This is a genomic window from Goodfellowiella coeruleoviolacea (assembly GCF_024171785.1).
Taxonomy (GTDB): domain Bacteria; phylum Actinomycetota; class Actinomycetes; order Mycobacteriales; family Pseudonocardiaceae; genus Goodfellowiella; species Goodfellowiella coeruleoviolacea.
This window is the reverse complement of sequence record NZ_JAMTCK010000004.1, coordinates 283640-339951: the sequence shown is the minus strand read 5'-3', so window position 1 is coordinate 339951 and position 56312 is coordinate 283640. Positions and strand designations below refer to the sequence as shown.

General features: G+C 72.8%; 59 protein-coding genes and 2 pseudogenes (2 of these 61 running past the window's edge). 22 read left to right on the top strand and 39 right to left on the bottom strand.

Going from position 1 to position 56312, the window contains the following annotated elements; genetic code table 11:
• The 10 genes from LX83_RS10350 to LX83_RS10305 form a co-directional block, all read right to left on the bottom strand.
• Positions 1–267 carry the beginning of a serpin family protein gene (locus tag LX83_RS10350; protein ID WP_253769761.1) on the bottom strand. It extends 879 nt beyond the left edge of the window, so 267 of the gene's 1146 nt are visible here — the first part of the coding sequence; the start codon lies at positions 265–267; its stop codon lies off the left edge, out of view.
• Positions 268–330: 63 nt separating this feature from the next.
• Entirely contained in the window at positions 331–579 is a 249-nt protein-coding gene (locus LX83_RS10345) for a hypothetical protein (protein ID WP_253769760.1), read from the bottom strand.
• A gap of 41 nt (positions 580–620) precedes the next feature.
• Positions 621–1910 carry a deoxyguanosinetriphosphate triphosphohydrolase gene (locus LX83_RS10340; RefSeq protein WP_253769759.1) on the bottom strand — a complete coding sequence of 430 codons (1290 nt, stop codon included), beginning with the start codon at positions 1908–1910 and terminating at the stop codon, positions 621–623.
• A gap of 93 nt (positions 1911–2003) precedes the next feature.
• The gene (locus LX83_RS10335; protein WP_253769758.1) at positions 2004–2411 is read right to left on the bottom strand and encodes a hypothetical protein; all 408 of its coding nucleotides are present in this window, start codon (positions 2409–2411) and stop codon (positions 2004–2006) included.
• A gap of 79 nt (positions 2412–2490) precedes the next feature.
• Positions 2491–4020 (bottom strand): family 43 glycosylhydrolase, encoded by a 1530-nt coding sequence (locus tag LX83_RS10330; protein ID WP_253769757.1) that lies wholly within the window; start codon positions 4018–4020, stop codon positions 2491–2493.
• A 100-nt stretch (positions 4021–4120) separates the two neighbouring features.
• Positions 4121–4783 (bottom strand): YdcF family protein, encoded by a 663-nt coding sequence (locus tag LX83_RS10325; RefSeq protein WP_253769756.1) that lies wholly within the window; start codon positions 4781–4783, stop codon positions 4121–4123.
• 80 nt (positions 4784–4863) lie between these two features.
• Positions 4864–5469: a response regulator gene (locus LX83_RS10320; protein WP_253769755.1), complete on the bottom strand. Its 606-nt coding sequence runs from the start codon at positions 5467–5469 to the stop codon at positions 4864–4866.
• On the bottom strand, positions 5466–6671 hold the full coding sequence (locus LX83_RS10315) for a sensor histidine kinase (protein ID WP_253769754.1): 1206 nt from the start codon (positions 6669–6671) through the stop codon (positions 5466–5468). Before LX83_RS10315 ends, LX83_RS10320 begins: the two co-directional genes overlap by 4 nt.
• Positions 6672–6817: 146 nt before the next feature.
• Positions 6818–7555 carry an ABC transporter permease gene (locus LX83_RS10310; protein ID WP_253769753.1) on the bottom strand — a complete coding sequence of 246 codons (738 nt, stop codon included), beginning with the start codon at positions 7553–7555 and terminating at the stop codon, positions 6818–6820.
• Positions 7552–8565 (bottom strand): ABC transporter ATP-binding protein, encoded by a 1014-nt coding sequence (locus LX83_RS10305; RefSeq protein ID WP_253769752.1) that lies wholly within the window; start codon positions 8563–8565, stop codon positions 7552–7554. Before LX83_RS10305 ends, LX83_RS10310 begins: the two co-directional genes overlap by 4 nt.
• A gap of 142 nt (positions 8566–8707) precedes the next feature.
• Between LX83_RS10305 and LX83_RS10300 the strand changes: the two genes are divergently transcribed.
• Positions 8708–9439 (top strand): Type 1 glutamine amidotransferase-like domain-containing protein, encoded by a 732-nt coding sequence (locus LX83_RS10300; protein WP_253769751.1) that lies wholly within the window; start codon positions 8708–8710, stop codon positions 9437–9439.
• 46 nt (positions 9440–9485) lie between these two features.
• Here the strand turns inward: LX83_RS10300 and LX83_RS10295 are convergent, their stop codons facing one another.
• Together LX83_RS10295 and LX83_RS10290 are read right to left on the bottom strand one after the other, a co-directional pair.
• Positions 9486–10883 carry a glycine--tRNA ligase gene (locus LX83_RS10295; RefSeq protein WP_253769750.1) on the bottom strand — a complete coding sequence of 466 codons (1398 nt, stop codon included), beginning with the start codon at positions 10881–10883 and terminating at the stop codon, positions 9486–9488.
• A 254-nt stretch (positions 10884–11137) separates the two neighbouring features.
• Complete coding sequence (locus LX83_RS10290; RefSeq protein ID WP_253769749.1) at positions 11138–11521, bottom strand: antibiotic biosynthesis monooxygenase family protein; 384 nt, start codon at positions 11519–11521, stop codon at positions 11138–11140.
• 111 nt (positions 11522–11632) lie between these two features.
• On the opposite strand from LX83_RS10290, the gene LX83_RS10285 reads away from it, so the two are divergent.
• Both LX83_RS10285 and LX83_RS10280 read left to right on the top strand, forming a co-directional pair.
• The gene (locus LX83_RS10285; protein ID WP_253769748.1) at positions 11633–11914 is read left to right on the top strand and encodes a hypothetical protein; all 282 of its coding nucleotides are present in this window, start codon (positions 11633–11635) and stop codon (positions 11912–11914) included.
• Positions 11915–12071: 157 nt separating this feature from the next.
• Positions 12072–12416: pseudogene (locus tag LX83_RS10280) on the top strand (ArsR/SmtB family transcription factor); the annotation flags it as partial.
• On the opposite strand, the gene LX83_RS38650 reads toward LX83_RS10280, so the two are convergent.
• A complete protein-coding gene (locus LX83_RS38650) occupies positions 12346–12690 on the bottom strand; it encodes a hypothetical protein (RefSeq protein ID WP_407649526.1) in 345 nt (114 codons plus the stop codon). The pseudogene LX83_RS10280 and the gene LX83_RS38650 overlap by 71 nt on opposite strands.
• Here LX83_RS38650 and LX83_RS10275 point away from each other — a divergent pair.
• Complete coding sequence (locus LX83_RS10275) at positions 12572–12964, top strand: Fur family transcriptional regulator (protein WP_253770163.1); 393 nt, start codon at positions 12572–12574, stop codon at positions 12962–12964. The genes LX83_RS38650 and LX83_RS10275 overlap by 119 nt on opposite strands.
• A gap of 37 nt (positions 12965–13001) precedes the next feature.
• On the opposite strand, the gene LX83_RS10270 is transcribed toward LX83_RS10275, so the two are convergent.
• The 16 genes from LX83_RS10270 to hrcA all read right to left on the bottom strand — a co-directional run bounded on the left by LX83_RS10270 (position 13002) and on the right by hrcA (position 27704).
• Entirely contained in the window at positions 13002–13793 is a 792-nt protein-coding gene (locus tag LX83_RS10270) for a TIGR03943 family putative permease subunit (protein WP_253769747.1), read from the bottom strand.
• Entirely contained in the window at positions 13790–14815 is a 1026-nt protein-coding gene (locus tag LX83_RS10265; protein ID WP_253769746.1) for a permease, read from the bottom strand. Before LX83_RS10265 ends, LX83_RS10270 begins: the two co-directional genes overlap by 4 nt.
• A 67-nt stretch (positions 14816–14882) precedes the next feature.
• A complete protein-coding gene (locus LX83_RS10260; protein ID WP_253769745.1) occupies positions 14883–15299 on the bottom strand; it encodes a hypothetical protein in 417 nt (138 codons plus the stop codon).
• A gap of 82 nt (positions 15300–15381) precedes the next feature.
• Positions 15382–16194, bottom strand: a complete 813-nt coding sequence (locus LX83_RS10255; RefSeq protein WP_253769744.1) for an isoprenyl transferase — start codon at positions 16192–16194, stop codon at positions 15382–15384.
• Between the two features lie 53 nt (positions 16195–16247).
• Positions 16248–17018, bottom strand: coding sequence for a DNA repair protein RecO (recO, locus tag LX83_RS10250; RefSeq protein ID WP_253769743.1), 771 nt, complete (start codon positions 17016–17018; stop codon positions 16248–16250).
• Between the two features lie 97 nt (positions 17019–17115).
• Entirely contained in the window at positions 17116–18006 is an 891-nt protein-coding gene (locus LX83_RS38385) for an RDD family protein (RefSeq protein WP_253769741.1), read from the bottom strand.
• A 198-nt stretch (positions 18007–18204) separates the two neighbouring features.
• Positions 18205–19119: a GTPase Era gene (gene era, locus LX83_RS10240; RefSeq protein ID WP_253769739.1), complete on the bottom strand. Its 915-nt coding sequence runs from the start codon at positions 19117–19119 to the stop codon at positions 18205–18207.
• Between the two features lie 32 nt (positions 19120–19151).
• Positions 19152–19532: a cytidine deaminase gene (locus tag LX83_RS10235; RefSeq protein WP_253769737.1), complete on the bottom strand. Its 381-nt coding sequence runs from the start codon at positions 19530–19532 to the stop codon at positions 19152–19154.
• Positions 19525–21000 carry a hemolysin family protein gene (locus LX83_RS10230; RefSeq protein WP_253769735.1) on the bottom strand — a complete coding sequence of 492 codons (1476 nt, stop codon included), beginning with the start codon at positions 20998–21000 and terminating at the stop codon, positions 19525–19527. The genes LX83_RS10235 and LX83_RS10230 overlap by 8 nt, the downstream gene beginning before the upstream one ends.
• Positions 21001–21011: 11 nt before the next feature.
• Positions 21012–21611, bottom strand: coding sequence for an rRNA maturation RNase YbeY (ybeY, locus tag LX83_RS10225; protein WP_253769733.1), 600 nt, complete (start codon positions 21609–21611; stop codon positions 21012–21014).
• 126 nt (positions 21612–21737) lie between these two features.
• Positions 21738–22787 carry a PhoH family protein gene (locus tag LX83_RS10220; RefSeq protein WP_253769731.1) on the bottom strand — a complete coding sequence of 350 codons (1050 nt, stop codon included), beginning with the start codon at positions 22785–22787 and terminating at the stop codon, positions 21738–21740.
• A gap of 279 nt (positions 22788–23066) precedes the next feature.
• On the bottom strand, positions 23067–23444 hold the full coding sequence (locus LX83_RS10215) for a histidine triad nucleotide-binding protein (RefSeq protein ID WP_253769729.1): 378 nt from the start codon (positions 23442–23444) through the stop codon (positions 23067–23069).
• A gap of 9 nt (positions 23445–23453) precedes the next feature.
• Positions 23454–24050 (bottom strand): TetR/AcrR family transcriptional regulator, encoded by a 597-nt coding sequence (locus tag LX83_RS10210; RefSeq protein WP_253769727.1) that lies wholly within the window; start codon positions 24048–24050, stop codon positions 23454–23456.
• A 636-nt stretch (positions 24051–24686) separates the two neighbouring features.
• Positions 24687–25478, bottom strand: a complete 792-nt coding sequence (locus LX83_RS10205) for a 16S rRNA (uracil(1498)-N(3))-methyltransferase (RefSeq protein ID WP_253769725.1) — start codon at positions 25476–25478, stop codon at positions 24687–24689.
• 6 nt (positions 25479–25484) lie between these two features.
• Entirely contained in the window at positions 25485–26645 is a 1161-nt protein-coding gene (gene dnaJ, locus LX83_RS10200; RefSeq protein ID WP_253769723.1) for a molecular chaperone DnaJ, read from the bottom strand.
• A 33-nt stretch (positions 26646–26678) separates the two neighbouring features.
• Positions 26679–27704 (bottom strand): heat-inducible transcriptional repressor HrcA, encoded by a 1026-nt coding sequence (gene hrcA, locus LX83_RS10195; protein WP_253770162.1) that lies wholly within the window; start codon positions 27702–27704, stop codon positions 26679–26681.
• A 658-nt stretch (positions 27705–28362) separates the two neighbouring features.
• On the opposite strand from hrcA, the gene LX83_RS10190 reads away from it, so the two are divergent.
• Positions 28363–29511, top strand: a complete 1149-nt coding sequence (locus tag LX83_RS10190; protein WP_253769721.1) for an HNH endonuclease signature motif containing protein — start codon at positions 28363–28365, stop codon at positions 29509–29511.
• A 212-nt stretch (positions 29512–29723) separates the two neighbouring features.
• Here the strand turns inward: LX83_RS10190 and hemW are convergent, their stop codons facing one another.
• Positions 29724–30965 (bottom strand): radical SAM family heme chaperone HemW, encoded by a 1242-nt coding sequence (gene hemW, locus LX83_RS10185; RefSeq protein WP_253769719.1) that lies wholly within the window; start codon positions 30963–30965, stop codon positions 29724–29726.
• 152 nt (positions 30966–31117) lie between these two features.
• Between hemW and LX83_RS38645 the strand changes: the two genes are divergently transcribed.
• From LX83_RS38645 to LX83_RS10135, 11 genes are all read left to right on the top strand, one after another.
• On the top strand, positions 31118–31204 hold the full coding sequence (locus LX83_RS38645) for a putative leader peptide (protein ID WP_407649525.1): 87 nt from the start codon (positions 31118–31120) through the stop codon (positions 31202–31204).
• A gap of 103 nt (positions 31205–31307) precedes the next feature.
• Entirely contained in the window at positions 31308–32996 is a 1689-nt protein-coding gene (locus LX83_RS10180; RefSeq protein ID WP_253769717.1) for a nitrite/sulfite reductase, read from the top strand.
• Positions 32993–33163, top strand: coding sequence for an Insertion element protein (locus tag LX83_RS10175; RefSeq protein WP_253769715.1), 171 nt, complete (start codon positions 32993–32995; stop codon positions 33161–33163). The genes LX83_RS10180 and LX83_RS10175 overlap by 4 nt, the downstream gene beginning before the upstream one ends.
• Before the next feature lie 40 nt (positions 33164–33203).
• On the top strand, positions 33204–33911 hold the full coding sequence (locus LX83_RS10170) for a phosphoadenylyl-sulfate reductase (RefSeq protein WP_253770160.1): 708 nt from the start codon (positions 33204–33206) through the stop codon (positions 33909–33911).
• 40 nt (positions 33912–33951) lie between these two features.
• A complete protein-coding gene (gene cysD / locus LX83_RS10165) occupies positions 33952–34854 on the top strand; it encodes a sulfate adenylyltransferase subunit CysD (RefSeq protein WP_253769713.1) in 903 nt (300 codons plus the stop codon).
• Between the two features lies 1 nt (position 34855).
• Complete coding sequence (locus LX83_RS10160; protein ID WP_253769712.1) at positions 34856–36259, top strand: sulfate adenylyltransferase subunit 1; 1404 nt, start codon at positions 34856–34858, stop codon at positions 36257–36259.
• Between the two features lie 45 nt (positions 36260–36304).
• Complete coding sequence (locus LX83_RS10155) at positions 36305–37393, top strand: ABC transporter substrate-binding protein (RefSeq protein WP_253769710.1); 1089 nt, start codon at positions 36305–36307, stop codon at positions 37391–37393.
• 87 nt (positions 37394–37480) lie between these two features.
• The gene (locus LX83_RS10150; RefSeq protein WP_253769708.1) at positions 37481–38335 is read left to right on the top strand and encodes an ABC transporter ATP-binding protein; all 855 of its coding nucleotides are present in this window, start codon (positions 37481–37483) and stop codon (positions 38333–38335) included.
• Positions 38322–39356, top strand: a complete 1035-nt coding sequence (locus tag LX83_RS10145; protein ID WP_253769706.1) for an ABC transporter permease — start codon at positions 38322–38324, stop codon at positions 39354–39356. Before LX83_RS10150 ends, LX83_RS10145 begins: the two co-directional genes overlap by 14 nt.
• Before the next feature lie 435 nt (positions 39357–39791).
• Positions 39792–40568: an enoyl-CoA hydratase-related protein gene (locus tag LX83_RS10140; RefSeq protein WP_253769704.1), complete on the top strand. Its 777-nt coding sequence runs from the start codon at positions 39792–39794 to the stop codon at positions 40566–40568.
• Between the two features lie 62 nt (positions 40569–40630).
• The gene (locus LX83_RS10135) at positions 40631–41161 is read left to right on the top strand and encodes a DUF4240 domain-containing protein (RefSeq protein WP_253769702.1); all 531 of its coding nucleotides are present in this window, start codon (positions 40631–40633) and stop codon (positions 41159–41161) included.
• 40 nt (positions 41162–41201) lie between these two features.
• Here LX83_RS10135 and LX83_RS10130 read toward each other — a convergent pair whose 3' ends face one another.
• Together LX83_RS10130 and LX83_RS10125 are read right to left on the bottom strand one after the other, a co-directional pair.
• The gene (locus LX83_RS10130) at positions 41202–41573 is read right to left on the bottom strand and encodes a barstar family protein (protein WP_253769701.1); all 372 of its coding nucleotides are present in this window, start codon (positions 41571–41573) and stop codon (positions 41202–41204) included.
• Between the two features lie 95 nt (positions 41574–41668).
• Entirely contained in the window at positions 41669–41917 is a 249-nt protein-coding gene (locus tag LX83_RS10125) for a hypothetical protein (RefSeq protein ID WP_301327921.1), read from the bottom strand.
• A 79-nt stretch (positions 41918–41996) separates the two neighbouring features.
• Between LX83_RS10125 and LX83_RS10120 the strand changes: the two genes are divergently transcribed.
• The gene (locus LX83_RS10120) at positions 41997–42962 is read left to right on the top strand and encodes a zinc-binding dehydrogenase (RefSeq protein WP_253769697.1); all 966 of its coding nucleotides are present in this window, start codon (positions 41997–41999) and stop codon (positions 42960–42962) included.
• Between the two features lie 99 nt (positions 42963–43061).
• On the opposite strand, the gene LX83_RS10115 is transcribed toward LX83_RS10120, so the two are convergent.
• The gene (locus LX83_RS10115) at positions 43062–44333 is read right to left on the bottom strand and encodes a GDSL-type esterase/lipase family protein (RefSeq protein ID WP_253769695.1); all 1272 of its coding nucleotides are present in this window, start codon (positions 44331–44333) and stop codon (positions 43062–43064) included.
• A gap of 347 nt (positions 44334–44680) precedes the next feature.
• Between LX83_RS10115 and LX83_RS10110 the strand changes: the two genes are divergently transcribed.
• Positions 44681–46177 carry an amino acid permease gene (locus tag LX83_RS10110; RefSeq protein ID WP_253769693.1) on the top strand — a complete coding sequence of 499 codons (1497 nt, stop codon included), beginning with the start codon at positions 44681–44683 and terminating at the stop codon, positions 46175–46177.
• A gap of 32 nt (positions 46178–46209) precedes the next feature.
• Here LX83_RS10110 and LX83_RS10105 read toward each other — a convergent pair whose 3' ends face one another.
• Together LX83_RS10105 and LX83_RS10100 are read right to left on the bottom strand one after the other, a co-directional pair.
• Complete coding sequence (locus LX83_RS10105) at positions 46210–47268, bottom strand: NAD(P)H-dependent flavin oxidoreductase (protein WP_253769691.1); 1059 nt, start codon at positions 47266–47268, stop codon at positions 46210–46212.
• Positions 47269–47319: 51 nt separating this feature from the next.
• A complete protein-coding gene (locus tag LX83_RS10100; protein WP_253769689.1) occupies positions 47320–48576 on the bottom strand; it encodes an MFS transporter in 1257 nt (418 codons plus the stop codon).
• Between the two features lie 101 nt (positions 48577–48677).
• Between LX83_RS10100 and LX83_RS10095 the strand changes: the two genes are divergently transcribed.
• Entirely contained in the window at positions 48678–49325 is a 648-nt protein-coding gene (locus LX83_RS10095) for a TetR family transcriptional regulator (RefSeq protein WP_253769687.1), read from the top strand.
• A 61-nt stretch (positions 49326–49386) separates the two neighbouring features.
• On the opposite strand, the gene LX83_RS10090 is transcribed toward LX83_RS10095, so the two are convergent.
• The 3 genes and pseudogenes from LX83_RS10090 to LX83_RS10080 form a co-directional block, all read right to left on the bottom strand.
• Complete coding sequence (locus LX83_RS10090; protein ID WP_253769685.1) at positions 49387–49764, bottom strand: hypothetical protein; 378 nt, start codon at positions 49762–49764, stop codon at positions 49387–49389.
• Positions 49765–49856: 92 nt separating this feature from the next.
• On the bottom strand, positions 49857–51710 hold the full coding sequence (gene lepA, locus LX83_RS10085; RefSeq protein WP_253769682.1) for a translation elongation factor 4: 1854 nt from the start codon (positions 51708–51710) through the stop codon (positions 49857–49859).
• A gap of 486 nt (positions 51711–52196) precedes the next feature.
• Positions 52197–52568, bottom strand: a pseudogene (locus LX83_RS10080) (VOC family protein); the annotation flags it as partial.
• Between the two features lie 235 nt (positions 52569–52803).
• Between LX83_RS10080 and LX83_RS10075 the strand changes: the two are divergent.
• A complete protein-coding gene (locus LX83_RS10075; RefSeq protein ID WP_253769673.1) occupies positions 52804–53235 on the top strand; it encodes a type II toxin-antitoxin system PemK/MazF family toxin in 432 nt (143 codons plus the stop codon).
• A 77-nt stretch (positions 53236–53312) separates the two neighbouring features.
• Here LX83_RS10075 and LX83_RS10070 read toward each other — a convergent pair whose 3' ends face one another.
• Positions 53313–54179 (bottom strand): EamA family transporter, encoded by an 867-nt coding sequence (locus tag LX83_RS10070; RefSeq protein WP_253769671.1) that lies wholly within the window; start codon positions 54177–54179, stop codon positions 53313–53315.
• Between the two features lie 363 nt (positions 54180–54542).
• Between LX83_RS10070 and LX83_RS10065 the strand changes: the two genes are divergently transcribed.
• Together LX83_RS10065 and LX83_RS10060 are read left to right on the top strand one after the other, a co-directional pair.
• Positions 54543–55916: a M20 family metallopeptidase gene (locus LX83_RS10065; RefSeq protein WP_253769669.1), complete on the top strand. Its 1374-nt coding sequence runs from the start codon at positions 54543–54545 to the stop codon at positions 55914–55916.
• Between the two features lie 114 nt (positions 55917–56030).
• Positions 56031–56312, top strand: the 5' end (the start) of a protein-coding gene (locus LX83_RS10060; RefSeq protein WP_253769667.1) for an AbgT family transporter. 1551 nt of this gene lie beyond the right edge of the window; the window shows 282 of its 1833 coding nt (coding positions 1–282); it begins with the start codon at positions 56031–56033; its stop codon lies beyond the right edge, outside the window.

Sequence of the window (56312 nt, the reverse complement as noted above, 5' to 3'; positions counted from 1 at the left end):
GCCGCCGCCCCCGCCACCGCCACCTCGGGCGCCGCCGCGCAGCGCGCCGGCTTCGGCCAGCAGTACGGCGTGGTCGCGCACGTCACGGTCGGGGTCGCCGACCAGGAGCGTGAGCAGTTCGGCCCGGGTGCCGCCCTGGGCGGCCTGGCTGGCCACGCCCAGCGCGCTGGCCACCGAGTAGGGCGACCAGCAGGCGTCCTCGGTGGGGTCCGGGGCGAGGGCGTGGTGCAGGGCCAGGGCGAACGCCAGGTGCGCGCGCTCGGTCACAGGCTCTCCTGGTTCTCCGGCGCTGGCCGGCTCGACGTGTCTGGTCCGCCTCACCGCACTGGGTCAGCAGCGCGGGTCGGGCAGGTGCGCCACCAGCACCGGTGTCGGCTCGGGCAGCACGCCCGCACCGGCCATCGGGCCGAGTGGCCGCGGGTGCCTCGGCTCCCGCACGCCCGCCGACCCGTCACCCTCGTCATCGTCCGGGACGTCACCGAACCCGTCGGTGTACCCGACCTCCACCGGCTCGCGCCGGCGCCGTAAGCCACGTCCCCGGCCCTTGCCGGGCCGGTCCTTGCGGTCCTCCGCTGCCATGACACCGAGTGTGCCACCGTTCACAGCGCGGCCCGGGGCGATCACGGTGCCCGCCGCACCAGCCCGGCGTGCCAGGCCACCGCCTGCACGTCGGTGAGCAGCGAGACCTGGTCGATGACCACCCGCAGCCGGCCGGCGTCCCCGGCCGCGTCCTGCCAGGCCTGGTGGAACGTGGGGTCCAGCCCGTCCGGCGCCCGCTCGCACAGCGCCGCCACCAGTTCGGCCAGCAGTTCCCGCTGCCGGCGCTGCATGGCCAGCCGCTGCGGGTCGCTCATCACGTAGCGCAGCGCCATCGCCTTGAGCAGCGCCACCTCGGCGGCCACCTGGTCGGGCACCACCAGGTCGGCGTCGTAGCGGCGCAGCGGCCCGGTGCCGTGCACCCGCTGGGTGGCGGTGACCGCGGCCGAGGCGAACCGGCCGACCAGCTCGCTGGTCAGGCGTTTGAGCGTCACCTGCGCGCCGAGCGAGCCGTCGTAGCGGGTGCGCGCCAGTTCGGCGACCACGCCCAGCCGCAGCAGTTCCTCGGCGGCGGCCTCCAGCGCGGACACCGGCGCGGCCGAGAAGTGCTTGGCGGCCAGTTCGGCGACGGCCGCCCGCTCCTGCTGGTCGGTGAGCGCGCGCAGGGAGATCCGGCCGGACAGCACGCCGTCCTCCACGTCGTGCACGGAGTAGGCGACGTCGTCGGCCCAGTCCATCACCTGGGCCTCCAGGCACCGGGTGCCGGGTTCGGCGCCCTGCCGCAGCCACTCGAACACGGCCATGTCGTCCTGGTACACGCCGAACTTGGTGACCCCGGCCAGCCGAGGCCACGGGTACTTGGTGGCCGCGTCCAGGCACGCCCTGGTCAGGTTGAGGCCGTAGCCGCGGACCCGCCCGTCCTCGGCCGCGCCGACCACCTTGGGTTCCAGCCGGGTCAGGATGCGCAACGTCTGCGCGTTGCCCTCGAACCCGCCGCAGTCCTGGGCGACCTCGTTGAGCGCGCGTTCCCCGTTGTGCCCGAACGGCGGGTGGCCGATGTCGTGGGCCAGGCCGGCAGTGTCCACCACGTCGGGGTCGCAGCCCAGGTCCTCGGCGATGCCCCGGCCGATCTGCGCGACCTCCAGCGAGTGGGTCAGCCGGGTGCGCGGCACACCGCTCACCTCGGCGCCCTCGCCCGGGCCGACCACCTGGGTCTTGCCGGCCAGCCGCCGCAGCGCGGCCGAGTGCAGCACCCGGGCCCGGTCCCGGGCGAACGGGCTGCGCCGGGCGGGTGTGGCCCCGGGCAGCGTGCCGTTCTTGGGTGGCTCGTCCAACAGCCTGGCCACGTCGTGCGCGGCGTACCCGGAACTCACCGGCCCAGCCTAGGCGGCCGGGCACCGCGATGGTGCCGCCGCCGGTTGCCCGGCGGGGTGAGGCACCGGGTCGCGCTCGCGCGTGGCCGCGCCTCACGCCGAGGTGATGTCCTCGGCCGCGTAGCCGATGGCGACGAGTTGCCGTCCGGCGGCGCCACGCGCTTCCAGCAGCATCCGCATGTTGGTGTCCAGGTCGCCGAGGGGGCCGCCGGGGAAGTAGGGGCTGAACTGGTCGGCGCTGACGCGCAGTTCGGTGAAGCCCGGGTTCACCCGGTTGGCGTCCCGGATGATCCGGTCGAGCAGGGCGAAGTCCCGCCGCAGGTGGACGGCCAGGTCCGCCAGCGTGGTGGGCCGCAGCATGGCCAGTTCCAGTGCCTCGGCCACCCGCGCCAGCCGCTCCAGGGTGGCCGGATCACCGCGGTCGGCCAGGTCCAGCTGGGCCGCGCGGACACCGGTCAACAGCTCCTCGTTGGACATGGACTGCCAGAGCCGATCGCTCATCCGGCCACCCTCACAGCCACGCGGTGTGGTTTCCGTTCAGCTGCCGGCGCGTGCTGCCCGCCGCGGCCCGGCGGCGGTCTCAGGTCACCGGGGTGAGCTGCCACTTCTGGCAGTCGCCCTGCCAGAAGTTCCACACGCGCACGTCGGCCGGGGGTGCGGCCGCGCAGCCGGCCACGTCCAGGGCGCGGCCACTGGTGGTCGAGCTGATCCGGTGCGCGCCGCCGAGCAGGGCGTCGACGTACCAGCGCTGGCAGTCCGCGCCCTGGTCGGGCTGCTGGACCACGTCGGCGTGGTTGTCCGGGGAGCAGTCGGCCACGGTCAGGGCCTGGCCGGTGTGCGCGTTGGTGATCCGGTAGCCGTCGCCGAACCGGCTCAGGTTCCAGCGCTGGCACGGGCTGGCCGCGTCGGCCGCCCACACGGACACGTTGGCGCCGGGCTCGGTCGAGCAGTCGTCCACGGCCAGGGCGTTGCCGGTGTTGTTCAGCGGCGCCAGCCGGTACTGGCCGGGGCTGACGCCCCGGGTGCCCGGGTCGCCGGACGGCAGCGGGAGGGTCTGCCAGCTCGCCGACGGCGGTCCCAGCCGCGGCGTGCCGTCGGCGTCGAAGTCGACCCGGTCCAGGCGCAGCGACCGGTCACCGCCGCAGCTGCCGTTGGGGGCACCGGTGGGTGAGGTCATGGCGTGGTAGGCGATCCAGGTCTCGCGGCCGTCGGGGGAGCTGACGAAGCTGTTGTGGCCGGTGCCGAACACCCAGTTGGCGTCGGAGCGCTGGAACACCGGGGTCGGGGTCTTGCGCCAGGACGCCGGGTCGAGCACGTCGCCGCCGGTGAACTCCAGCACGCCCAGGGCGTAGTCCGGGGTGGCGCAGTGGCTGGCCGAGAAGAACAGGAAGGTGCGGCCGGCGCGGCGCAGCACCACCGGGCCCTCCTCGATCGGGCTGCCCTGCCGTTCCCACGCCAGCGTCGGCTGGGACAGCAGCACGGGTGGGCCGCTGATCGTCCACGGGTCGCGCAGCTGCGCGATGTAGAGGTTCTGGGTGGTGCTGCCGGTGGGCACGCCCGACCAGACGTGGTAGAGCCGGCCGTTGGGCAGGCGCAGGACGGTGCCGTCGATGGCGAAGTCGGTGTTGGTGGCGAGCTGGCCCTTGAACCGGTAGGGGCCGAACGGGCTGGCGCCGGCGCTCTCCAGCACGTACATGCGGTGTCCGGAGACGGTGTCCGGCGGGGCCGCCGCGTAGTAGACGTACCAGCGGTGGTCGAGGAAGTGGAACTCCGGCGCCCACACGCCGCAGCACCGGTCGGGCGAGCTGTCCCGCCAGACGGTGACGGCGGGCGCGGTGGCCAGCCCGGCCACGGAGTTCGCCCGCACCAGGACGATCCGGTCGGTGGCGGTGTAGCTGAGGAAGTAGGAGCCGTCGCGGTGGAACAGCCACGGGTCGGCCACGCCCTCGCGGACCGGGTTGCGCAGGGTCTGCCGGGGTGCCGGCCGCCCGGACGCATCCGCCGCGGCCGGTGTCGGGGCGGCCGGTGTCGGGGCGAGCCCCGCCAGGCACAGCAGCGCGGTCACCGCGACCAGCACCGGTCTGGACAGGCGGGACACCAGTGTCCGCATGCCGTCCCCCTCCTCGCTCAGCGGCCACGGCCGCGTGGTGCCCGTCAGATTGTTCCGACGGGCCGAGGGCGGGGATAGGGGGCAGACAGGTGACGGCGCCTCAGCCGATGTTGGTGTTGAAGTTGCCGGCCGACGCCCTGGTCAACCGGTAGTACAGCAGCGCACCGGTTTCCCGGACGATGTAGTTGAACTGGGTCTCCCTGGTCTGCACCACCGGGCCGCTGCGGGTGGGCGAGACCGACGCGGTCAACCCGGCGTCGTTGGCCATGGTGCGGGCGCGCAGCGAGTGCCACGGGTCGCTCACGATCACCGCCGTGGTCCACTTGCGGTTCTTGGCGACCTCGGCCACCGCGCGCATGGTGCCCAGGGTGTCGCTGCCCTCGCCGATCGGCACCACCCGCTCGGCGGGCACGCCGTTGTCCACCAGCCAGCGCCGGCCGGACTCGCCCTCGGTGTAGGTGTCGCCGGCCTGCCGGCCACCGGTGGTCAGCACGTAGCTGACCACCCCGGTCTCGTACAGCCGCTTGGCGTGCTGCAGCCGCGCCTTGAGGACCTCCGAGGGCACGCCGTTGTACTGGGCGGCGCCGAGCACGACGGCCATGTCGGCGTGGTCGCGGTCGTCGATCCTGGCCACCTGCCAGACGCGGAACGCGGTGCCTCCCACCACGAGCACCCCGATCAGCACGGCACCGAACACCGTGCGCAGCAGGGCGCGCAGAATTCTTCGACCAGGGGACATGCCGTCGGCGGACACGGTGGGCATCGTTCCAGAATTCGATCTGTAGTGACAGCACCGGGTGGCCCGGCACGGCGCGCCCGGTCAGCGTCCGCCCGGCGTCGGGCTCACAGCCAGCCGCGATCCTCGGCCAGCCGCACCGCCTCGGCCCGGGTGCGCGCCCCGGTCTTGCCGATCGCCGAGGACAGGTGGTTACGCACCGTGCCCTCGGACAGGTTCAGCGCCCTGGCGATGTCGGCCACGGTGCCGCCGTCGTGGGCCGCCCACAGCACGTCGCGTTCCCGGTCGGTCAGCGGGCTGGCGCCGGTGGCCAGCGACTCGGCGGCCAGGGCCGGGTCGACCACGCGCAGGCCGGCGTGCACCCGGCGGACCGCGTCCACCAGCTGTTCGGGCGGGGCGTCCTTGACCACGAACCCGACCGCGCCGGCGGCCATGGCCCTGGCCAGGTAGCCGGGGCGGCCGAAGGTCGTGCACACCACCACCCGGCAGGCGGGCAGGGCGCGGTGCAGCTCGGCGGCGGCGGCCAACCCGTCCTTGCCGGGCATCTGCACGTCGAGCAGGGCCACGTCCGGGCTGGTGCGCTGGGCGGCGGGCAGCACCTCCTCGCCCGAGCTGACCTGGGCGACCACCTCGATGTCCGGTTCCAGTCCGAGCATGGCCGCCAGCGCGCCCCGGACCAGGGCCTGGTCGTCGGCCAGCAGCACCCGGATCACGCCAGCCCCGCCGAGGTGCTGGGCAGTCCGGGCGCCCAGGACGGGCGGGTGGCCTCGGCCCGGTCGGCGAGCCGGTCGGTCCCGCCCGCGCTGGCCCGCACCTGGAAGCCGCCCTCGGGCCGCGGCCCGGCCTCGATCCGGCCGCCGACCGCGGCCAGCCGCTCGCCCAGCCCGGCCAGGCCGGTGCCGCTGCCGCCGACACCGCCGGTGCCCCGACCGTTGTCGCTGATCTCCACCCAGTTCTCACCCAGCCGCACCGCGCAGCGACTCGCCCGGGAGTGCCGCAGCACGTTGGTGATCCCCTCGCGCAGCACGTACCCGAACACCTCCTGGTACTCGGGGCGGACGTTGTCCACGGCGTGCGGCAGGTCGGCCTCGACGCCGGCGGCGTGCAGCGCGGCCCGCGCGCCCACCAGTTCCGCGGCCAGCGTGACCTCGCGGTAGCCGGACACGGTGGCGCGCACGTCGGCCAGGGCCTGCCGGGACAGCTCCTCCACCTCGCGCACCTCGGCGATGGCCCGGTCGGTGTCGGCCGCGCGTTCCAGCACCCGCCTGGCCAGGCCGGCCTTGACGGTGATCGTGGTGAGGCTGTGGCCGAGCACGTCGTGCAGGTCCCGGGCCAGCCGGGCGCGTTCCTGGGTGACGGCCATGGCGGCGATCTCGGCCTGGGCCGCCTTGAGCGCCTGGATGGCCCGGCGCAGCCGGCCCATGAAGAACAGCGCCACGGTGACCGAGAGCAGCGTGATCAGCCCGGACACGTCCTCGGTGACATCGCCCCAGAGCGCGATGGCGCCGAGCAGGGCGAGGAAGACCAGGCCGTCGAGCAGCACGCCCCAGCGCCACGGCGCCAGCACCGCGACCACGGCCATGCCGTAGACCAGCAGCCCGGTCGCGGCCAGGCCGAGCAGCGCGACCGTGACGACGCCCAGGCCCAGCGTCACCGCGCTCACCACCAGCCTGGTCCGGTCGTCGGCGCGCCAGGTCAGCGCGGGCAGCACCGCGTAGGCGGCGGCGTAGAGCAGCACCGCGCCGAGGTCGAGCGCGACCCGCGCCGGCGGTAGTCCACTGTGGAGGATGTCGGGCACGTCGAGGAACATGAACAGCTCGAAGAGCAGCGCCACGGCGATCCACGCCACCGCTCCGGAGTGGCGCAGCCGCCGCCACCAGGGCTGACGCCCACCGTTGTCCTGCCTGTCCAGCACGCCGCCTACCGTACGTCGGGCCGTACGTCGGGCCTGCTCAGGCCCGTGTCCCGGCCAGTCCCGCGACCAGGCGCCCCGGCGCCGCCCGCGCGCGGCCGCCGCGCCGTCCACCGCTGCCCCGCCCATCACCGCCCACCCGCCCCGGTTCAGCGGGCCGTGGCCGTGCGGAACCGCCAGGCGCCCACCAGGCCGAGCAGCACCGTCCACCCCGCCAGCACCAGCACGGCCCGGCCGAGTGCGGCATCGGCCAGCAGCGGCGCCTTGGCGACCTGGTTCATCCAGTAGGTGGGCATCACCCGCATGATCCCCAGCATCCAGTCGGGCGCGGCCTCCGCCGGCACCCACACCCCGCCGAGCAGGCCGAACAGCATCATCAGGCCGCTGCCGACCGGCTGCACGGTGTCCTGGTTGGCCAGCAGGCCGATCGCCAGGCCGAGCATGGCCACCGGGATGGCCGCCAGCCACACCCCGCCCAGCACGCCCAGCCACTGGCCAGCGCTCAGCCGCACGCCCTCGACCAGCGCGCCGATCGCGCCGACCAGCACCAGGCCGGGCACGGCGATCAGCAGCGCGGTCAGCCCCTTGGTGAGCAGGTAGGCGGTGCTGGACAGCGGGGTCAGCCGGAGCTGGCGCTGCCACCCGGTGCCCCGCTCGGTGGCCACCCGCGTGCCGGTGAACAGCGGCGCGGTCATGGCCGCGTAGGTGGCCATGTTGATCATCAGCCCGGTGCTGACCGGGATGCCGTTGGGGAAGGTGGCGCCGGCGCCGCCGTACAGGCCGGTGAAGACCAGCAGCAACACGGCGGGCATGGCCAGGGTGAAGATCAGGAACCGGCTGGAGCGCAGCAGCCGCCGCAGCTCCAGCACGAGGTAGCGGGTGTTCATCGCGGCTGGTCCTCCCCGGTCTGGTCGGTCGGGCCGGCCTGGTCGGTCTGGTCCGGCCGGCCGGTCAGCGCGTGGAAGGCGTCCTCCAGTCCGACCGCGGTGATCTCGATGTCGTGGGCCAGCGGGAACGCCGCGAGCAGGGCGCGCAGGGCCGCGTCCGAGTCGGTGCAGGCGAGGGTCGCGGTCTCGGCCCGCACGTCCACCCGGTTCACCCCGGGCAGGGCCAGCAGCCGGTCGGGCCGGGCGCCGCCGGGCAGCACCGCGCGCAGGGTGCGGCCGGCCACCGCGGCCCGGACCTGGGCCACCGACCCGTCGGCCACGACGCGGCCGGCGCGCATCAGCACCACGCGGTCCGCGTACTCCTCGGCCTCCTCCAGGTAGTGGGTGGCGAACAGGACGGTGCGGCCGGTGTCGGTGTAGGCGCGCATGGCCTGCCAGAACTGCCGGCGGCTGGTCACGTCCATGGCCACGGTCGGCTCGTCGAGCACCAGCAGGTCGGGGTCGCAGACCAGGGCCACGGCGAACCGGACGCGCTGCTGCTGGCCGCCGGACAGCGTGCCGCAGCGCCGGCCGGCGAGGTCGGCGATGCCGGCCCGGCGCAGTGCCTCGGCCACCGGCAGCGGCGTGCGGTGCAGGGCGGCGACCAGGCCGACGATCTCGCCGACGGTGACGTCCGCCAGCAGCGCCCCGTTCTGCAGCATGGCGCCGACCGTGCCGGAGCCGACCGCGGCCGAGGGCGTCTGGCCGAAGATCCGGATCCGTCCGGCGTCCGGGGTGGTCAGTCCGAGCAGCATGTCCACGGTGGTGGACTTGCCCGCGCCGTTGGGTCCGAGCAGCGCCACCACCTCGCCGGGCGCGATGGTCAACTCGACGCCGTCGACCGCGGCCAGCTGGCCGTAGCGCTTGCGCAGGCCGGTCAGCCGCACGGCCGCGCCCCGGTCCTCGGCCGCCTCAGCCGGGGCCGTCCCGTGCTGGGCCGGCCCGGAGCGGGTCCTGATCTGTCCTGTCATGCCGGCAACGGTGCCGCAGCCCGGTCCGGCGCACCCGGATCAGACGTCACCACTCGGCCATGACAGGTGTCATGCCGCGGACCGTGTGGCAACCAAACCACGCCCGGCCGGACCGCGCCCGCGCGCTGGCAGGATGCGGGGCATGGCAGCTGACCATCCCACGATTTTGGCCACCTCGGGCGGCTGGCGCTCCGGCCACCGCACCCAACTGGAGTTCGGCCCGCTCATCCACCACGCCATCGCGCTGTCCGGGGTGACCGGCCGCCGGCCCCGGCTGTGCCACGTGGGCACGGCCGGCGGCGACCAGCTCTACTTCAACGCCTGGGTGGACGAGGCCGCCCGGGTGGCCGGCGTGGAGGTGAGCCACCTGAACCTGTTCCCCATGCCGCCCACCGCCGATCTGGCCGACTTCGTGCTCGGCAACGACGTGGTGTGGGTGAACGGCGGGTCCGTGGCCAACCTGCTGGCGGTGTGGCGGGTGCACGGGCTGGACGCGGTGCTGCGCCGCGCCTGGCAGGCCGGGGTGGTGCTGGGTGGCGTGTCCGCCGGGTCGATCTGCTGGTTCACCGGCGGCACCACCGACTCGTTCGGGCCGGAGCTGCGCGTGGTCACCAACGGCCTCGGCCTGCTGCCCTACGGCAACGGCGTGCACTTCGACAGCGAGGCGGCCCGCCGGCCGGCCGTGCACGCGGCCGTGGCCTCGGGCGAGCTGCCCGCCACCTACTGCACCGACGACGGCGCCGGCCTGCACTTCCGGGGCACCGAACTGGTGGAGGCCGTGGCCGAGCGCCCCACCGCCGGCGCCTACCTGGTGGAACGCGACGCGGCCACGGGCGTGGCCGTGGAGTCGGCGCTGGAGGTCAGGCGGCTGTGAGGCCATCCGGTGCGGGTGCGGCCGTGACCACACCCGCACCGGGGGGTCAGCAGCCGACCAGGCGGGCGGCCAGGTAGGACTCGATCTGGTCCAGGCTGACCCGCTCCTGGGCCATGGTGTCCCGCTCCCGCACGGTCACCGCGTTGTCCAGCAGCGAGTCGAAGTCCACGGTCACGCAGAACGGCGTGCCGATCTCGTCCTGGCGCCGGTAGCGGCGGCCGATCGCGCCCGCGTCGTCGAAGTCCACGTTCCAGTTCCGGCGCAGGGCCGTGGCCAGGTCGCGGGCCTTGGGCGAGAGTTCCGGGTTGCGCGACAGCGGCAGCACCGCCACCTTGACCGGGGCCAGCCGGCGGTCCAGCCGCAGCACCACCCGCTTGTCCACGCCGCCCTTGGCGTTGGGCGCCTCGTCCTCGGTGTAGGCCTCCAGCAGGAACGCCATCATCGGCCGGCCCACCCCGGCCGCCGGTTCGATCACGAACGGCCGGTACCGCGAGTTGGTGGCCTGGTCGAAGTAGGACAGGTCGACGCCGGAGTGGTTGGCGTGGGTGGTCAGGTCGTAGTCGGTGCGGTTGGCGATGCCCTCCAGCTCGCCCCACTCCTGGCCGGCGAACTCGAAGCGGTACTCGATGTCCACGGTCCGCTTGGAGTAGTGCGACAGCTTCTCCTGCGGGTGCTCGTAGAGCCGCAGGTTGTCCCGGGAGATGCCGAGGTCGGTGTACCAGCGCAGGCGCTCGTCGATCCAGTACTGGTGCCATTCCTCGTCGGTGCCGGGCTCGACGAAGAACTCCATCTCCATCTGCTCGAACTCGCGGGTGCGGAAGATGAAGTTGCCCGGGGTGATCTCGTTGCGGAACGACTTGCCGATCTGGCCGATGCCGAACGGCGGCTTCTTGCGCGCGGTGGTGAGCACGTTGAGGAAGTTGGTGAAGATGCCCTGCGCGGTTTCCGGCCGCAGGTAGTGCAGGCCCTCGTCGGACTCGACCGGGCCGAGGTGGGTGCGCAGCAGGCCGTTGAACATCTTCGGCTCGGTGTACTGGCCGCGGGTGCCGCAGTGCGGGCAGGGCACCTCGGACAGGTCGTTCTCGGCCAGGTCGGTGCCCAGCCGCTTGCCGGTGCGCTCGGCGTACTCCTCCACCAGGTGGTCCATGCGGAACCGCTTGTGGCAGGAAACACACTCGATGAGCGGGTCGACGAACGCGTCCACGTGCCCGGAGGCCACCCACACGTCCCGGGGCAGGATCACCGAGGAGTCCAGGCCGACGACGTCCTCGCGGCCCTGCACCACGGCCTTCCACCAGGCGCGCTTGATGTTGTCCTTCAGCTCGACGCCCAGCGGACCGTAGTCCCACGCCGACCTGGTACCGCCGTAGATCTCCCCGCTGGGGTAGACGAAGCCACGGCGCTTGCACAGGCTGACAACGGTCTCGATGCGGTCGGCGGGCACGGGCACTCCCGAGGGTTGGTGTGCGACGGTGACGTGAGCCTGGCTGGCACCACGTCTCGCTGGTGGTCCGGTGTGGGTGTCGCTGGTGGAGGGGTCCCCGACTCCCGTCCACCTGGGGCGCTGCCACGGGTGGCGACGGAGAGTCAGCGTAGCCCGTGCCGCGGGTGCCCGAACGCACCACCCGGGCCTGGTGTTCCCCAGCACACACACGCGCGCCCGCGCGCCCGCGCGGGGCGGCTCGCCGCGGGCGGCGGCTACCGGCGGGGCGCCGCCGGCCCGCCCGCCTGGTCGCGCCGGACCGTGTCGGCGTCGGCGGCCAGCAGGCTGGGCTGCTCGCGGACCGCACCGGCCGAGGCGGACAGCACGGTCTCGTAGGCGGCCGGCTGGTCGGTCAGCGCCTCGGCCAGCAGCGGCACCACGTGTTCGCGCACCTCGAACGGGGACAGCGCGCGCCGGTAGGCCACCACCGAGGCGAACTCCGCGGTCAGCACCCAGCGGTCGGCGGCCTCGGTGGCCTGCCCCAGCGCGGCGCGCACACAGCCCGGCTGGGCGGTGAGCAGCCGCAGCGCGTGCTCGGCGCGCCGCACGAACCCCTCGCGTTGCTCGGGCCCCACCGTGAACCCGCACACCAGCAGCACCGATCCCGTTCCTTCCCGGTTGGCCCCGTCCCGCCGCACCCCCTGCCTGGCCGGGCGCGGACACGCCGGCGAACGGTAGCGTGCGCGGGCGACGGTGAGGAGGGAACCACGGTGACGTCGAGGCGTTCTGGTCGGGCTCCGCTGCTGCCGGGCACCGGTCCGCTGAGCAAGGTGCCGCCCGCGGTGGCGTTCGTGGTGGTGCTCGGGCTGTTCGTGCTGGGCATCTGGGTGGCGGGGCCGATCGGCGCCGGTCTGCTCGGCCTGCTGGTGCTGCTGCTGGTGGTGCTGCTGGCCGCGACCTGGCGGGCGCTCACCGCGGGTGACCGGGTCATCCGGGTGGCCGCGGTGCTGATGCTGGTCGCGGTCGCCGTGTCCCTGCTGCGCCAGGGCTGATCTGGCGGTTTCCCGGTGACGGGGCGGGCGCCGGGGCCCGGAGTGCCTTTCCGCATAGGATGGTGGTGAAAATCCCTGTCACCACCGCCCACGCGTCGGCCAGCGGGTTCGCCCTCGGGCTGGACGCGGCAGGCACTCCGGAGAGGATCGGTTCGCCGTGACCCAGGACGCCGCGCCAGCGAAGGTGGCTGGTGGACGCGCGGCCGGCCTGGTCGGCGAGCAGGTGCACTCGCCGGACCGGTCAGCGGCCCACCCGGCGCCGACCCGGTCGGCCGACGCCCTGGCGGCGGCCGGCGACCTGCTGCGGGCCCTGGCCGCGCCGGTGCGCATCGCCATCGTGCTGCAGCTGCGCGAGGCCGACCGGTGCGTGCACGAACTGGTCGACGCGCTCGGCGTGGCGCAGCCGCTGATCAGCCAACACCTGCGGGTGCTCAAGTCGGCCGGGGTGGTGCGCGGTGAGCGGCACGGCCGCGAGGTGGTGTACCAGCTGGTCGACGACCACCTGGCGCACATCGTGGTGGACGCGGTGAGCCACGCCGAGGAGAGTGGCACCAGTGTGCTCGGCCGGACACCCAGCGTGGCCAGCTCCAGTGGCAGGCAGCGGCCAGTCGACCGGATGGAGGAACCGTGACCGCACATGAGCGCCCCTCGGCCGTCATGCCCGGTCTGCGGGCGACCAGGCAGCGGGCGGCCGTGTCCAACCTGCTCGACCAGCTCGACGACTTCCGGTCCGCCCAGGAGCTGCACGAGGAGCTGCGGCGCCGGGGCGAGGGCATCGGCCTGACCACCGTGTACCGCACCCTGCAGTCGCTGGCCGAGGCCGGCGAGGTGGACGTGCTGCGCACCGACTCGGGTGAGGCGATCTACCGGCGCTGCTCCAGCCACCACCACCATCACCTGGTGTGCCGGGTGTGCGGGCGCACCGTGGAGGTGGAGGGGCCGGCCGTGGAGCGCTGGGCCGACCGGGTCGCGGCCGAGAACGGCTTCTCCGCGGTGAGCCACACCGTGGAGATCTTCGGCACCTGCCAGAACTGCTCGCGGCAGTCCTGACCGCCGCCCCCGGTCTGCGACGGTCCGCGACGGCCGGTCAGTACTCGTAGGGGTCGGCTGGCTGGTCGACCACCCGCACCGAGGTGGCGTCCAGGGTGGGCACGTACCCGTCGGCCTTGGTGCCGGTGCCCGGCCGGACCTGCCCGGTCGCCTCGATCCACTGGTCGTCGGCCAGGGCGGTCACGTCCACGCCGGCCAGCCGCACCTTGAGCGGGGCGGCGTCGGCGGCGCAGCACCGGATCGCCAGCCGCGCCAGGTAGCCGTCGCCGTCCTGGTGCACCACGAACCCGGTCAGCCGCAGGGTGCGGCCGGTGAGCGAGCCGGAGTCGTCCCAGCCGGTCCTGGCGATCAGTTCGTTGAGCGGCAGCGCGACCACGGCGTCGCCGGGCAGGGCGGCGAACGCGGACTCGCCGCCGCCCGCGCTGGCCGCGGCGCTGCGCCCGTCGCTGCGGCTGACCGTGTCCGCGCCCAGCGCCGGCGGGTTGACCAGGAAGATCGCCAGCACCGGCAGCAGCAACAGCCAGGGGCTGCGCGAGGGCCGGTGGCCGTGCGCGTCCCCGCCGGGGTGGGCGTGTGCGTGACCGTGCTCGTGGCCGTGCTCGTGGCCGTGGGCGTGCTCCGGGGAGGGGTCGCCGGTGCTCCGCCGCTGGGCGGCGCGCACGTCCCGGACGATGGCGACCAGGGCCAGCGCGACCATGACCGCGCCGGTGGCGATCAGCCAGGGCCGCAGCTCCGGCCGGACGTAGCGGGTGAACGTGCCGGCCACGGCGATCTTCACCAGTGCCCCGCCGACCAGCACCAGCAGGATGTTCTGCGTTTCCCGCCTCATCGCACGCCCCCCAGCACGAGCACTCCGGACACCAGTGCGCAGCACACCGCCACCACGAACGTGGCCGGCGCGAACCGGGCGGCGAACGCCCGGCCGAACGTGCCGGCCTGCAACGCGATCAGCTTGACGTCCACGGCCGGCCCGACCACCAGGAACACCAGCCTGGGCAGCAGCGGCAGCGCGGACAGCGACGCGGCCACGAACGCGTCGGCCTCGCTGCACAGCGCCAGGACCACCGCGAGCAGCGCCATCACCAGCACGCCGAGCACCAGCTGACCGCCCAACGAGGCCAGCAGCTCACCGGGCACCAGCACGTTCAGCGCCGCCGAGGTCAGCCCGCCGAGCACCAGGAACCCGCCGGCCTCGACCAGGTCGTGCCGCGCGGTCTCGGCGAACACCAGCCACCGGGGTGTGCCGTCGCCGTCGGGCAGCCGCCGCAGGGCCCGCTCCGCGATCCACTCGGCCCGGCCCAGCCGGGTCCACAGCCAGCCCATGACCACGGCGGTCAGCAGCGAGCCGAGGAACCTGGCCAGCACCATGCCCGGCTCGCCCGGGAACGCGACCGCCGTGGCGACCAGCACCACCGGGTTGACCGCGGGCGCGGCGAGCAGGAACGCCAGCGCCACGGCCGGGGCCACGCCCTGCTGCATCAGCCGCCTGGCCACCGGCACCGACGCGCACTCGCACCCGGGCAGCGCCACCCCGGCGATCCCGGCGACGGGCACGGCCAGCGCGGTGCGCCCCGGCAGCACCCGGCGCAGCGCGCTGGCCGGCACGAACGCCGCGATGGCGCCGCTGATCAGCACGCCGAACACCAGGAACGGCATGGCCTGCACGCACACCGCCACGAACACGGTGGCCCCGGTGCGCAGTCCCGGCACGTCCAGGACGCGGACCAGCCAGCCCTGCAGCACCAGCGCCAGCAGCAGCACGGCGCACAGCACCTCCAGGGAGGTGATCCGCCAGCGGCGGGGCCGCGGCCGGCGGGGGCGCGCCGCCCTGATCTCGCCAGTGATTGTCACTTTCACGATGATGCCACGGCACCACCGGTGTTCGGCCGGCGCACCGGCTGGCCGCCCCGCGTCTGTCCTAAGTGGAGCTGGTGAGCAGTTCCGCGCGCAGCTGGGACGCGGTGGACACCACCAGCATCAGCAGCGTGCTCATCGGCTCCGGCTTCATCTCGTCGGCCGGGAACGCGTAGCGCAGGGTCACGTCCATGCCCCGGTCGGTGCGCACGACGCCGAGCGTGCCGAACAGGCCCTGGCCGGCGCGTTCCGCGGCGGAGCGGGCCAGCTCGTCGTCGTTGGGCAGGTCCCAGGCCACCACGCAGGTCAGGCTGAGCACGGTGAGCCCCTCGGCGAGCCGCATCGCCTGCACCGCGCACGGCACCTCACCGTGCAGAAAGGACAGTGCGCCGTCGTCGTCCACGTGGACCTCGTGGTAGCGCTCCAGCGCCTCGCGGGCATTGGTGAGCATGGCCGCGGTGGCCGCCGCCTCGTTGGTCATCGGTCGTCCCTTGCTGTGCTGGAAGGAGTGCGTGGCCGCGGGGCACCCGGGGGCCGGTGGCCGGGCGCGGCGGGGAACCGGCTCACTCGCCGGCCGCCCGGTCGATCGCGCCGCCGAACCGGCGGTCCCGCCGGGCGAACGCCTCGCAGGCCCGCCACAGGTCGCGCCGGTCGAAGTCGGGCCACAGGATGTCCTGGAAGACCAGTTCGGCGTAGGCCGACTGCCAGAGCAGGAAGTTGGACGTGCGCTGCTCGCCGGAGGGGCGCAGGAACAGGTCCACGTCCGGCATCTCCGGCTGGTACAGGAACCTGGCGATGGTCCGCTCGTCCACCTTGTCCGGGTTGAGCTTGCCGGCCGCGACCTGCCTGGCGATCTCCCTGGCCGCGTCGCCCACCTCGGCCCGGCCGCCGTAGTTGACGCACATCACCAGGTTGAGCACGTCGTTGTGCTGGGTGCGCTCCTGCGCCGACTCCAGCTCGGTGATCACGCTGCGCCACAGCCGGGGCCGGCGGCCGGCCCACCGGATGCGCACGCCCATCTCGTCCAGCTCGTCGGTGCGCCGGTGGATCACGTCGCGGCTGAACCCCATGAGGAAGCGCACCTCCTCGGGGCTGCGCCGCCAGTTCTCGGTGGAGAACGCGTACAGCGACAGCCACTTCACGCCGATCTCGATGGCGCCCCTGGCCACCTCGACCACCCCGGCCTCGCCCCGCTTGTGGCCCTCGACCCTGGGCAGGCCGCGCTCGTTGGCCCACCGGCCGTTGCCGTCCATCACCAGGGCCACGTGCTTGGGCAGGAACTGCTCGGGGATCTCCGGTGGCCGCGCACCGGAGGGATGCGGGGCGGGTGGTCGCACGTCCGCCGCACCTCGTCCGCGCCGCCGCACTCGCAGCATTGGTTGGCTCCCTTCTCGACGCTCGTCGTTGGCGACGCCTGTCAGCCGGTTGTTCAGCCGTTGTCCTTGTCGACCGCGGCGGCCAGCGGCTTCGCCCTGCGCTCCACCAGGGGCAGCGACCGGAGCTGGCGCTCCAGGTGCCACTGCAGGTGGGCGGCGACCAGGCCGCTGCCCTCGCGGCGCGCCCCGGCCGAGGCCGCCTCGGCCACCGACCACTCGCCGTGCAGCAGCGCGGCCAGCAGGCTCAGCGTCTCCTCGGCCGGGCTGGCCGAGCCGGGCGGCCGGCAGCGCGGGCACACCGACCCGCCGGCCGGCACGTTGAACGCGGGGTGCGGGCCGGGCACGCCGCAGCGCGCGCACTCGGTGAGCGCCGGGGCCCAGCCCGCGAACGACATGGCCCGCAGCAGGAAGGCGTCCAGCACCAGGGAGGCGTCCCGGCTGCCCTCGGCCAGCGCCCGCAGCGCACCGGTCACCAGCAGGTACAGCCGGAACGCTGGTTCGCCCTGCTCCAGGGTGAGCCGGTCGGCGGTCTCCAGCACCGCGCAGCCCGCGGTGTAGCGCTGGTAGTCGTTGACCAGGCCGACGCCGAACGCGTCCAGCGTCTGCACCTGGGTGACCACGTCCAGCGTGCGCCCGGTGTAGAACTGCACGTCGACGTGGCCGAACGGTTCGAGCCGGGCGCCGAAGCGGGAGGTCATCCGCCGCACGCCCTTGGCGACGGCCCGCACCTTGCCGTGCCGCCTGGTCAGCATCGTGATGATGCGGTCGGCCTCACCGAGCTTCTGCACGCGCAGCACAACTCCGGTGTCGCGGTACAGGCTCACCGGTTCATCGTCTCATGTGCCCTCGGCCGGGCCCCGACATGGCGGTGGGGTGGCCGGACCCGCCGACCACCCCACCGGACAACCCGCCGCGCGGGCCCTACTTGACCGAGATGACCCAGGTCTTGGCGGCCTTGTCGTGGAAGCCCTGTCCGGACTGCGAGTCGAACAGCGGGGACAGCACGCACACCAGCACCCAGATCGGGCCGACGATCGGCACGATCGCGCCGGCGTACAGCACGGCCCAGCGGATCGCGGCCGGGCCGCCGCCCAGCGCGCCGGCCGGGTTGTGCGCGGACTGCGCGGTGACCACCCGCAGCCCCATGGCCAGCTTGCCGACCGTGGCGCCCTTCATCGACAGCATCACGACCTCGTAGGCGCCGGAGAGCACCGCCATGAGGGCGCCGGTGATGAACGCGGTGAGGAAGAGGTTGGGGCCGGCGGAGAGGGCGGAGAAGTCACCGGACTCGATGCTGGCCGTGATCTCCTCGGCGCTGGGCGCCATGGCGTTGGAGATGATGAAGTTGATGATGGCCAGCGGGACGCCCACGATCAGGCCGTCGATCAGCCGGGCCAGGAACCGGTTGCCCACGGACGCCTTGGCGAACAGGCCCACGCCCGGGATCTGGACCTGCTCGCCGCCCATGCCGCCGCCGTACGGGTTGCCGCCGTAGGGCTGCTGACCGTAGCCGGGCTGCTGCTGGTACGGCTGCTGGCCGTAGCCGGGCTGGGGTGGCTGCTGGCCGAAGCCGCCGGGGGCGGGCTGGCCGTACGGGGGTGAGGCCGGGCCCTGGCCGAATCCCGGCTGCGGCTGCTGGCCGTACCCGGGCTGGCCGGCCGGCTGGCCGTAGCCGGGCTGGGGCGGCTGCTGGCCGAAGCCGCCGGGGGCGGGCTGGCCGTAGGGCGGTGAGGCCGGTGGCTGCTGGCCATAGCCCGGCTGCGGCTGCTGCGGGAACCCGGGCTGCCCCGGCGTCCCGTAGGGATTGGTCACGAATGATCCCCCTCGCGTGGATCGATCAGCTCCTGCGGGCGCTCGCACGGCAGGACGCGATGTGCAGGTTCTCAGCCAGGCGTTCCGCTTGACACGGTCTGACGGCTCCGGTCGGGGCGAAGGCTACCCGGTCGCTGTCGGGCGCGTCAGCACAACGGTGATCCCGCCGGTGCGCGTGTCGTGACCACGGCCGCCGGGTCAGAAGCCGAGGCGGCGCAGCTGCTTGGGGTCGCGCTGCCAGTCCTTGGCCACCTTGACGTGCAGGTTCAGGTAGACCCGGGTGCCGAGCAGCTTCTCGATGTGCTGGCGGGCGGTGCTGCCGACCCGCTTGAGCCGCTCACCCCGGTGGCCCAGCACGATCGCCTTCTGGCTGGGGCGTTCCACGAACAGCTCGGCGTAGACGTCCACCAGGTCGTCGCGGCCCTCGCGCGGGCTCATGTCCTCCACCACGACCGCGATGGAGTGCGGCAGCTCGTCGCGCACGCCCTCCAGCGCGGCCTCCCGCACCAGCTCGGCGACCAGGGTGGCCTCGGGCTCGTCGGTCAGCTCGCCGTGCGGGTACAGCGGCGGTCCCGGCGGCAGCCGGTCGATCAGCAGGCCGGCGAGCACGTCCACCTGGAAGCCGTCCACGGCGGACACCGGGACCAGCTCGGCGAAGTCCATCACCTCGCCGAGGGCCAGCAGCTGTTCGGCCACCCGCTGCTGGGGCACCAGGTCGGTCTTGGTCACCACGCCCAGCACCGGGGTCTTCTTGGCCACCTTGCGCAGTTCCCCGGCGATGAACCGGTCGCCGGGGCCGATCTTCTCGTCGGCCGGGACGCACAGCCCGACAACGTCCACTTCGGACCACGTCTCGCGGACGAGGTCGTTGAGGCGCTGGCCGAGCAGGGTGCGGGGCCGGTGCAGCCCCGGCGTGTCCACGATGACCAGCTGGGCGTCGGCGCGGTGCACGATGCCCCGGATGGTGTGCCTGGTGGTCTGCGGCTTGTCGGAGGTGATCGCCACCTTGCTGCCGACCAGCGCGTTGGTCAGCGTCGACTTGCCCGCGTTGGGTCGGCCGACGAAACAGGCGAACCCGGAACGGAACCCGGGTGGGTACTCAGAGCTGGTCACCCCGCCATTCTCGCGCAGCCGCCCGGCGGCGGTCAGGCGAGGACGGCCCGCACCACGCCGGCGGCGTCGGCCACCAGGACGGTGGCGCCCGCGCCGAGGTCGCGGATGGCGGCCCGGGACTCGGCGTCGAGTTCACCGGCGTCGGTGACCACGGCGGCGGCCTCCAGGCCCTCGGCGCCGCTGGCCACGGCCGCGGCCACGGCGGCCTGCACCGCGGTCAGCCGCAGCGAGGGCAGCGCCACGGTGCTCGCGGCGTAGGTGCGGCCGTCGGTGTCGCGGACCGCCGCGCCCTCCGCGGCCCCGGTCCTGGCCCGCGCCGACCGGGCCAGCGTGACGATCTTGGCGTCCTCCGGGTCCAGCTCGGGGCCGCTCGGCACCGCCCCGCCACCCGACTGCCCAGCCGCGTCAACCACGATTGCCGTTCCTCTCCTCGTCGCCGTCCTGCTGGTCCCGGCCGGCCCTGCCGCCGTGACCGTTGTGGCCGTTGTTGTGGCCGTTGTGGCCGTTGTTGGGGCCGTGGTGGCCGGTGGGACCGCCGCTGCCGGCCGACTCGCCCGGCTGCGCCTCGCCGCCGGTGCGGCGCTCGCCGGCCGGCCGGATCAGCACGGTGGTCACCCGCACCCGGCCCCGGTCGTCCTTGCCGCCCTCGGCCCGCATGCGCAGGCCGGCGATCTCGGCCTCGGTGCCGGGCAGCGGGACCCGGCCCAGCCGCTGGGCGAGCAGCCCGCCCACGGTCTCCACGTCGTGCTGGTCCAGTTCCGTGCCGAACAGCTCGTCCAGGTCGTCCACGGGCAGCCGGGCGCTGACCCGGACCGTGCCGTCGGACAGGTGTTCGACGGGCGGGCGCTCACCGGTGTCGGACTCGTCGGTGATCTCGCCGACGATCTCCTCCAGGATGTCCTCGATGGTGAGCAGTCCGGCGGTGCCGCCGTACTCGTCCACGGCGATGGCCATGTGGTTGCGGGTCAGCTGCATCTCCCGCAGCAGCTCGTCCAGCCGCTTGGAGTCGGGCACGAAGCTGGCCGGCCGCATCAGCTCGGCCACGCTGGTCCTGGTGCGGTCCCCGGCCCGGTCGCCCCCGTTGCCCGCGTCGCCGGACATGGCCGCGCGCACCAGGTCCTTGAGGTTGACCACGCCCACGATGTCGTCGACGCTCTCGCCGATCACCGGCACCCGGGTGTAGCCGGTGCGCAGCGACAGGGCCAGCGCCTGGCGCACCGACTTGTGCTGCTCGATCCACACGATCTCGGTGCGCGGCACCATCACCTCGCGGGCGACCGTGTCACCCAGCTCGAACACCGAGTGGATCATCTCCCGCTCGCCCGCGTCGACCACGCCGCGTTCCTGCGCCATGTCGACCAGCTCGCGCAGCTCCACCTCGGAGGAGAACGGCCCCTCGCGGAACCCGCGTCCCGGGGTGATCGCGTTGCCGACCATGATCAGCAGCCGGCTCAGCGGCCCGAGCACCCGGCCGAGCACCCGCACCGGGCCGGCCACGGCCAGGCCGATCGCGTAGGGGTGCTGCCGGCCCAGCGTCCTCGGTCCCACACCGACCAGCACGTAGCTGACCACCAGCATGCCCAGCACGGCCACCAGCACGGCCACCCCGCCGGGGTGCACGGCCCGCAGGCAGACCAGGGTGACCAGCACGGTGGCGGCCAGCTCGCAGCCCAGCCGCAGCAACAGCAGCAGGTTGATGTGGCGGGGCCGGTCGGCCAGCACGGTGAGCAGCTGGCTGGCGCCGAACCGGCCCTGCCGGTCCAGTGCCTCCGCTCTGGCCCGGGACACGGTGCCCAGCGCGGCCTCGGCGCCGGCGAACACCCCGGCGGCCAGCACCAGGACGACCGCGATCACCAGCAGCGTGGTGGAACTCGTGGTCATGTCCGCCCCGCTCAGTCGGCGTCGGCGGCGCCCTGCGCGCCCGGCTCGGCCGGGGGCTGCCGCTGCTCCGGTCCGGCTGGCGGCTCGTCCAGGCCGACCGCGCCGAGCACCCGGGAGTCGGCGCTGCGCTGGGCGGCCAGCCGCTGCGCCTCGGCCCTGGCCGTGCGGAAGTCGCCGAGGATGCGGTTCTGCAGGGTGAACATCTCCCGCTCCTCGGCCGGCTCGGCGTGGTCGTAGCCGAGCAGGTGGAGCACGCCGTGCACGGTGAGCAGGTGGAGTTCGTCGAGCAGGCTGTGCCCGGCCTTGCGGGCCTGGTCCTTGGCGAACTCCGGGCACAGCACGATGTCGCCCAGCAGGGCCGGCCCCACCCCGGCCGAGTCGGGCCGGCGGGCGGAGTCCAGCTCGTCCATGGGGAAGGACATCACGTCGGTGGGGCCGGGCAGGTCCATCCACCGCTCGTGCAGGTCGGCCATCACGTCCAGGTCGACCAGCAGCACGGACAGCTCGGCGAGCTGGCTGACGCCCATCCGGTCCAGCGCGAACCGGGCCACGGCCACGATCGACTGCTCGTCAACGGGCACACCCGACTCGTTGGCGATCTCGATGCTCACCGCGCCGCCGCCCCACTGCCGTCGGCTGTCCCGAAACGGGCTGTCCCGGAACGGGTCGTCCCGGGGCGGACTGGCGCGGGGCGGGCTGGCGCGGTGGCCGGTGGTTCGAAAGGTTCCCTCACGGGTTCATCGTCCCCGTCGGTGCTCACGCCCGCGCCGGGAGGGTCCGCCGTGCTCCGCGGCGGAGGCGGCGTCCTGCACGGCCTGCCACCGGTCGTAGGCGTCGACGATGTCCCCCACCAGCTTGTGCCGCACCACGTCGTGGCTGGTCAGCATGGAGAAGTGCACGTCGTCCACGTCGGTGAGGATCTCCTGGACCACGCGCAGGCCGCTGCGCTGCCCGTTGGGCAGGTCCACCTGGGTCACGTCGCCGGTGACCACGATCCGCGAGCCGAACCCGAGCCGGGTCAGGAACATCTTCATCTGCTCGGGCGTGGTGTTCTGCGCCTCGTCGAGGATGATGAACGCGTCGTTGAGGGTGCGGCCGCGCATGTAGGCCAGCGGCGCCACCTCGATGGTGCCCGCCTGGGTGAGCCGCGGGATCGACTCCGGGTCGATCATGTCGTGCAGCGCGTCGTAGAGCGGCCGCAGGTACGGGTCGATCTTCTCGTAGAGCGTGCCCGGCAGGTAGCCCAGCCGCTCGCCAGCCTCGACCGCCGGCCGGGTCAGGATGATCCGGTTGACCTGCTTGGCCTGCAGCGCCTGCACGGCCTTGGCCATCGCCAGGTAGGTCTTGCCGGTACCGGCCGGCCCGATGCCGAACACCACGGTGTGCTCGTCGATCGCGTCGACGTAGCGCTTCTGGTTCAGCGTCTTGGGCCGGATGGTGCGGCCCCGCCGGGACAGGATGTCCAGGCTGAGCACCTCGGCCGGCGACTCGGTGGTGCCGGCGGAGAGCATCGCCACGGTGCGGCGCACCGCGTCCGGGCCCAGCTGCTGCCCCCGGCTGGCCAGGGTGACCAGCTCGGTGAACACCCGCTCGGCGAAGGCCACGTCGGCCGGCTCGCCGGTGAGCGTGATCTCGTTGCCCCGCACGTGCACGTCCGCCGTGAGCAGCTCCTCAGCCACCCGGAGGTTCTCGTCGCGCGAGCCCAGCAGGGTCAGCGCGGCGGCGTCCGGCACCGCCAGCTTGGACTGCGCGCTGTGGGCCTCCACCGTCCCGTTCGCCGTCGTCACTCCATCGGTCTCGCCGTTGTTCCTGGTTGTCGCCGCGGGCTGGGCTGCCTGCGGCCGCTTCTTCGCCCCGTTCTGTGGGCCGCCCGCGGTCGTGGACCGCGGTGCTCCGGACCGGGCGGCTCCACCCGCCGTACTCCCCGCCACCAGCTCTCCGGCCTGCTTCCTGCGCCTCGCGCGCCGTCACGTTTCCGCCGGCCACCAGGGCTGGCGCTTCACTTGCAGGGTACCTGTCGAGGGCCCGTCGTTCGATCAGGATTTCCCGCCGTGATCAGCCCCGGCTCACTCCGGCAGCGGCCCGCCGACCAGCCCGCCCAGCGGCCGGCCGCCGAGCAGGTGCAGGTGGGCGTGCGGCACGGTCTGGCCGGCGTCGGCGCCGGTGTTGAACAGCAGCCGGTACCCGTCGGCCGCGATGCCCTCGGCCGCGGCGATCCGGCCGGCCGCGGTGAACAGGTCGGCCAGCACCCCCGGGGACTGCTCGGCCAGCTCCACCGCGTCCTGGTGGTGCTCCCTGGGCACGACCAGGACGTGCGTTGGCGCGTGCGGGTTGATGTCCCGGAAGGCCACGGTGGTGTCGGTCTCCGCCACCACGGTGGCCGGGATCTCCCCGGCGACGATCCGGCAGAACAGGCAGTCCGGCTGGGTGTCCGATGAGGTCATGCGGGCAGGCTAATGCTCGGGGAACAGGTCGGCGAGGTGGTCGTCGACCAGCCCGACCAGCTCGGCGACGGGCAGGTCGTCCGGGCCGAGCAGGTGGTGGAAGGTCAGCCCGTCCACCAGCGCGATCAGCAGCTTGGCCTCCCGCCTCGGGTCCGCGCCGGGTCGCAGCTGCCCGGCCTGCCCGGCCTCGGTGAACAGCCGTTCACACCAGTCGACCAGGCCCATGGTGCCGGCGCGCTCGCCGCTGTGCAGCACCGGGTCGAGGCGGGAGCGCGGCATGAACGCCATCCAGACCGTGGCCGCGGTCCGGCGCCGTCCGTCGACCGGCAGGATCAGGTGCACGAAGTCGCGGACCCGGTCCCGGTACGACCCGGTCTGGTCCAGCTGCCTGGCCTGGTCGACAAAGCCCATGAAGGCCAGCTCCATGGCGAAGGCGAGCAGCGAGTCCTGGGTCGGGAAGTAGTGCCGCACGGAACCGCTCGACCACCCCGACTCGGCCGCGACCGCACGCACGGTGACGTGATCGATACCCTCGCGTTCCACCAGTCGCCAAACAGCCTCGGCGAGTTCCTTGCGCCGCGCCTCGTGGTCGACAACTTTCGGCATGCCCACTTTCTAGCACGCTCGTGCGACGTGCCCGGGAAACCTATTCAGTGCGCACCGCTATCCGTCCGCGCCGAGGAAAACCACAATGGGGAGCATTGCGTGACCGATGCGGACACATCACGTGATCGGGCATCGAAATGTCCGGGACAACCGGACCGGATAGCGCGAACGGGTGCCGCGTCGCGGCGAGACCTGGGGGTTGCCGCACCGCGACGCGGCTCCGCCGGACCGAGGGGGGAGGTGTCCGGCGGTGTTCGTAGCGTCCGTGATCGTATTTCCCGTGAGGTTGGAAACGCCGGCGGGAACAGGGACGCTGGTGGTGCTTGGCGCCAACCCGATGCGGTGAGAGTAGCCCGTGGCACCCGGCGCCCGCTACAACTCCACCAAATCAAGACAATAACGCGCCTGCTTTCGTCACCGTGTTTCGTCAGTCCGCCGGCGCGACCATCCGCCCATCCGGTGAAAAGCGGTCGACGTGACAACACCGGCAATAATCGGGACGACCGGGAAACCACCAGAACGCCCACTCCCGACTACCCGGGCGCACCACACCCGCGGTGATTACTCACGCACGGTCATCGTGTGCCGCACCGCCGGCGCGCTCGGCGGCGGCGCCGTGCCGGGCGATCCGCTGGGTCAGCTCCACTGCCGGGCGGCGCCGGCCAGCGCACCGATCGCGCCGAGGGCCACGGCCGCCGCGGTGGACGCGCGCAGCACGGTGGTGCCGAGCCGGACCGGGTGGGCGCCCGCCTCGACCAGCGCGGCCAGCTCCGCCTCGGTGATGCCGCCCTCCGGTCCCACCACCAGCAGCAGCTCGCCGCTCGCCGGCAGCCCCACCGCGCCCAGGCCGGTGCGGGCCGACTCGTGCAGCACCAGCGTGGTCGGCCCGGAGCGGACCAGTTCGGTCAGGCCGGCCGTGCTGACCGGCTCGGCCACCTCGGGCAGCCAGGCCCGGCGCGCCTGCTTGGCGGCCTCCCGGGCGGTGTTGCGCCACCTGGCCAGGGCCTTGTCCCCGCGCGGGCCCGCCTCCCACCTGGCCACGCACCGCTCGGCCTGCCACGGCACCAGGCCGTCCGCCCCGGCCTCGGTGGCCAGTTCCACGGCCAGTTCCCCGCGGTCGCCCTTGATCAGGGCCTGGGCCACCCGCACCCGCAGCGCGGGCGGCGGCTGGGTCCAGCACTCCAGCACGGTCAGCGGCAGGCTGTCCCGACCGGCCCCGCCCCTGCCGGGCTGCTCCGGCCGGTCGACCTGGCAGCGGGCCAGGCCGCCCCGACCGTCGGACAGCACGAGTTCCTCGCCGGGGCGCAGCCGCCGGACCACGGCCGCGTGCCGGCCCTCGGGGCCGTCGAGCACGGTGTGCGTCCCGGCCGCCGGCAGCTCGGACACCAGGAACACCGGCAGCCCGGTCACCCCGGTCGTCACCGCCACGCCCGCCTAACGGTGGTTGCGGCCGGAGCGCAGCCGGGAGAACAGGCCGCCGCCCTTGCCGTTGTGCGACAGGGCCGGCTCCTCCTCGCCGCGCAGGCTGGCCAGCTCGCGCAGCAGCTCGGCCTGCCTGGCGTCCAGCCTGGTCGGCACCTCGACCTCCAGGTGCACATGCAGGTCACCCCGACCGTCAACCCGGCCGGAGCTGCGCAGCCGGGGCAGCCCGCGCCCGGTCAGCACCAGCTCGGTGCCCGGCTGGGTGCCCGGCTCGATCTCCATCTCCTGGTCGCCGTCCACCAGGGTGTGCAGCGGCACCTTGGCGCCGAGCGCGGCGGCGGTCATCGGGATGCGCACGGTGCAGTGCAGGTCGGCGCCGTCCCGCTCGAACACCTCGTGCGGGATCTCCTCGACCTCCACGTACAGGTCGCCGGCTGGGCCGCCACCCGGGCCGACCTCGCCCTGGCCGGCCAGCCGCACCCGCATGCCGTCGGCCACGCCGGCCGGCATCGGCACCGAGATGTTGCGCCGCGACCGCACCCGGCCGTCGCCCGCGCACTGCTGGCACGGGTTGGGGATGACCTCGCCGAGACCACGGCAGACCGGGCAGGGCCGGGTGGTCACCACCTGGCCGAGGAACGAGCGCTGCACGGCCTGCACCTCGCCCCGGCCGCCACAGGTGTCGCACACCGTCGCCGAGGTGCCCTCCTCAGCGCCGGATCCGTGGCACAGCTCACACACCACGGCGGTGTCCACGGTCAGTTCCTTGGTCACCCCGGTCGCGCACTCCTCCAGCGTCATGGACAGCCGGATCAGCGCGTCCGAGCCGGGCTGCACCCGGCTGCGCGGCCCCCGGCCGCCAGCACCGCTGGTGGCCCCGAAGAAGGCGTCCATGATGTCGCCGAGCCCGAACCCGGCGAACGGGTCGCGCATGCCGCCGCCGTTGCCGGCCCCGTTGTCCAGCGGGTCGCCGCCGAGGTCGACGATCTGTCGCCGCTTCGGGTCGGACAGCACCTCGTAGGCGGTGGTCACCTCGCGGAACCGCTGCTGGGCTTCGGCATCCGGGTTGACGTCCGGATGCAGCTTCCGGGCGAGCTTGCGGTAGGCGCGCTTGATCTCCTCAGGCGTCGCGTCCCGCTGCACCCCGAGCGTGCCGTAGTAGTCCCTCGCCACCGTCTCCAGTCCTCCGACCCCACTTGGTTTGGCCTAATGTCCGGCCAGGATGTCCCCTACGTACGTGGCAACCGCGCGGACCGCCGCCATGGTTCCCGGATAGTCCATCCGGGTCGGTCCTACCACGCCCATTCCACCCAACATCGTGCCCCTGCTGCCGTAGCCGATGGAAACCACCGACGTACTGCGCATCTCCTCGGCCTCGTTCTCCTCGCCGATCCGCACCGTGACCGTGCCCTGGTCCCTGGCCGTCGCCAGCAGCTTGAGCACCACCACCTGCTCCTCCAGCGCCTCCAGGATCTGGCGCAGCGAGCCGGGGAAGTCGGCGACGTTGCGGGTCAGGTTGGCGGTGCCGCCGAGCACCAGCCGCTCCTCCGGGTGTTCGACCAGCGACTCGATCAGCGTGGTCGCCACCCTGGTCATGGAGTCGCGCAGGTCGGGCGGTGCGTCCTCGGGCAGTTCCGCGACCGTGGCCGAGGCCTGGTTCAGCCGCTGCCCGCTCAACGCGGAGTTGAGCACGGTGCGCAGCCTGGCCACGGCGTCCTCGGTGATCACGTCGCCGAGGTCGACCATGCGCTGGTCCACCCGACCGGTGTCGGTGATCAGCACCAGCATCAACCGAGCCGGCGTGATCTGCACCACCTCGATGTGCCGGACCGTGGACCGGGTCAGCGTCGGGTACTGCACCACGGCGACCTGCCTGGTCAACTGGGCCAGCAGCCGCACGCTGCGGCGCAGCACGTCGTCCAGGTCCAGCGCACCGTCCAGGAAGCTGGTGATGGCCCGCCGCTCCGCCGCCGACAACGGCTTGATCTCGCTCAGCCGGTCGACGAACAGCCGGTAGCCCTTGTCCGTGGGCACCCGGCCCGCGCTGGTGTGCGGCTGGGTGATGTACCCGTCCTCCTCCAGCGCGGCCATGTCGTTGCGCACGGTCGCGCTGGACACACCGAGGTTGTGCCGCTCGACCAGTGCCTTGGAGCCGACCGGCTCGTGGTTGGACACGTAGTCGGCAACAATGGCTCGAAGCACCTCGAAGCGACGCTCATCGGCGTTCACCACGTCACCTCCCAGGCCGGCTTGCGTGCTCACGACAAGTTTACGGAGCTAACCACGTGGCTGGGGCATGTCCTCACGTGAAGACCCGTGGACACTGCCCCCGCGCTGCTCCTTCCCGGGGATTTGGGGCCAACTCCGCCGCTCTACCGGTGGTACCGGTCACGCGGACGCCAACAGCCAGCACTACCCGACGACACCTGTCATCACTCCATCGGACGCATGGTTGTCCACAGGTCGCCACGGTTGTCCACAGGCTCGCGTTCGACGCCGTCGTGGTGGGGGTGGGGTGGATAGGCTGGTCCAGGGGACGCCCCCCTGGGTGGGCGGGGGTTGCGCTCGGGACCGCACTCGGGGCTGTGTTCGGGGCTGGGCAAGACGCCGCTTCGGGGGCTGGGCGTGGAGTTGTGCCGGCGGTGGTGTCGAGGGGCTGTACCCAGGAGTTGCGCCGCTGGTTGACGTGAGCGGGCGGCGGGCGACGTAATCGGTTGCCTTGGGAAATGAATGATGGGTGTGGTCCCGTTGGCTGCTGTTCCGACTGCAGCCAAGACTTCCGCATATGCAGGTCCGGTCGATCCCGGGTTGCCCTTCTGCCGTCAAGTCGCAGGGATAGAACACCCGTTCGAGTGATGAAAAGGGTGGGTGGGCTGCCTAACCTGGACATATGCAGGGGGAAACCGGGGGGCTGCTCGACACCATCGTCGAGTACACCAAAATGATCAACATCATCGAGGGGCTACGCATACAAGCCCTCGCCGAATACAAACACACCCACGAACAGCCGGAGTTCGCCGCCGCCGAACTCGCCGTGGCCGCACGCTGGACCCAACACCACACCAACGCACAACTGTCCTTGGCGACGGACCTGGTCACCCGGTTGCCGGCCACTCTGGCGGCGTTGCAGGCGGGGACGATCGACACCTACAAGGCCAAGATCCTGTCCGAACTCACCCTGCCCCTCGATCCCGAGCAGACCCGGCAGGTGGAGGCCGAGATCCTGGCCAGGGCGGCCGAGCAGAACAGCGCCACCCTGCGCCGCCGCACCCGCGAGGCCGTCCAGCGCATCGACCCTGAGGGCGCGGAGCGGCGGCACCGCCACTGTGCCCAGGACCGGGCGGTGCGGTTGCGGACCTGCGACAACGGCATGGCCGAACTGTCCGCCTACCTGCCCGCCCACCTCGCGTTGGCCGTCTACGACCGGATCAGCACCGCCGCCTGCCAGGCCCGCACGCCCGACGACCAGCGCACCGCCGACCAGCGGCGGGCGGACGCGTTCGTGGACCTGTGCCTGGGCGAGGCCGGCTACCAGGCGCAGATCCAGGTGACCGTGGCGGCCAGCACCCTGCTCGGCGTGGACGACCAGCCCGGTGAGCTGGCCGGATACGGGCCGATCCCCGCCAGCGTGGCACGCGAGATCGCCGCGGAGGGCACCTGGCGGCGCCTGCTCACCGACCCGGTGAAGGACACCCTGCTCGACTACGGCCGCCGGACCTACCGGCCACCCGCCGCGTTGGCCGACTTCGTGCGGGCCCGGGACAAGACCTGCCGGTTCCCGGGCTGCCTTCGCCCGGCCAACAAGTCAGACCTCGATCATCACGTGCCGTTTCCGCACGGTGGCACCTCAGCGCACAATCTGACCACGTTGTGTCGGCACCATCATCGGGTCAAGCACAGTGGCCGGTGGCAGTCCAAGCGCCGCGACGACGGCACGGTGATCTGGACCAGTCCGAGTGGCCGACAGTATTCCCGGGAACCCGAACGGATTATCGGCAGTCAACCGGTAGCCGCCAACGATTCCCCACCACCCTTCTAAGTAAATCTCTGCGAAATGACGGCAGAAGGGTGCGCGACTACGGAACCGGCGGCCAACGCCGGCAAGTCTGGGATGCGGTCGGAACAGCAGCCAACCGGACCACAATTCCAATCATTTCCCGCAAGCCGACCGCCCCCAAAAAACCCGTGTTCGCGCGCCTGCCCATCGGGCCCACGGCCAGGCCAAACCAGGTCAGATCAGGCCAGATCAGATCAGGTGAGGCGGCGGACCACGGCGTCGGCGAGCAGTCGGCCCCGGGGAGTGAGCACGCAGCGGCCGGCCTCGGCCAGTTCGGCCGGCTCCAACAGGCCGTCGTCGGCGGCCAGTCGGGCCTGGGCGGCACCAGCCGCGTCCAGCGCGGTCAGCGGCAGCCCCTCGGCCAGTCTGATCTCCAGCAGCACCCGCTCCACGGCCTGGTCGGCCGGCGACAGGGTCTCCCGGCCAGCCGCGGGCGAGAGCCCCTGGGCGAGCAGCGCGGTGTACCGGGCCGGGTGCTTCACGTTCCACCAGCGCACGCCGCCCACGTGGCTGTGCGCTCCCGGGCCCGCTCCCCACCAGTCACCACCCAGCCAGTAGCCCAGGTTGTGCCGGCACCGCGAGCGCGCCGACCGGGCCCAGTTGGACACCTCGTACCAGGTCAGCCCGTGGGCGGAGAGCACGCCGTCGATCATCTCGTAGCAGTCGGCCAGGTAGTCGTCGTCCGGCTCGGGCAGTTCGCCCCGGCGGATGCGGCGGGCCAGCGCGGTGCCCTCCTCCACGATCAGCGCGTACGCGGACACGTGGTCCACCCCGGCGGCGAGCACCGCGTCCAGCGAGTCGCGCAGGTCGGTCAGGCGCTCCCCGGGTGTCCCGTAGATCAGGTCCAGGTTGACGTGGTCGAACCCGGCCGCCAGCGCCTCGCGCGCCGCCGCCTGCGGGCGGCCGGGCGTGTGCGTGCGGTCCAGCACGGCGAGCACGTGTGGCGCGGCCGACTGCATGCCCAGCGAGACCCGGGTGTAGCCGGCGGCGCGCAGGCCGGCGAAGAACTCCGGCGAGGTGGACTCCGGGTTGGCCTCGGTGGTCACCTCGGCGTCGGCGGCCAGGCCGAACGAGGCGCGCACCGCGTCCAGCACCTTGGCCAGCCCGTCCGCGCCGAGCAGGGACGGGGTGCCGCCGCCGACGAACACGGTGTCGGCCGGTGGCGGATCGCCCAGCACGCGCGCGGCCAGGTCCAGCTCCTGTCCGAGCCCGGCCAGCCAGGACGACGGGGAGGCTGGCGCGCCGGTCTGGTCAGCGGCTGACCTGGTCAGTTCACCGAAGGTGTAGGTGTTGAAGTCGCAGTAGCCGCACCGGGTGGCGCAGAACGGGACGTGCACGTACACCCCGAACGGTCGGGTGCCCAGCCCGTGCAGGGCTGAGGGCGGCAGCGCCCCGTCCGGGGGCGCGGGGTCACCGGTGGGAAGTACGGATGGCACCCCTCCAGTTTCACACGCGCGGCCGGGTGCTCCCGGTCGCGTTCGATCTGGCGGGCGCGGCATTGTCCCTGGTGATCACCGATGTTAGCGAGCAGATCCCAGTATTCGGATGACGGTGGACCACCTCATGGGCCCGTGGCACCCTTGCGGACATGTCTGCGACCGAAGTTCATCTCGTGGCCCGCCGCCACGTGGACTTCCGTCGTGTCTCCAGCGCGATGTGCCGGCGCGCGTCCTAGCCCCGCCGCCGCGTTTTCTCGTCGAGCCGGTGCCGGGCGCGCTGGCCGACCATCTTCCCGGATCGGACCGCGCACCGGTGCCCAGATCCCCGGAGGATGGACCATGGTTCCACCACCAGTCACCCCCAAGCGTGCGCAACAGCGCCGGGGTGAGGGGCAGTGGGCGCTCGGCTATCGGGAACCACTCAACGCCAACGAGCGCAGCAAGAAGGACGACAACCCGCTGAACGTGCGGGCGCGGATCGAGAACATCTACGCCCACCGCGGCTTCGACTCCATCGACCCGGGCGACCTGCGCGGCCGGTTCCGCTGGTACGGCCTGTACACGCAGCGCCGGCCGGGTATCGACGGCGGCCGCACGGCCGTGCTGGAGCCCGAGGAACTCGACGACTCGTACTTCATGCTGCGGGTGCGCGTCGACGGTGGCCGGCTGACCACCGAGCAGCTGCGGGTGATCGGGGAGATCTCCCAGACCTACGCCCGCAACACCGCGGACCTGACCGACCGGCAGAACATCCAGCTGCACTGGGTGCGCATCGAGGACGTGCCGACGATCTGGGAGAAGCTGGAGGCCGTCGGGCTGAGCACCACCGAGGCGTGCGGCGACTGCCCCCGGGTGGTGCTGGGTTCCCCGGTGGCCGGCATCGACGTGGACGAGATCGTCGACGGCACACCGGCCATCGAGGAGATCGCCCGCCGCTACATCGGCGCGCCCGAGTTCGCCAACCTGCCGCGCAAGTACAAGACCGCGATCTCCGGTTCACCCAACTGGGATGTGGAGCCGGAGATCAACGACATCTCCTTCGTCGGGGTGGTGCACCCCGAGCACGGCCCCGGGTTCGACCTGTTCGTCGGTGGCGGCCTGTCCACCAACCCGAAGCTGGCGGTGCGGTTGGGCGCGTGGGTGCCGCTGGCCGAGGTGCCCGAGGTGTGGGCCGGGGTGACCGCGGTGTTCCGCGACTACGGCTACCGCAGGCTGCGGCACCGGGCCCGGTTGAAGTTCCTGGTCGCCGACTGGGGCGCGGAGCGGTTCCGCGAGGTGCTGGAGACCGAGTACCTGCACCGGAAGCTGGTGGACGGGCCGGCCGCCACGCCGCCGGACGGGCCGCGCGACCACGTGGGCGTGCACCGGCAGGCCGACGGCAACTACTTCGTCGGCGCCAAGCCGATCGCCGGCCGGGTGTCCGGTTCGATCCTGGTGGACGTGGCCAAGGCCGCCGAGCGGGTGGGGTCCCGGCGGGTGCGGACCACGGTGCAGCAGAACCTGATCGTGCTGGACGTGCCCGAGTCCGAACTGGCCGGGCTGCGCGAGGAACTGGCCGGCATCGGTTTGCAGACCGACCCGTCGCCGTGGCGGCGCGGGGTGATGGCGTGCACCGGGATCGAGTTCTGCAAGCTGGCCATCGTCGAGACCAAGGCGCGGGCGATCAGCCTGGTCAACGAGTTGGAGCGGCGGCTGGCCGACGTGCAGGACCAGGTGGACCAGCCGATCTCGGTGAACCTCAACGGCTGCCCGAACGCGTGCGCCCGCACCCAGGTCGCCGACATCGGGCTCAAGGGCCAGATCGTCACCAACGACGCGGGCGAGCAGGTCGAGGGGTTCCAGGTGCACCTGGGCGGTGGCCTGGCCGTTGACGCGGGTTTCGGCCGCAAGCTGCGCGGTCTCAAGGTCACCGCCGCCGAACTGCCGGACTACGTGGAGCGGTTGGCCCGCCGGTTCCTCGCGCAGCGCACCGAGGGTGAGCGGTTCGCCCAGTGGGTGGCCAGGGCGCAGGAGGCTGATCTGAAGTGAGTGAGCGGGCCGTTCCCTTCTACTGCCCCTACTGCGGTGACGAGGACCTCCGGCCGCGGGCCGAACCGCACGGCGCGTGGCTGTGCTCGTCCTGCCGCCGGGTGTTCTCGGTGAAGCTGGTTGGTCTTGCCCTGACGGAGGTGACCGATGAGTCAACGCTCGGGTGAACCGTCCCCGGTGGCCGCCCCCGCTGTCTCGGCAGCGGCCGTGGCGACGGCCGGTCGGACGCGGGAGGAGCTGAGGGCCCTCGCCGAGTCAGCGGCGGTGGAGCTGGCCGAGGCCAGTGCCGAGGAAGCGCTGGCCTGGACCGAGCAGACCTTCGGCGACTCGTGGATCGTGGCTTCGAACATGCAGGACGCGGTGCTGATCGACCTGGCGGTCAAGGTCCGCCCGGACGTGGACGTGCTGTTCCTGGAGACCGGCTACCACTTCGCCGAGACCATCGGCACCCGGGACGCGGTGGCCACGGTCTACCCGCGGGTGCGCATCGTGAACGCGCTGCCCGACCAGACCGTGGCCGAGCAGGACGCGGCCGAGGGGCCGCGGCTGCACGAGCGCGATCCGGACCGCTGCTGCTTCCTGCGCAAGGTGGTGCCGCTGCGCCGCACCCTGGCCGGGTATGCCGCCTGGGTCACCGGGGTGCGCCGGGTGGACGCGCCGACCAGGGCCAACACCCCGATCGTGCAGTGGGACGAGCGCAACGGCCTGGTGAAGGTCAACCCGATCGCGGCGTGGAGCGACGAGCGGTTCAACGACTACATCCACACGCACGGCGTGCTGGAGAACCCTCTGGTGGCCGCGGGCTACCCGTCGATCGGCTGTGCGCCGTGCACGGCCAAGCCGCTGCCCGGGGCGGACGCGCGCAGTGGCCGGTGGGCCGGGCGGGGGAAGACCGAATGCGGCCTGCACGGGTAGCCGGCTGGGCAGTCGAGGCGCTGGTAACCGAGGAGATCCGATGACCACCACGATCCCCGACAACCTCCAGGCACTGGAATCCGAGGCGGTGCACATCTTCCGCGAGGTCGCCGGTGAGTTCGACCGACCGGTGATCCTGTTCTCCGGCGGCAAGGACTCCACGGTGCTGGTGCACCTGGCGCTCAAGGCGTTCTGGCCGGCGCCGATCCCGTTCCCGCTGCTGCACGTGGACACCGGGCACAACTTCCCCGAGGTGATCGACTTCCGGGACAACCTGGTGGCCGAGCACGGGTTGCGCCTGGTGGTGGCCAGGGTGGAGGACTGGATCGCGGACGGCCGGCTGGCCGAGCGGCCGGACGGCACGCGCAACCCGCTGCAGACGGTGCCGCTGCTGGACACCATCACCGAGCACCGGTTCGACGCGGTGTTCGGCGGCGGCCGGCGCGACGAGGAGCGGGCCCGCGCCAAGGAGCGGATCTTCAGCCTGCGCAACGCGTTCGGCCAGTGGGAGCCGCGCCGGCAGCGGCCGGAGCTGTGGAACCTCTACAACGGCCGGCACCGCCCGGGTGAGCACGTGCGGGTGTTCCCGCTGTCCAACTGGACCGAGTTGGACGTGTGGCACTACATCGCCAGGGAGAACATCGCCCTGCCCGACATCTACTACGCGCACGAGCGTGAGGTGTTCCGCCGCGACGGCATGTGGCTGACCTCGGGTCCGTGGGGCGGTCCGCGCGAGGACGAGCCGGTGGAGCGCCGGGTGGTGCGCTACCGCACGGTGGGTGACGGGTCGTGCACCGGCGCGGTGGAGTCGACCGCGACCGAGGTCGCCGAGGTGATCGCGGAGGTGGCCGCGAGCCGGCTCACCGAACGCGGCGCGACCAGGGCTGACGACCGGCTGTCCGAGGCCGCCATGGAGGACCGCAAGCGGGAGGGCTACTTCTGACATGGAGTCCACCAGTTCCACATCTCAGACACCCGGGGAACCCGAGACACCCGGGGGAACCCAGCTGCTGCGCCTGGCCACCGCCGGCAGCGTGGACGACGGCAAGTCCACTCTGGTGGGTCGGCTGCTCTACGACACCAAGTCGGTGCTGGCCGACCAGCTCGACGCGGTGCACCGGGCCAGCGTGGACCGCGGACTGTCCACACCGGACTTGTCGCTGCTGGTGGACGGGCTGCGCTCCGAGCGGGAGCAGGGCATCACCATCGACGTGGCCTACCGGTACTTCGCCACGCCCCGCCGCAGCTTCGTGCTCGCCGACACCCCCGGGCACGTCCAGTACACCCGCAACACGGTGACCGGCGCGTCCACCGCGCAGCTCGCGGTCCTGCTGGTGGACGCGCGCAAGGGCGTGGTCGAGCAGACCCGGCGGCACGCGGCGGTGTTGGCGCTGCTGGGGGTGCCCCGGCTGGTGCTCGCGGTCAACAAGATCGACCTGGTCGGCTACGACCAGTCGGTGTTCGCCAGGATCGCCAAGGAGTTCACCGCGCACGCCACCGCGCTCGGCTACACCGAGGCCGACCTGCTCACCGTGCCGGTGTCCGCGCTGGTCGGCGACAACGTGGTGGAGCGGTCCGCGCACACCCCCTGGTACGCCGGGCCCACGCTGCTGGAGCACCTGGAGACGGTTCCGGTGGAGGCGGATCCGCACGACGCGCCGCTGCGCTTCCCGGTGCAGTACGTGATCCGGCCGCGCACCGCGGCGTACCCGGACTACCGGGGCTATGCCGGTCAGGTGGCGGCCGGGTCGGTGGCGCCGGGTGCGGAGGTGGTGGTGCTGCCCGCGGGGCTGCGCACCCGGGTGGCCCGGATCGACACCCCGGACGGCGAGTTGGCCGAGGCGGTGGCCGGCCGGTCGGTGACCCTGGTGCTGGCCGACGAGCTGGACATCTCCCGGGGCGATCTGATCGCCGCCGCGGACCGGCCGCCCCGGCTGGCCGACGACTTCGACGCCACCGTGTGCTGGCTGGCGGACCGGCCGCTGCGGGCCGGCGCGCGGGTGCTGGTCAAGCACGGGGCCCGCACCGTGCCGGCGATCATCGGTGAACTGTCCTCCCGGTTCGACGAGCAGAATCTGTCCAGTGTGGACGGTCCGGACCAGTTGGCGCTCAACGACATCGGCCGGGTTCGGGTGCGCACGGCCGAGCCGCTGCCGATCGACGACTACCGCAGCAGCCGGCGCACGGGCGCGTTCCTGGTGATCGACCAGGCCGACGGCACCACGTTGGCGGCCGGTCTGGTCGGCGCGCCCCTGCCGGTGTTGGAGACCGGCGTGGCCCGGCCGGCGGCGTCCGCCGACCCCGAGCTGCCCTCGGACGAGCGCGCCCTGGTCTCGCCAGGGCCGTGAGTGTGTGACAACCCCTCAGTTGGTGTGCGTAGAGAGGCCCCCACCGTGAGAGCCACGCGTAGGACCCGTTTGTTGGTCACGGCCCTGGCCGGCATCGCCCTGTTCACCTCGATGACCGCGTGTTCCCGTGCGGACGGCGGCGACCAGGGCGCCCCGCCCGGCCAGGACCAGGGGCCAGCGGCCGAGCTGCGCCTCGGCTTCTTCCCGAACGTCACGCACGCCCCCGCGCTGATCGGTGTGCACAACGGGTTCTTCGCCAAGGAGCTGGGCTCGACCAAGCTCACCACGCAGACCTTCAACGCCGGCCCGGACGAGATCAACGCGCTGTTCGGCGAGTCGCTGGACATCGGGTTCATCGGGTCGGGCCCGGCCATCAACGGGTTCACCAAGTCCAACGGCGAGGCGGTCCGGCTGGTGGCCGGCGCGGTGTCCGGGGGCGCGCAACTGGTGGTGCGGCCGGACATCACCAGCCCGCAGCAGCTGGTGGGCAGGACGATCGCCAGCCCGCAGCTGGGCAACACCCAGGACGTGGCGTTGAAGAAGTGGCTGGCCGGCCAGCACCTCACCGTCGGCGACGGCCCCGACCAGGTGCACGTCACCAACCTGGACAACCCCAAGACGCTGGACGCGTTCCGCAACGGCGAGGTGGACGGCGGGTGGCTGCCCGAGCCGTGGGCGTCCCGCCTGGTGCTGGACGCGGGCGCGAGCGTGCTGGTGGACGAGGCGAGCCTGTGGCCGGAGGGCAGGTTCCCGACCACCGTGGTGATCGTGCGGACCAAGTTCCTCCAGGAGCACCCGCAGACCGTGCGGGACTTCCTCAAGGGTGAGCTGGCCGCGATCGAGTGGGCCAAGGCCAACCCGGCCGAGGCGAGGACCGCGGTCAACGAGGCCCTGTCCCAGCTGGCCGGCAGCACGCTCAGCGACCCCGTGCTGGAGCGGGCTTTCGCGGGCGTCACGCTCACGCCCGACCCGCTGGCCGGCCAGTTCCCCCAGCTGGCCGAGGACTCGGTGACCGCCGGCGTGGTGACCAGCAAGGCCGACCTGCACGGTTTCGTCAACCTCGGTCCGCTCAACGAGGCGTTGGCGGCGAACGGGCAGCCCGCGGTGGACGCCGCCGGGCTCGACACGAAGTGACTCGATCCACGGGGCGTCGCGAGCCGGAGATCCGGCTTCCCACGCGCGCCTGAACTGCCAGTTCCAGTTCGAGGAAGGTAGTCCGCGATGACCGCCACACTTGCCGTTCCCCCGCTGGCCACCAGTCAGGACAGTGCCGTTGAGCTAGTTGGTGTGCGCAAGACATTCGGTCGTGGTCCCGCCGCCGTCACCGCGTTGGACGGGGTGGACCTGCGGGTGGGCGCGGGTGAGTTCGTGTGTCTGCTCGGCGCGTCCGGCTGCGGCAAGAGCACGCTGCTCAACCTGGTCGCCGACCTGGACCAGCCCAGCGCCGGCCGGATCGTCCGGCACACCGCGCGGCCGGCGGTGATGTTCCAGGAGGCGGCGTTGATGCCGTGGCTGACCGCAGCCCGCAACGTGGAGCTGCCGCTGCGGCTGGCCGGTCTGCGGCGTTCCGAGCGCCGGGTGGTGGCCGGTGAGCTGCTGGAGCTGGTGCGGTTGGGCGGTCTGGGCGACAAGCGGCCGCACGAGTTGTCCGGCGGCATGCGCCAGCGGGTGGCCCTGGCCAGGGCGCTGGCCTCGGCCGGTGACCTGAGCGGCGTCGGTGCTGGTGCTGGTGCCGGTGCTGGTGCCGCGGCGCCCGCGCCGGCGCTGCTGCTGATGGACGAGCCGTTCGCCGCGCTGGACGCGATCACCAGGGACGTGCTGCAGGCCGAGCTGCTGCGCGTGTGGCGGGCCACCAACACGGCGGTGCTGTTCGTCACCCACGACGTGCGGGAGGCGGTGCGGCTGGGCCAGCGCGTGGTGCTGCTGTCCTCCCGGCCGGGCCGGGTGGTGCGCGAGTGGGACACCCGGCAGGCCGGTGCCGACCTGGTCACCGGGTCGGGCGAGCACGCCGCCGAGGTGATCGAGGAGATCACCAGCCGACTGCGGGAGGTGATCAGCAGCCATGCCGCAGCCTGACGTCCCCCCGGGATCCACCGCCAGCGAAGTGGAACTCGGCCGCTCCACTCCGGAACCTCAGGGTTCCACCGGTGCCACCGGTGCGGCGGACACCGCTGGCGGGGCCGAGCCAGCCGGCGGCACCAGGACCGCCACGGCCACCGGAACGGCCGGGGCCGACCTGTCCGACCTGTCGGCGGTGGGCGCGGGTCTGGACGCGCTGGACGCGCCGCAGCGGGACAGCGGGCGGGGTGTCCGGCGGGTGCTGACCGCGGCGCTGCCGCCGGTGGTGGCGGTCGTGCTGCTGGTCGCGGTGTGGCAGGTGCTGTGGGCGGCGGCGCTGTGGCCGGAGTACAAACTGCCCGCGCCACTGGACGTGTGGACCAGCTTCTGGAGCCGGGTGCGGGACGGCGAGGTCGTCGGCATCCTGTGGACCTCGGTGCACCGGGCCGTGCTCGGGTTTTTGGCCGGCGTGCTGATCGGCACGCCACTGGGCCTGCTGGTGGCCAAGGTTCGGGTGGTGCGGGCGGCGCTCGGGCCGATCCTGACCGGCCTGCAGAACCTGCCGTCGGTGGCCTGGGTGCCGGCGGCCGTGCTGTGGTTCGGCCTCAACGACGCCGCCATCTACTTCGTGGTGCTGCTCGGCTCGGTGCCGTCCATCACCAACGGGCTGGTCTCCGGCATCGACCAGATCCCGCCGATCCTGCCGCGCGTGGGCCGGGCACTGGGGGCCGGTCGACTCGCCTCGGCCAGGCACATCCTGCTGCCGGCCGCCCTGCCCGGCTACCTGGCCGGCCTCAAGCAGGGCTGGGCGTTCTCCTGGCGGTCGCTGATGGCCGCCGAACTGATCGCCACCTCACCGCGGCTGGGCGTCGGCCTCGGCACGTTCCTCAACCAGGGCCAGTCGTTCAACGACATGCCCACGGTGATCGCGGCGATCTTCCTGATCCTGCTCGTCGGCGTCGGCATCGAACTGCTGGCGTTCCGGCCGCTGGAGCGCGCGGTGCTGCGTGCCCGCGGCCTGACCGGCGCACTGGGCTGAGCCCACCGGATTCCCGGAGACCTTCCTTCCCGAGGCCTTCCCCGGGGTCTTCCCGAGGCCTTCCCCGGGGTCTTCCCGAGGCCTTCCCGGAAACCTTCCCGTACACCTTCCTGGGATCTTCCCGGGACCGACCGGACTGGCGGGCGTCGGCGCCCGGCAACGCCCGCCAGTGCCCGGTCCACCCATTCGCGGGCAACCGCGCCGCCCGGATCGGGGCGTGCGCACACCCATCGGTCGGCAGCCGCGCTGGCCCGTTCCTGGCCCGCCGCGCCCGCCAATTCGTCCACTGTGGACATTTCGAGGCATTAGCCCTGACCAGGGCGTATCACCCTTGTTGCAACCGGTTTCACTGCCTGGCGCACCGTTGTCAAAGCTTTATTCTGTATATGCGGTTATGGCCTTTCCGGTCCGGTGCTACTGCGTAAGGTGCGTCACATGGCAGACGAGTTGGTTCACTACGAGGTGCACCAGGGAATCGCCACGATCACCCTGGACTCCCCGCACAACCGCAACGCGCTGTCCGCGCGGCTGCGGGCGGGCCTGCGCGCCGGACTGACCGAGGCGAACCGCGACGACAGCGTGCGCATCGTCGTGCTCACCCACACCGGACCGGTGTTCTGCTCCGGCATGGACCTCAAGGAGGCCGGCGACCCGGCCACCAACCAGCAGGGCGTCAGCGAGTTTCCCAAGATCCTCGAACAGATCTGGACCAGCCCCAAGCCCGTGGTGGGCCGGATCGCCGGACCGGCCAGGGCCGGCGGCGTCGGCATCGTGGCCGCGTGCGACATCGCCGTCGCCGTCCAGTCGGCCACCTTCGCGTTCAGCGAGGTGCGCATCGGCGTGGTGCCCGCGGTCATCTCGGTCACCGTGCTGCCCCGGATGCTGCCCCGCGCCGCGCACGAACTGTTCCTCACCGGGGAGACCTTCGACGCCGAGCGCGCCGTGTCCGCCGGTTTGATCAACTCCGCGGTCGCCCCCGCCGACCTGGACGGGGAAACCCGCCGCTACACCGACATGCTGGCGCTGGGCGGCCCGAACGCGCTGGCCGCCACCAAGCAGATGCTGCGCCAGCCCCGTCGCGCCACCCTCGCCGAGGACTTCGCCGACATGCTCGAACTGTCCGCCAGGCACTTCGCCAGCGAGGAGGGCCAGGAGGGCATCGCCGCGTTCCGCCAGAAGCGGACCGCCTCCTGGGTGCCCTGGCGGCGCTGACCCGCTTCGCGCCCGGTGCTCACCCGTCCTGGGATGTCAGCCCCGGCCGACATACTCCGACCATGACCATCGAGCAGTTCTGGAGGCTCATCGACCAGGCTCGCGCCGAGGTCGTGGACACCACGGACGCCGACGCGGTGGCGGACAGGGCCGCGGCCCTGCTGGCCACCCGTCCGGTCGCGGAGATCGTCGCGGCCCAGCGGCCACTGGACGAGTTGCTGGCCGTCGCCTACCGCGCCCGGCTGTGGGCGGCGGCCTACCTGATCAACGACGGCTGTTCCGACGACGGGTTCGACTACTTCCGCGGCTGGCTGATCGCCCAGGGCCGGGAGGTGTTCGAGCGGGTGGTGGCCGAGCCCGACCGCCTCGCCGAGCTGCCCGCGGTCCAGGCCGCCGCCCAGGACCAGGTGTTGCTGGAGGCCGAGTCCGTGCTCGCCGTGCCCTGGGAGGCCCACCAGACCGCCACCGGCCAGGACATGCCCCCGCCCCGGGTCAGCGTCCAGCTCCCGGAACTGGACCGCACCGTCCGCATCGACGACGAGCGGTCACACCGCCAGCACCTGCCCCGGCTGGCCGAACTGTTCCTGGACTGAGTACCGGGCCCCCGACCCGGCCGAGCGGCGCACGCCGCCCTCAGTCGAGCAGCACCACGCTGACCGGGCGCTCGCCCGACCTGGTCGCCTCGACCGCGTCGGCCACGGTCTGCCGCACCGCCTCGGCGGTGCCCGGATCGCGCTCGCGCAGCCGGTGCGCGCCCACCCAGACCAGCACGTGCTCGCCGGCCGGCAGCCAGGACAGGTCCACCAGGCAGTCGTGGAGCGCGTCCAGGTTGTGCCCGAACCACTCGGGAAACGCCAGCGCGCCGGCGATCGCGGCGAGCACCTCGCGCTTGGCCGTGACCGTGCGGGTGTCCACCACGTGCGGGTGGGCACCGCGCTGCTCGGCCTCGGCGACGGCCGCCGCGACGGCCCGGTCGCCCGCCCGGCTGTCGGCCGGTTGGGTCACCGCCCCAGCTCCTGCACCAGCCAGGCCACCACGACCAGCGCGATCAGCCCGACCAGCGCCACGGTCACACGCCTGCGAGAGTTCACCGAACCACCCTACGAACCAGTTCCCACGCCGGCCTGGCCAGGTTGCTCCCGGCGGCCGCGCTCGGTGCGCACCGGCGGCTCGGCGTCGTGGACCGGGGTGATCCGGGCCGACACCCGGTCCACCACCCGGTCGATGAACCAGGCAACGCCGAGGCACAGCGGCAGCAGCACCACCATGACCAGGGTGAACTGGAACGGGAACCAGAGCTGGGTCAGCCACAGCTCGACCCCGTCCCACCACTCCGCCAGCCAGTCCATCACCCCGTCAGGGTAGCTCCGGCCACGCTGGTGACCCGCATCACGGGACGGCCGGGGCGGCCCTCGGTAAGTTGCCGACATGTTCGCCGTGTACGCAGCAGAGCCCAACGCCCAGGACCCGCTGGCCGCGCTCCGGATCGGGGAACGCCCCGAGCCCGAGGTCCCGGACGGGTGGGTCCGGGTCGCCATCCGCGCCGCCAGCCTGAACATGCACGACCTGTGGACCCTGCGGGGCGTGGGCATCAAGCCCGACCGGTTCCCGATGATCCTCGGCTGTGACGGGGCCGGCGTGCTCGACGACGGCACCGAGGTGATGCTGCACTCGGTGATCAGCGACCCGGGCTGGGTCGGCGACGAGACCATGGACCCCAAGCGGACCCTGCTCACCGAGAAGCACCAGGGCACCTTCGCCGACCACGTGGTCGTGCCCGCGCGCAACGTGCTGCCCAAGCCGGCCGGGCTGTCCTTCGCCGAGGCCGCCTGCATGGGCACGGCCTGGCTGACCGCCTACCGGATGCTGTTCGTGAAGTCCGGGCTGCGCCCCGGGCAGACCATGCTGGTCCAGGGCGCCTCCGGCGGGGTGTCCACCGCGCTGATCGCGTTGGGCCGCGCCGCCGGGTTCCGGGTCTGGGTGACCGGCCGCAGCGAGCGCAAGCGCGCGCTGGCCGAGCGGTTGGGCGCGCACGCCGCGTTCGAGACCGGCGCGCGGCTGCCCGAGCGGGTCGACGCGGTCTTCGAGACCGTGGGCAAGGCCACCTGGTCGCACTCGATGAAGTCGCTCAAGCCGGGCGGGATCATCGTGGTGTCCGGCGCCACCAGCGGCGGCGACGCCGACGCCGAGCTGTCCCGGTTGTTCTTCCTGCAGATGCGCGTGGTGGGCGCGACCATGGGCACCCGCGACGAACTCGCCGACCTGCTGCGGTTCTGCGAGCTGTCCGGGGTGCGGCCGGTGATCGGCACCGAGCTGCCCCTGGAGCGGGCCGAGGAGGGCTTCCGCGCCATGCTGGCCGGTGAGACCGCCGGCAAGACCGTGTTCACCCGCTGACCCGGCCGGCGGACACCGGGGTACCCGAGGACACTGTTTCCCGAGGACACTGTTTCCCCCGGACACCCCGGTGTCCCCCGGACACTCGGGTACGTCCGGCTACCTGGGCCCCGCCGGGACCAGCATGGGCAGGGACACGTAGTCGCCGAGCGCCTGCTGGCCGGCGATGTTGGCGTGCACCCCGTCGCCGGTGTCGTAGGCCGGGTTGATGCTGTTCGGCCGCAGCGGGTCCCGCAGCACCTGGTCGAAGTCCACCACGCCGTCGCAGGTGCCGCCGCAGCTGTTCCACTTCCCCACGAACGTGCCCACCTCGTGCCGGTCCCGGTTGTTCTGGTCGGAGTAGCCGGGCCTCGGCGTGATCGGCGTGACGTACACCCTGATCCCGGCGGCGCGCAGCCGCTGGAACACCGCCCGGTAGCTGTCCAGCACCGGTGCGGCGGTGCAGCCGTAGGCCAGGTCGTTGGTGCCGTAGTAGTAGATCACCCCGACCACCCCGTGCAGGGCGAGCACGTCCCGGTCCAGGCGGGCCAGCGCGTCCAGGCCGGCCGCGCTGGCCGGCGCGTTCGGGCAGGCGGCCGAACTGGCCGTTCCGCCGATGCCCGCGTTGACGACCGCCAGCTGCTGGTCCGGCGGCAGTTCCGCGGCGACCCGCCTGGCCAGCACGTCGGTCCAGCGCCGGTTGGTGCCGGTCTCGGTGCAGCCCGGTCCGCAGTGGGTGCTGCCGGTGCCGTCCACCACCGAGCTGCCGAACGCCACGACCGTGCCGCGCAGCCGGGGGTTGTGCACGTCGACCGCGCTGACCAGGTAGGTGGCGCCCACCGTCCGGGTGTAGGCGGCGCCGGACTCGGCACCGACCTGGTCGCCGGCTCCCGGTGGGGTCAGGTAGTTGTCCCGGAACGCGGACACGTGCTGGCCGGGCACGAGCGTGCCGGCCACGTACACGCTCACCGCGATGTCGTCCTGGGGCCGGGTGACCAGGCCGGTGTGGTCGCTCCACACCTCGCCACCGGCCGGGATGGTCACCGAGCGCCGGCCGCCGAAGGTGAGCGCCTGGCTGGTGCCGGCGACCAGGTCCGCCCCCGCGCCGGCCCGGGCGACCGCGGCCGAGTCGATGGTGATCGGCGCGGTGCCGAACTGGTTCTGCAGCCGCACCCGCACCGCGTCGCCACCCTGGCTGAGATGGGTGATCATCCGGACGGACTGGTTGGTCAACGTGGTCGGGGCCAGGTTCTGCTGCGACTGGGCCCACGCGGTGAACCAGCCCCGGTCAGGCCGGCCGCCCCGGTCGCTGTCGGCCGTGGCCGGCGCCGAGGAGACCACGAGTCCGGCCGCCACGCTGGCCAGCGCGACAACGAGGCCAGTGAACCGCATCCGGTGGACGCACTTCCGCCACACGCGCACACACCTCTCCGGCCGGCCCGAGCACCGGCCTGGTCAACCCCCGCTCCACGTCAACTCCGCTCTGCGTCAACCCCACTCCGCGTCAACCCCACTCCGCGTCAACCCCACTCCGCGTCAACCCCACTCTGGGCAGGATCGCCGACCAGCGCCCGCACCCGAACCAGCTTGTCCTCACCCACAATGAGCTGGGTCACACCTCGTCCGGTCAGACAAGGAACCTCGGGTTCGCTCCGCGTACGGTTCGCCGAAACCAGTCGGGGCTGGTTCGGTTACCGTGCCGAGCCGGGCAGGAACCAGCCACAGGTAGGGAGGCGACCATGACCTCAGCGCAACGCGGCTTGGGTCCCGGTTCGGGGTTGTTCCGGCGCAAACCGATCGAGCAGATCACCGGCGAGAACGGCGAGCAGGGGCCGGCCGGACTGCACCGGACGCTGGGCCTGTGGCAGCTCACCGCCATCGGGATCGGCGGCATCATCGGCGCGGGCATCTTCTCGCTGGCCGGCGCGGTGGCCAACCAGACCGCCGGCCCAGCCGTGTTGATCTCGTTCCTGGTCGCCGGCGTGGCCAGTGCGGCGGCGGCGTTCTCCTACGCCGAGTTCGCCGGGCTGATCCCCAAGGCCGGCTCCGCCTACACCTACGGCTACGCCGTGCTCGGCGAGATCGCCGGCTGGTTCATCGGATGGGACCTGCTGCTGGAGTACACCGCGATCGTCGCCGTGGTCGCGATCGGCATCTCCGGCTACTTCAACGACCTGGTGGGACTGCTCGGCATCCACCTGCCCACCTGGATGCTGGGCGCGCCCGGCACCGAGACCGGCGGCATCGCGCCGGGCAGCTACCGGGTGAACCTGTTCGCGGTGCTGCTGTGCCTGCTGATCGCGTTCGTGCTCAACCAGGGCATGCGCAACGCGGCCCGGTTCGAGTCCACCCTGGTCTACCTCAAGATCGCGGTGGTGCTGGTGGTGATCGCGGTCGGCGTGTTCCACATCAACACCGCCAATTACAACCCGTTCTTCCCGTTCGGCATGTCCGGGGCGATGACCGGCGCGGCCACCGTGTTCTTCGCGGTGTTCGGCTACGACGCCATGAGCACCGCCGCCGAGGAGTCCAAGGACGCCCAGCGGCACATGCCCAGGGCCATCATCTACTCGCTGGGCATCTCCATGGTGCTGTACGTGCTGGCCTGCCTGGTGCTCACCGGCATGGTGAACTACCGGGACGTCAACGCGGAGAGCGCGTTCTCCAGCGCGTTCGCCGACATCGGCATGCCGCTGCTCGGCTCGGTGATCGCGGTCGGCGCGATCCTGGGCATCCTCACCGTGCTGTTCACCTTCATGCTCGGCGCCAGCCGGGTGTGGTTCTCGATGAGCCGCGACGGGCTGCTGCCCCGGTGGTTCGCCAAGACCCACCCGGTGCGCAAGGTGCCCACCCGGATCACCTGGATCGTGGGCGGTGCCTCCGCGCTGATCGCCGGGTTCCTGCCGATCGGCGAGGCCGCCGAACTGACCAACATCGGCATCCTGCTCGCGTTCGTGGTGGTGTGCGTGGCCGTGATCGTGCTGCGCTACCGCCAGCCCGACCTGCCCCGCACCTTCCGCACCCCGGGCATGCCGGTGGTGCCGATCATCGGGGTGGTCTTCTCGCTTTGGCTGATCACCTTCCTGGCCCCGGCGACCTGGCTGCGCTTCGCGGTGTGGTTCCTGATCGGCCTGGGCGTCTACTTCGGCTACAGCCGCCGGCACTCGCTGCTCAACCAGCCGGCCGGGTCATCCGGTGCGGCGCGGACCGACGGGACGCCCGGCTCGACCGGGTGAGCCGGGTGAACCGGGTGCGGCGGCGCTGGCGCTCACCCGGTCGGGAACCGCCTGCTGGCCTGGGCCAACGCGGCCCGGGCCTGGGTGGCCAGGCGCCGCACCACCTCGGCGGCCGGGGCCGGCTCGGCCAGCGCGTAGGTCTGGCCGGCCCACAGTGACATGGCCTCCGGGTCACCGGCCCGGCCGGACGCGCCGCGCACCGGCCGGGTCATGTGGTGCAGCTGGGGGTAGGCGGCCGGTGCGTGCGGGGTGTTCTCCCGGAGGAACCGGTTCACCAGGCCGCGTGCGGGCCGGCCGGTGAACGCCCTGGTCAGCGCGGTTCCCCGGGTCCGGTCGGCCAGGGCGGCGCGCTGCGCCGGCTGGGTGCCGGCCTCCGGGCAGGCCAGGAACGCGGTGCCGAACTGGCCGGCCACCGCGCCGGCGGCCAGCACCGCGGCCAGGTCCGCCCCGTGCACCAGGCCGCCCGCCGCGATCAGCGGCAGGTCCACCTCGGCCGCGACCAGCCGGAGCGCGGCCAGCACCCCGTACTGCTCGCCGCCACCCGGCGAGACCCCGTCGTCGGCGTGCACACCCCGGTGTCCCCCGGCCTCGGTGCCCTGCACGCACAGCACGTCCACGCCCATGGCCTTCGCCTGCCTGGCCTCGGCCGGTGTGGTCACCGTGGCCACGGCCACCGAGTTCGCCGCGTGCAGCCGGTTCACGTCGTCCGCGTCGGGCAGGCCGAAGGTGAACGACACCGCGGGAATCCGTTGCGCCAGCACGAGTTCCAGCTTGGCCGGGTAGCTGTCGTCGTCCCAGGTCGGTTCGCCCGGCTCGACCCCGTAGCGGTCGGCCTCGGCCCGCACCCGCTCGCGGTAGCCGGCGAGGTCGACGTTGGCCCTCGGATTGGGCACGAACAGGTTCACCCCGAAGGGGCGGTCGGTGAGCTTCTTGGTGTCGGCGATCTGCTGCGCCAGCGCGTCCAGGCCGAGGTATCCCGCGGCGAGGAACCCGAAGCCACCGGCGTTGGCCACCTCCGCGACCAGCGCTGGAGTGGACACCCCACCGGCCATCGGCGCCACGATCACGGGAACGGCGAGTTCCGAGAACATGCGCCGACCTTAGTTGCCGACCGGCCGCGCAGCAGCCCGGTGTCCGGCTCGTCACGCTCCGACAACGTTGCCAACATCCCGGCGGTGGACCGCCCGGGGCCACCGGGCCAGCCCGCGCAGCGCGCAGGCCGCCAGGCCAAGCACCACGAACCCGGCGGCGACCAGGCAGGAGCCGGTCCAGCCCCAGCGTCCGAAGGCCGCCGTGCCCAGGGCCGAGCCCAGTGCCCCGGCCAGGAAGATGGCCAGCACGAACGCGGTGTTCACCCGGCCGGCCGCGGCCGGCCGCACGGCCAGCGCGGCGGCCTGGTTGCCCACCTGCCCGGCCTGCGTGCCCACCGGCAGCACCAGCACGGCCGCGACGAGCAGGCCGATCCCGTGCGTGGCGACCAGGGCCAGCAGCACGCCCACCCCGAGCGCGGCCAGGCCGAGCAGGCCCACCCTGCCCCCGCCCCAGCGGTCGGCGAGCCTGCCGGCCAGTGGGGCGATGACCGCGCCGGCCAGGCCGAGCAGCCCGAACAGGCCGGCCGCGCCCGCGCTGAGGTGGTAGGGCGCACCGGTGAGCAGCAGCGCCAGCGTGGTCCACAGCGCGTTGAACGCGGCGAAGCTCGCGGCCTGGCGCAGGCCGGCCCAGCGCAGCTCGGGCTCCTCGCGCAGCAGAGCCGGCAGTGACCGCAGCAGGTCGCGGTAGCGCAGCCGGTCCCTGGGCTGCTCGTGCGGCAGGGTGCGGGCGGCCAACTGGCCGACGGCCAGGGTGAGCGCGGCGGCCAGCAGGTACACCGCGCGCCAGCCGAACCAGTCGCCGACCAGGCCGCCGACCGTGCGGGACAGCATCATCCCGGAGATCAGCCCGGCCTGGACCCAGGCCATGGCCACCGCCCTGCCGTGCGGGCCGGCCGCCTGCCCGACCAGGGGGACGAGCACCTGGGGGACCACCGTGGTCAGCGCGGCCAGCCCGGCGAGCAGGGCGAGCACCGGCAGCGCCGGGGCCAGGGCCGCGGCCAGCAGCAGCACCGAGGTGGCCACGGTGAGCCGGCCGACCAGGACGCGCCGGTTGGCCACGTCGCCCAGCGGGACGATCAGCAGCACGCCCAGGGCGTAGCCGAACAGCGCGAGGGTGGCGACCCAGCCCGCGCTGTCGGTGGGCACGCCCAGGTCCGCGGCGATCAGGCCGACCACCGGCTGGGCCAGGTAGATGTTGGCCACGGTGACCGCCGAGCACAGCGCGGCCACGGGCACCAACCCCCGTCCGCCGCTGGGACTCGTGGTCGCGGGAATGGCCGTGGGGGTGGACGGATGGTTCCGGTTCACTGGTCACCCTTCTTTTCAACCAACCAGTTGGTTGAAACCCTGCCGCAGGTGATCGCCGATTGTCAACCAACCGGTTGGTTGGTTGTTGTTACCATCGGCCCATGCCCCGGGACTCCCAGGCCACCAAGGCCCGCATCTTCGCGGCGGCCGCCGCCGAATTCGCCGCGCACGGCATCGCCGGGTCCCGGGTGGAACGCATCGCCGCCCAGGCCGGCGCCAACAAGCAGCTCATCTACGCCTACTTCGGCGACAAGGAGCGGCTGTTCGCCCAGGTGCTCGAACACGAGCTGAACCTGCTGGCCAAGGCGGTCCCGGTGGAGCCGGACGACCTGGAGACCTACCCGGAGCGGCTCTACGAGTACTACCAGCGACACCCCGAGGTGGGCCGGCTGCTGCTCTGGGAGGCGCTGGAACTGACCGGCCAGCCCGTGCCGTCGGAGGCCGAACGCACCGCGCACTACGCGGACAAGGCCGCCGCCATCGCCACCGCGCAGCAGCGCGGCGCGGTCACCCGCGAGTTCACCCCGGACATGCTGGTGCTGCTGCTGATCAGCCTGGTCGCCTACCCCATGTCGGTCACCCAGGTCCGGCGCATGCTGCTAGGCGGCGACACCCGCACCCAGCAGGACCGCACCCGCGCGGCCGTGCTGCTGGCCGCCCGCCGGCTGATGGCCCCGGCCGAGGCCGACCACCAGCGGCCGTCAGGTGAACCCCAGCCCGATCCCGAGACCGGGCCCGAGACCGGGTGACCGCGGCGGCGGGCGGGCCCGTGGCGCCGGTCGGCCGCGGGAGCGCGGTGGTGGACGGCCCCTAGAACGGGATCTCGGTCCGCGACAACCCGTACCCGAGCAGCGCGATCAGGCCGACACCGAGCAGCACCCCGAGGCTGGCGCCCAGCAGCAGTCCCCTGCCGAAGGACCGCAGCGCCCGGTGCCGGGGCACGCCGAGCAGCAGCGCCCCCACCACCAGACCACCCAGGACCAGCCCGGCGAAGGCGGAGGCGTACTCACCGCCCCGCCAGCCCCACGGGCGCGCCCGCACCGCCCAGCCCCAGCCGAGCAGGGCGATCCCGGCCAGCGGCAGCAGGAAACCGCCGACCGAGGCGAGCCGGCGGGGCGGTGCTCCCGCCACCGCGGGCTGGCCGCCCCCTGCCTGGCCGGCCCCCGCCCGCTCCGGTTGCGCTCGCACGTCACTCCCCCAGCCGACAGCCCGATCGTGGTCCGCCCTGGATTATCCACATCGGACTGTCGACGCCGGGGCGCTGCTCGCTGGTTCGCCCGCTACTTCTTGCCGGACTTGCCGCCCTTGTCGGTGGAGTCGTCGGTCGACAGGGCCGCGACGAACGCCTCCTGCGGCACCTCGACCCGACCGACCATCTTCATCCGCTTCTTGCCTTCCTTCTGCTTCTCCAGCAGCTTGCGCTTGCGGGTGATGTCACCGCCGTAGCACTTGGCCAGCACGTCCTTGCGGATCGCCCGGATGGTCTCCCTGGCGATCACCCGCGAGCCGATGGCGGCCTGGATCGGCACCTCGAACTGCTGCCGGGGGATCAGCTCGCGCAGCTTGCTGGCCATCCTGGTGCCGTAGCCGTAGGCGGCGTCCCGGTGCACGATCGCGCTGAACGCGTCCACCGGCTCGCCCTGCAGCAGGATGTCCACCTTGACCAGGTTCGCGGCCTGCTCACCGGCCTCCTCGTAGTCCAGCGAGGCATAGCCCCTGGTGCGGGACTTCAGCGCGTCGAAGAAGTCGTAGATGATCTCGGCGAGCGGCATGGTGTAGCGCAGTTCGACGCGGTCCTCGGACAGGTAGTCCATCCCGCCGAGCTGGCCGCGCCGGCTCTGGCACAGCTCCATGATCGCGCCGATGTAGTCGCTCGGCGCGATGATCGTGGTCTTGACCACCGGCTCGTACACCTCGGCGATCTTGCCGGTCGGCCAGTCCGACGGGTTGGTGACCACCTGCTCGCCGCCGTCGTCGAGCACGACCCGGTAGACCACGTTGGGCGCGGTGGAGATCAGGTCGAGGCCGAACTCGCGCTCCAGCCGGTCCCTGGTGATCTCCAGGTGCAGCAGGCCGAGGAAGCCGCACCGGAACCCGAAGCCGAGCGCGGCCGAGGTCTCCGGCTCGAAGGTCAGCGCGGCGTCGTTGAGCCGCAGCTTGTCCAGTGCCTCGCGCAGGTCCGGGTAGTCGGACCCGTCCACCGGGTACAGGCCGGAGTAGACCATCGGCTTGGGGTCGCGGTAGCCGGCCAGCGGCTCGGTGGCGCCCTTGCGCTCGGCGGTCACCGTGTCCCCGACCCGGGACTGGCGCACGTCCTTCACCCCGGTGATCAGGTAGCCGACCTCGCCGACGCCCAGCCCGCTGCTCGGCTTGGGCTCCGGCGAGATGATGCCCACTTCGAGCAGCTCGTGGGTGGCGCCGGTGGACATCATCCGGATCCGCTCCCGCGGGGTGATCTTCCCGTCCACCACCCGGATGTAGGTGACCACGCCCCGGTAGGTGTCGTACACCGAGTCGAAGATCATCGCCCGGGCCGGCGCGTCCGGGTCGCCCTCGGGCGCCGGAATCTGGCGCACCACCTCGTTGAGCAGTTCGGGCACGCCCACCCCGGTCTTGGCGGACACCCGCAGCACGTCCTCGGGCTCACAGCCGATGATGTGGGCGAGTTCGCCGGCGTACTTGTCCGGGTCGGCCGCGGGCAGGTCGATCTTGTTGAGCACCGGGATGACGGTGAGGTCGTTCTCCAGCGCCAGGTACAGGTTGGCCAGGGTCTGGGCCTCGATCCCCTGCGCGGCGTCGACCAGCAGGATGGCGCCCTCACAGGCCTCCAGCGCCCGGGACACCTCGTAGGTGAAGTCGACGTGGCCCGGGGTGTCGATCAGGTGCAGGACGTGGTCCTGCCCGTCGACCTGCCAGGGCAGGCGCACGTTCTGCGCCTTGATGGTGATGCCCCGTTCCCGCTCGATGTCCATCCGGTCCAGGTACTGCGCCCGGTAGGAGCGCTCGTCGAGCACGCCGGTGAGCTGCAGCATCCGGTCGGCCAGGGTGGACTTGCCGTGGTCGATGTGGGCGATGATGCAGAAGTTCCGGATCAGCTCCGGCGGCGTGAACGTGGTGTCGGCGAACGTAGTCACTCAGGTTCCTCGCGCGAACGGACGGGGTGGCGTGTCCATCGTCCCACGTTCGCGGCCGTGCTCCGCACGTCACGGCCACTTTGGCCGTGTCCTGCCCTGCTCAGCGCCGGTCCGGCCGGGCCGGCCCGGGCCCGCGCGGCCCTCCGGCGGACCAGCCTTGCCCGGCGGATCGCGCTGCCGGCGAACCCGGGGTTTCCGGCTGGACCGGGGTTTCCGGGATTTCGCGGTGGACCGGGGTTCCAACTGCCCCAGGCCCGCTGGTCCAGCCGCGCACCCGGTACCCGCGCAGCCGGTCGTGGCCCAGCTCACCCGGTCACCCCGGTGGCCGCCGGCCTCCTGCGCCGGCCACCTGGGCCGGCCAGTTCGTCAGCCGGCCGGCTCGGCGTCCGCTCCCACCCCGGCCGCGTCCGCCGCTCGGCCCGGCGCTGCCCCGTCCGCCCCGCCGGGTGCCTGTCCCGCCGCGTCTCCTGGCGTGCCGGCCTGCCAGCGCACGTCCGTCCGCAGCGGATGGCCGGCGGGGATCTCCACCAGCACGATGCGCGTCCCGTCCGGATCCGCGATCCACATCTCGTCCAGCCCCCACGGTTCTCGGCGGGGCTCCCGCAGCACCGGGACGTTGCGCGCGCTCAGTTCCTGAAAGGCCGCGGCCAGATCCCTGACCTGCAGCCACAAACCCAGGTCGGGGCTGGGTCCGGTGCTTCCCCGCCCCGACACCTCCAGCAGGCCCTGGCCGAGGAAGAAGACCGTGCCACCGGGGAACTCCCGGTGCACCGCCAGGCCGAGCGTGTCCCGGTAGAAGGCGACGGTCCGGTCCGGATCGGTGGGGTGCAGCAAAAACCGGCTGCTCAGCAGTTCCATACCCCTGTTCCTACCGCGTGCCCGCTGGTTTCGCCCGGCTCTGCCCGGCCTGCCGCCCGTTTGCCCGAACCGCCGGTCAGCGGCGACCGCTCGGATCCACCGGGCGCTCGTCGCCATCGCGGTCCCGAGGCCCGGGTCGAGGTCGAGGTCGAGGTCTAGGTCTAGGTCGAACCCCGGGTCGGGACCCGGTCGGGTCGCTGGCTGGGGCGGGAACACCGTGATTAGGCTGCCCGTCGTGCTTGATGGTCACCCCCGGCCCGGTCGCGGCGCTGTCCGTGAGATCGCCTTCCACCAGCGGACCACGGATCTGGTGTACGCCCCGAACCTGGACGGCGACGCCGATCCCGGTGAGGTGGTCTGGGCGTGGGTGCCCTACGAGGACGACCCCAGCCGGGGCAAGGACCGCCCGCTGCTGGTCGTCGGCCGCGACGGGCGAGCACTGCACGCCATGATGCTGTCCTCCCGGGCCCCTGAGGACCACGAGGAGCAGGACTGGCTGGCGCTGGGCTCCGGCGCCTGGGACCGCGAGGAGCGTGCCTCCTACCTGCGGTTGGACCGGCTGTTCGAACTCGACGAGGACGACATCCGGCGGGAGGGCGCGGTGTTGGACGCCACCCGCTTCCAGGCCGTGGCCGTCGAACTGCACCGCCGCTACGGCTGGCGCTGACCCCGCGCGACCGACAGCCTGCGGCAGCGCACCGCGCTCGACAACGGCTGCTGTTCCACCGGCCCGGGCGCGGCGGGTCAGGACACGGCGATGGCGGCCACGCCGGCCAGCACGATCGCCGCTCCGGTCAGTCGGCGCAGCGGATTCGGCTCGCCCAGCAGCAACCACGCGGCCACGCCGCCCACCACGATGCTCAGTTCCCTGGCCGGCGCGACCAGGCTGACCGGGGCCAGGCGCATGGCGAACAGCACCAGGATGTAGGCCAGCGGCGAGAGCACCCCGACGGCCAGCACCGTGCGCCACTGGGCCCGCCACAACGCCACCGCCGCAGCCCGCCGGCGCAGCGCGTGCGGTGCCACCAGCAGGGTCCGGCCCAGGTTGTTGCCCCAGTCCAGCAGCAGCGGCGACAGGGTGAGCGTGGTCACCGCGTGCGCGTCCCACAGCGTGTACAGGGTGATCACCACACCGGTGAGCACGCCGAAGGCCGCTCCGCCCCACCGGGTCCGGCCGCTGGTGGCCGGCGCACTCCCCCAGCCGATCACGAACACGCCGAGCACCACGGCCGCCGCCCCGGCCAGGCCCAGCGCCCCTGGGCGTTCGTCCAGCAGCAGCACGCTGACCAGCACGGTGAACAGCGGCCCGGTGCCCCTGGCCAGTGGATAGACCACGGACATGTCGCCCACCGCGTACCCGCGCTGCAACAGCACGAAGTAGACCAGGTGCAGGCCGGCGCTCACGCCGACCACCAGCACTTCGGTCCACCCCGGCCGAACCGGATCGACCAGCGCGGTCACCGCGGCGACCGGCAGGTACACGACCAGGGACGTGACCGACGTCAGCCAGACGAACAGCACCCCGCCGTCACCGGCACGCTTGGCGAACAGGTTCCAGCCGGCGTGGGCACACGCCGCGGCGAGGACAAGGGCGACGGCAAGCGGACTCATCACAGAACCCCTCAATGGTTCTCGCGCGCACGAGAACCGGGTTCCTCCAGGCTTTTGTCCCGTCAGATGACCGGCCACCGCTCCTGGGCGGCCAGCGGTGCCGCTCGGTCCAGTCCCCCTCACCCTGGTTGTGGGGTGTTCATGGCGGTTGAGGGGCGGAACCCTAGGCACTGACGCCGGCCACCCTAACCCAGCCGGTGGGAAGTTGTCCCGCCTGATCACCGGTGCCCGCCCGCCCCGACCGCGCCAGCCGTGCGCGGAAAAGCACCGCTGGTGCGCGGACAACCCGGTGTCGGCGGACGAAACCCCGCGTTAACCGCGCGGCGCTTTGCTCCTTGCTGCGGCCGGGTTACGGTCCGGCCCATGTCAGTCGTGGACCAGCCAGTACCCGACCCGGCCACGTCGGGCCAGCCAGCGCTGGACCCCTCGGTGCCCACCCCGCCCAACAGCGCCTACCTGCGGGCGGTCGAGCAGGCCACCGGGGAGCGGATCGCGGCGGCGGACCACCTCACCTCCGCGCACACCGGCGCACCGGGGCACGTGCGCACCCTGGTCGCGGCGTCCGTGGCCGAGCTGAGCGCCGAACTGGTCGGCCTGAGCCGGGACCTGCACGCCCATCCCGAGCCCGCGTACGCCGAGCACCGGTCCGCGCGCGTGGTCGCCGAACTGGTCGCCCGAGCCGGACACCAGGCCGCGGTGGGCGTCGGTGGGCTGGACACCGCCCTGCTGGCCTCGGCCGGGACCGGCCATCCGCACGTGGCCGTGCTGGCCGAGTACGACGCGCTGCCCGGCATCGGGCACGGCTGCGGCCACAACATCATCTGCGCGGCCGGCGTCGGGGGTTTCCTGGGCGCGGCGGCGGCCATCGCGCACACCGGCGGCCGGGTCAGCCTGGTCGGCACCCCGGCCGAGGAGGGTGGCGGCGGCAAGGAGCGGCTGGCCAGGGCCGGCGTGTTCGACGACGTGGACGCGGTGGTCATGCTGCACCCGTTCCCCTACGACGTGGCCACCCACCCGTTCCTCGGCCGGCGCCAGGTGGAGATGGTCTTCACCGGGATCGCCGCGCACGCCTCGGCCCAGCCGTTCATGGGGCGCAACGCCCTGGACGCGGCGGTCACCGCCTACCAGGGCGTTGCCGCGCTGCGGCAGCACATTCCCGGCACCGACCGGATCCACGGCGTGTTCACCGACGGTGGGGCCAGGCCGAACGTGGTGCCCGACCGCGCGGCCGTGCTGTTCTACTTCCGGTCCCCCGACCCCGACCTGCTGCGTGACCTGAGCCAGCGGGTCGAACGCATCGCCCAGGGGGCGGCGCTGCTGCACGGCGTGGGGGTGGAGCTGCGCTGGGACCCCTTCCCGCCGTACCTGCCGATCCGGCACAACCACACGCTGGCCCGGCGGTGGGCCGTGCACCAGCGCGACCGGGGCCGCAAGGCACTGGGCCCCGGGGTGGTGCCGGAGAGCCTCACCGGCTCGACCGACCTGGGCAACCTGAGCTTCCGGATGCCCGCGATCCACCCGATGATCGCCGTCGGCCAGGCCAGCGGGGCACTGCACACGGTCGAGTTCGCCGAGGCGGCCGGGTCGGCCGACGGGGATCGCGCCGTGCTCGACGGGGCACACGGCCTGGCCCAGGTGGCCGCCGACTACCTCGCTGACCCCGTGCTGCGCGAGGCGGTGCACGAGGAGTTCGCCGCGGCCGGCGGACCGGTGGACGTCCCCAACTTCTTCAGCTGACCCCGTCGACACCCCGTCCCGCGGCCCACACCACGCCGGGCCGGTGTTCCCGCGGCGCGTCCCGTGGCTCGCCCGTGTTTTCCCCTGGTTGCCCGTTCCCGCGAGGAGAACAGCATGACGAAGGCCAGGACCGCGTCCCGTCCCGGGGCAGTGGACCGACTGCTGACCACGATCGAACGGGTGGGCAACCGGCTGCCCGAGCCGTTCATCCTGTTCACCATCTTGGTGGTGGTCCTGATCGTGGTGTCCACGGTCGTCGCCGCGTTCGGCGTCACCGTGCGGATCCCGGGCGACGACGAGGACATCCCGATCCGGGGCGTGCTGAGCGGCGAGGGCATCGCCTTCCTGTTCACGAAGCTGCCCGCCAACTTCATTGGTTTCCCACCGATGGAGACG

Coding starts and splice junctions, on each gene's coding strand:
- LX83_RS10345 (WP_253769760.1), bottom strand. CDS start 579: ATGGCAGCGGAGGACCGCAAGGACCGGCCCGGCAAGGGCCGGGGACGT.
- LX83_RS10335 (WP_253769758.1), bottom strand. CDS start 2,411: ATGAGCGATCGGCTCTGGCAGTCCATGTCCAACGAGGAGCTGTTGACC.
- LX83_RS10330 (WP_253769757.1), bottom strand. CDS start 4,020: ATGCGGACACTGGTGTCCCGCCTGTCCAGACCGGTGCTGGTCGCGGTG.
- LX83_RS10325 (WP_253769756.1), bottom strand. CDS start 4,783: ATGCCCACCGTGTCCGCCGACGGCATGTCCCCTGGTCGAAGAATTCTG.
- LX83_RS10310 (WP_253769753.1), bottom strand. CDS start 7,555: ATGAACACCCGCTACCTCGTGCTGGAGCTGCGGCGGCTGCTGCGCTCC.
- LX83_RS10305 (WP_253769752.1), bottom strand. CDS start 8,565: ATGACAGGACAGATCAGGACCCGCTCCGGGCCGGCCCAGCACGGGACG.
- LX83_RS10300 (WP_253769751.1), top strand. CDS start 8,708: ATGGCAGCTGACCATCCCACGATTTTGGCCACCTCGGGCGGCTGGCGC.
- LX83_RS10275 (WP_253770163.1), top strand. CDS start 12,572: ATGCCCGGTCTGCGGGCGACCAGGCAGCGGGCGGCCGTGTCCAACCTG.
- LX83_RS38650 (WP_407649526.1), bottom strand. CDS start 12,690: ATGCCCTCGCCCCGGCGCCGCAGCTCCTCGTGCAGCTCCTGGGCGGAC.
- LX83_RS10270 (WP_253769747.1), bottom strand. CDS start 13,793: ATGAGGCGGGAAACGCAGAACATCCTGCTGGTGCTGGTCGGCGGGGCA.
- LX83_RS10260 (WP_253769745.1), bottom strand. CDS start 15,299: ATGACCAACGAGGCGGCGGCCACCGCGGCCATGCTCACCAATGCCCGC.
- LX83_RS10255 (WP_253769744.1), bottom strand. CDS start 16,194: ATGCTGCGAGTGCGGCGGCGCGGACGAGGTGCGGCGGACGTGCGACCA.
- LX83_RS10230 (WP_253769735.1), bottom strand. CDS start 21,000: ATGACCACGAGTTCCACCACGCTGCTGGTGATCGCGGTCGTCCTGGTG.
- LX83_RS10215 (WP_253769729.1), bottom strand. CDS start 23,444: ATGACCTCATCGGACACCCAGCCGGACTGCCTGTTCTGCCGGATCGTC.
- LX83_RS10210 (WP_253769727.1), bottom strand. CDS start 24,050: ATGCCGAAAGTTGTCGACCACGAGGCGCGGCGCAAGGAACTCGCCGAG.
- LX83_RS10190 (WP_253769721.1), top strand. CDS start 28,363: ATGCAGGGGGAAACCGGGGGGCTGCTCGACACCATCGTCGAGTACACC.
- LX83_RS38645 (WP_407649525.1), top strand. CDS start 31,118: ATGTCTGCGACCGAAGTTCATCTCGTGGCCCGCCGCCACGTGGACTTC.
- LX83_RS10180 (WP_253769717.1), top strand. CDS start 31,308: ATGGTTCCACCACCAGTCACCCCCAAGCGTGCGCAACAGCGCCGGGGT.
- cysD (WP_253769713.1), top strand. CDS start 33,952: ATGACCACCACGATCCCCGACAACCTCCAGGCACTGGAATCCGAGGCG.
- LX83_RS10160 (WP_253769712.1), top strand. CDS start 34,856: ATGGAGTCCACCAGTTCCACATCTCAGACACCCGGGGAACCCGAGACA.
- LX83_RS10150 (WP_253769708.1), top strand. CDS start 37,481: ATGACCGCCACACTTGCCGTTCCCCCGCTGGCCACCAGTCAGGACAGT.
- LX83_RS10145 (WP_253769706.1), top strand. CDS start 38,322: ATGCCGCAGCCTGACGTCCCCCCGGGATCCACCGCCAGCGAAGTGGAA.
- LX83_RS10140 (WP_253769704.1), top strand. CDS start 39,792: ATGGCAGACGAGTTGGTTCACTACGAGGTGCACCAGGGAATCGCCACG.
- LX83_RS10135 (WP_253769702.1), top strand. CDS start 40,631: ATGACCATCGAGCAGTTCTGGAGGCTCATCGACCAGGCTCGCGCCGAG.
- LX83_RS10125 (WP_301327921.1), bottom strand. CDS start 41,917: ATGGACTGGCTGGCGGAGTGGTGGGACGGGGTCGAGCTGTGGCTGACC.
- LX83_RS10120 (WP_253769697.1), top strand. CDS start 41,997: ATGTTCGCCGTGTACGCAGCAGAGCCCAACGCCCAGGACCCGCTGGCC.
- LX83_RS10115 (WP_253769695.1), bottom strand. CDS start 44,333: ATGCGGTTCACTGGCCTCGTTGTCGCGCTGGCCAGCGTGGCGGCCGGA.
- LX83_RS10110 (WP_253769693.1), top strand. CDS start 44,681: ATGACCTCAGCGCAACGCGGCTTGGGTCCCGGTTCGGGGTTGTTCCGG.
- LX83_RS10105 (WP_253769691.1), bottom strand. CDS start 47,268: ATGTTCTCGGAACTCGCCGTTCCCGTGATCGTGGCGCCGATGGCCGGT.
- LX83_RS10095 (WP_253769687.1), top strand. CDS start 48,678: ATGCCCCGGGACTCCCAGGCCACCAAGGCCCGCATCTTCGCGGCGGCC.
- LX83_RS10070 (WP_253769671.1), bottom strand. CDS start 54,179: ATGAGTCCGCTTGCCGTCGCCCTTGTCCTCGCCGCGGCGTGTGCCCAC.
- LX83_RS10065 (WP_253769669.1), top strand. CDS start 54,543: ATGTCAGTCGTGGACCAGCCAGTACCCGACCCGGCCACGTCGGGCCAG.